Origin of the sequence: Algivirga pacifica (assembly GCF_039543525.1) — a bacterium.
Lineage (GTDB): Bacteria > Bacteroidota > Bacteroidia > Cytophagales > Flammeovirgaceae > Algivirga > Algivirga pacifica.
In genome coordinates, this window is the sequence record NZ_BAABJX010000043.1 from 1 (window position 1) to 57671 (window position 57671).

General features: G+C 39.5%; 51 protein-coding genes and 7 tRNA genes (1 of these 58 running past the window's edge). 21 read left to right on the plus strand and 37 right to left on the minus strand.

The features are described 5' to 3' along the window. Window positions 1-52: 52 nt before the first annotated feature. The gene (hrpB, locus tag ABD985_RS14250) at window positions 53-2509 is read right to left on the minus strand and encodes an ATP-dependent helicase HrpB (RefSeq protein ID WP_345372937.1); all 2457 of its coding nucleotides are present in this window, start codon (window positions 2507-2509) and stop codon (window positions 53-55) included. A gap of 270 nt (window positions 2510-2779) precedes the next feature. On the opposite strand from hrpB, the gene ABD985_RS14255 reads away from it, so the two are divergent. Further along, entirely contained in the window at window positions 2780-3607 is an 828-nt protein-coding gene (locus ABD985_RS14255; protein ID WP_345372832.1) for an aminotransferase class IV, read from the plus strand. 380 nt (window positions 3608-3987) lie between these two features. Here ABD985_RS14255 and ABD985_RS14260 read toward each other — a convergent pair whose 3' ends face one another. After that, complete coding sequence (locus ABD985_RS14260; protein WP_345372833.1) at window positions 3988-4971, minus strand: tetratricopeptide repeat protein; 984 nt, start codon at window positions 4969-4971, stop codon at window positions 3988-3990. A gap of 480 nt (window positions 4972-5451) precedes the next feature. Here ABD985_RS14260 and ABD985_RS14265 point away from each other — a divergent pair, with 480 nt between their 5' ends. Continuing rightward, window positions 5452-5727, plus strand: coding sequence for a hypothetical protein (locus ABD985_RS14265; RefSeq protein ID WP_345372835.1), 276 nt, complete (start codon window positions 5452-5454; stop codon window positions 5725-5727). A 198-nt stretch (window positions 5728-5925) separates the two neighbouring features. Here the strand turns inward: ABD985_RS14265 and ABD985_RS14270 are convergent, their stop codons facing one another. The 9 genes from ABD985_RS14270 to ABD985_RS14310 form a co-directional block, all read right to left on the minus strand. Then, window positions 5926-6666 (minus strand): class I SAM-dependent methyltransferase, encoded by a 741-nt coding sequence (locus tag ABD985_RS14270; protein WP_345372838.1) that lies wholly within the window; start codon window positions 6664-6666, stop codon window positions 5926-5928. 146 nt (window positions 6667-6812) lie between these two features. After that, complete coding sequence (locus ABD985_RS14275; protein WP_345372840.1) at window positions 6813-7505, minus strand: ABC transporter ATP-binding protein; 693 nt, start codon at window positions 7503-7505, stop codon at window positions 6813-6815. Between the two features lie 34 nt (window positions 7506-7539). Beyond that, the gene (locus tag ABD985_RS14280; protein ID WP_345372842.1) at window positions 7540-10668 is read right to left on the minus strand and encodes a two-component regulator propeller domain-containing protein; all 3129 of its coding nucleotides are present in this window, start codon (window positions 10666-10668) and stop codon (window positions 7540-7542) included. Between the two features lie 150 nt (window positions 10669-10818). Then, a complete protein-coding gene (gene gap / locus ABD985_RS14285; RefSeq protein WP_345372844.1) occupies window positions 10819-11838 on the minus strand; it encodes a type I glyceraldehyde-3-phosphate dehydrogenase in 1020 nt (339 codons plus the stop codon). Window positions 11839-12198: 360 nt separating this feature from the next. Next, entirely contained in the window at window positions 12199-12852 is a 654-nt protein-coding gene (locus ABD985_RS14290) for a YceI family protein (RefSeq protein WP_345372846.1), read from the minus strand. Window positions 12853-12913: 61 nt separating this feature from the next. Continuing rightward, window positions 12914-13414, minus strand: a complete 501-nt coding sequence (locus tag ABD985_RS14295; RefSeq protein WP_345372848.1) for an HIRAN domain-containing protein — start codon at window positions 13412-13414, stop codon at window positions 12914-12916. A gap of 20 nt (window positions 13415-13434) precedes the next feature. Further along, window positions 13435-13656 (minus strand): hypothetical protein, encoded by a 222-nt coding sequence (locus ABD985_RS14300; RefSeq protein ID WP_345372849.1) that lies wholly within the window; start codon window positions 13654-13656, stop codon window positions 13435-13437. A gap of 221 nt (window positions 13657-13877) precedes the next feature. Continuing rightward, window positions 13878-14183, minus strand: a complete 306-nt coding sequence (locus ABD985_RS14305; RefSeq protein WP_345372851.1) for an RNA-binding S4 domain-containing protein — start codon at window positions 14181-14183, stop codon at window positions 13878-13880. Between the two features lie 245 nt (window positions 14184-14428). Continuing rightward, on the minus strand, window positions 14429-16009 hold the full coding sequence (locus tag ABD985_RS14310; protein WP_345372853.1) for a toxin-antitoxin system YwqK family antitoxin: 1581 nt from the start codon (window positions 16007-16009) through the stop codon (window positions 14429-14431). 393 nt (window positions 16010-16402) lie between these two features. Between ABD985_RS14310 and ABD985_RS14315 the strand changes: the two genes are divergently transcribed. After that, entirely contained in the window at window positions 16403-16861 is a 459-nt protein-coding gene (locus tag ABD985_RS14315) for a YbjN domain-containing protein (protein WP_345372855.1), read from the plus strand. Between the two features lie 259 nt (window positions 16862-17120). Here the strand turns inward: ABD985_RS14315 and ABD985_RS14320 are convergent, their stop codons facing one another. Next, window positions 17121-19091 (minus strand): acetoacetate--CoA ligase, encoded by a 1971-nt coding sequence (locus ABD985_RS14320; protein WP_345372857.1) that lies wholly within the window; start codon window positions 19089-19091, stop codon window positions 17121-17123. 118 nt (window positions 19092-19209) lie between these two features. Continuing rightward, window positions 19210-20004 (minus strand): RDD family protein, encoded by a 795-nt coding sequence (locus ABD985_RS14325; protein WP_345372859.1) that lies wholly within the window; start codon window positions 20002-20004, stop codon window positions 19210-19212. A 144-nt stretch (window positions 20005-20148) separates the two neighbouring features. On the opposite strand from ABD985_RS14325, the gene ABD985_RS14330 reads away from it, so the two are divergent. The 6 genes from ABD985_RS14330 to ABD985_RS14355 all read left to right on the plus strand — a co-directional run bounded on the left by ABD985_RS14330 (window position 20149) and on the right by ABD985_RS14355 (window position 27115). Then, a complete protein-coding gene (locus tag ABD985_RS14330) occupies window positions 20149-21954 on the plus strand; it encodes a stage II sporulation protein M (protein ID WP_345372861.1) in 1806 nt (601 codons plus the stop codon). Between the two features lies 1 nt (window position 21955). Further along, a complete protein-coding gene (locus tag ABD985_RS14335; protein WP_345372862.1) occupies window positions 21956-22666 on the plus strand; it encodes a DUF4129 domain-containing protein in 711 nt (236 codons plus the stop codon). After that, window positions 22659-24071 (plus strand): DUF4350 domain-containing protein, encoded by a 1413-nt coding sequence (locus tag ABD985_RS14340; protein ID WP_345372864.1) that lies wholly within the window; start codon window positions 22659-22661, stop codon window positions 24069-24071. The genes ABD985_RS14335 and ABD985_RS14340 overlap by 8 nt, the downstream gene beginning before the upstream one ends. Further along, window positions 24068-25108 (plus strand): AAA family ATPase, encoded by a 1041-nt coding sequence (locus ABD985_RS14345; RefSeq protein WP_345372866.1) that lies wholly within the window; start codon window positions 24068-24070, stop codon window positions 25106-25108. Before ABD985_RS14340 ends, ABD985_RS14345 begins: the two co-directional genes overlap by 4 nt. Before the next feature lie 52 nt (window positions 25109-25160). Beyond that, window positions 25161-26492 (plus strand): DUF58 domain-containing protein, encoded by a 1332-nt coding sequence (locus ABD985_RS14350; RefSeq protein WP_345372868.1) that lies wholly within the window; start codon window positions 25161-25163, stop codon window positions 26490-26492. Window positions 26493-26734: 242 nt separating this feature from the next. After that, window positions 26735-27115 (plus strand): hypothetical protein, encoded by a 381-nt coding sequence (locus ABD985_RS14355; protein WP_345372870.1) that lies wholly within the window; start codon window positions 26735-26737, stop codon window positions 27113-27115. 696 nt (window positions 27116-27811) lie between these two features. Here ABD985_RS14355 and ABD985_RS14360 read toward each other — a convergent pair. Further along, window positions 27812-28444 carry a 4'-phosphopantetheinyl transferase family protein gene (locus tag ABD985_RS14360; protein WP_345372872.1) on the minus strand — a complete coding sequence of 211 codons (633 nt, stop codon included), beginning with the start codon at window positions 28442-28444 and terminating at the stop codon, window positions 27812-27814. A gap of 211 nt (window positions 28445-28655) precedes the next feature. Between ABD985_RS14360 and ABD985_RS14365 the strand changes: the two genes are divergently transcribed. From ABD985_RS14365 to ABD985_RS14390, 6 genes are all read left to right on the plus strand, one after another. Beyond that, window positions 28656-29573 (plus strand): WD40 repeat domain-containing protein, encoded by a 918-nt coding sequence (locus ABD985_RS14365; protein WP_345372874.1) that lies wholly within the window; start codon window positions 28656-28658, stop codon window positions 29571-29573. A 9-nt stretch (window positions 29574-29582) separates the two neighbouring features. Then, on the plus strand, window positions 29583-30041 hold the full coding sequence (locus tag ABD985_RS14370) for a hypothetical protein (protein ID WP_345372876.1): 459 nt from the start codon (window positions 29583-29585) through the stop codon (window positions 30039-30041). Window positions 30042-30305: 264 nt separating this feature from the next. Beyond that, entirely contained in the window at window positions 30306-31805 is a 1500-nt protein-coding gene (gene accC / locus ABD985_RS14375) for an acetyl-CoA carboxylase biotin carboxylase subunit (RefSeq protein WP_345372878.1), read from the plus strand. Between the two features lie 213 nt (window positions 31806-32018). Continuing rightward, on the plus strand, window positions 32019-32402 hold the full coding sequence (locus tag ABD985_RS14380) for a hypothetical protein (RefSeq protein WP_345372880.1): 384 nt from the start codon (window positions 32019-32021) through the stop codon (window positions 32400-32402). A 73-nt stretch (window positions 32403-32475) separates the two neighbouring features. Then, window positions 32476-32781 (plus strand): HesB/IscA family protein, encoded by a 306-nt coding sequence (locus ABD985_RS14385; protein WP_345372882.1) that lies wholly within the window; start codon window positions 32476-32478, stop codon window positions 32779-32781. Between the two features lie 49 nt (window positions 32782-32830). Then, the gene (locus tag ABD985_RS14390; RefSeq protein ID WP_345372884.1) at window positions 32831-34501 is read left to right on the plus strand and encodes a S41 family peptidase; all 1671 of its coding nucleotides are present in this window, start codon (window positions 32831-32833) and stop codon (window positions 34499-34501) included. A 73-nt stretch (window positions 34502-34574) separates the two neighbouring features. Here the strand turns inward: ABD985_RS14390 and ABD985_RS14395 are convergent, their stop codons facing one another. The 9 genes from ABD985_RS14395 to ABD985_RS14435 form a co-directional block, all read right to left on the minus strand. Continuing rightward, the gene (locus ABD985_RS14395; protein ID WP_345372886.1) at window positions 34575-35390 is read right to left on the minus strand and encodes a 2,3,4,5-tetrahydropyridine-2,6-dicarboxylate N-succinyltransferase; all 816 of its coding nucleotides are present in this window, start codon (window positions 35388-35390) and stop codon (window positions 34575-34577) included. 247 nt (window positions 35391-35637) lie between these two features. Then, the gene (locus ABD985_RS14400) at window positions 35638-35931 is read right to left on the minus strand and encodes a Dabb family protein (RefSeq protein WP_345372888.1); all 294 of its coding nucleotides are present in this window, start codon (window positions 35929-35931) and stop codon (window positions 35638-35640) included. A gap of 624 nt (window positions 35932-36555) precedes the next feature. After that, a tRNA-Pro gene (locus ABD985_RS14405) sits at window positions 36556-36630 on the minus strand. 43 nt (window positions 36631-36673) lie between these two features. After that, window positions 36674-36747, minus strand: a tRNA-Arg gene (locus ABD985_RS14410). 63 nt (window positions 36748-36810) lie between these two features. Further along, window positions 36811-36888 (minus strand) — tRNA-Pro (locus ABD985_RS14415). A gap of 58 nt (window positions 36889-36946) precedes the next feature. Beyond that, window positions 36947-37020, minus strand: a tRNA-Arg gene (locus ABD985_RS14420). A 65-nt stretch (window positions 37021-37085) separates the two neighbouring features. Next, window positions 37086-37163 (minus strand) — tRNA-Pro (locus ABD985_RS14425). Window positions 37164-37206: 43 nt separating this feature from the next. Further along, a tRNA-Arg gene (locus ABD985_RS14430) sits at window positions 37207-37280 on the minus strand. 50 nt (window positions 37281-37330) lie between these two features. Continuing rightward, a tRNA-Pro gene (locus ABD985_RS14435) sits at window positions 37331-37405 on the minus strand. Between the two features lie 356 nt (window positions 37406-37761). Between ABD985_RS14435 and ABD985_RS14440 the strand changes: the two genes are divergently transcribed. Next, entirely contained in the window at window positions 37762-40344 is a 2583-nt protein-coding gene (locus ABD985_RS14440; protein ID WP_345372889.1) for a DNA gyrase/topoisomerase IV subunit A, read from the plus strand. Between the two features lie 295 nt (window positions 40345-40639). Here the strand turns inward: ABD985_RS14440 and ABD985_RS14445 are convergent, their stop codons facing one another. From ABD985_RS14445 to ABD985_RS14495, 11 genes are all read right to left on the minus strand, one after another. Continuing rightward, window positions 40640-41155: a hypothetical protein gene (locus ABD985_RS14445; protein ID WP_345372891.1), complete on the minus strand. Its 516-nt coding sequence runs from the start codon at window positions 41153-41155 to the stop codon at window positions 40640-40642. Window positions 41156-41216: 61 nt separating this feature from the next. Continuing rightward, window positions 41217-41636, minus strand: coding sequence for an energy transducer TonB (locus ABD985_RS14450; RefSeq protein ID WP_345372892.1), 420 nt, complete (start codon window positions 41634-41636; stop codon window positions 41217-41219). A gap of 509 nt (window positions 41637-42145) precedes the next feature. Next, window positions 42146-42730, minus strand: coding sequence for a hypothetical protein (locus ABD985_RS14455; protein ID WP_345372893.1), 585 nt, complete (start codon window positions 42728-42730; stop codon window positions 42146-42148). 27 nt (window positions 42731-42757) lie between these two features. Further along, window positions 42758-43492: a hypothetical protein gene (locus ABD985_RS14460; RefSeq protein ID WP_345372895.1), complete on the minus strand. Its 735-nt coding sequence runs from the start codon at window positions 43490-43492 to the stop codon at window positions 42758-42760. Between the two features lie 220 nt (window positions 43493-43712). Continuing rightward, window positions 43713-44144 carry a hypothetical protein gene (locus ABD985_RS14465; protein WP_345372896.1) on the minus strand — a complete coding sequence of 144 codons (432 nt, stop codon included), beginning with the start codon at window positions 44142-44144 and terminating at the stop codon, window positions 43713-43715. Window positions 44145-44172: 28 nt separating this feature from the next. Next, window positions 44173-44622 carry a hypothetical protein gene (locus ABD985_RS14470; RefSeq protein WP_345372898.1) on the minus strand — a complete coding sequence of 150 codons (450 nt, stop codon included), beginning with the start codon at window positions 44620-44622 and terminating at the stop codon, window positions 44173-44175. After that, entirely contained in the window at window positions 44619-44903 is a 285-nt protein-coding gene (locus ABD985_RS14475) for a hypothetical protein (protein ID WP_345372899.1), read from the minus strand. Before ABD985_RS14475 ends, ABD985_RS14470 begins: the two co-directional genes overlap by 4 nt. A 69-nt stretch (window positions 44904-44972) precedes the next feature. Continuing rightward, complete coding sequence (locus tag ABD985_RS14480; RefSeq protein ID WP_345372900.1) at window positions 44973-45386, minus strand: DMP19 family protein; 414 nt, start codon at window positions 45384-45386, stop codon at window positions 44973-44975. Between the two features lie 365 nt (window positions 45387-45751). Further along, window positions 45752-46417, minus strand: a complete 666-nt coding sequence (locus ABD985_RS14485; protein ID WP_345372902.1) for a hypothetical protein — start codon at window positions 46415-46417, stop codon at window positions 45752-45754. A 178-nt stretch (window positions 46418-46595) separates the two neighbouring features. Continuing rightward, the gene (locus ABD985_RS14490; protein WP_345372903.1) at window positions 46596-47393 is read right to left on the minus strand and encodes a hypothetical protein; all 798 of its coding nucleotides are present in this window, start codon (window positions 47391-47393) and stop codon (window positions 46596-46598) included. Window positions 47394-47414: 21 nt separating this feature from the next. Then, entirely contained in the window at window positions 47415-47807 is a 393-nt protein-coding gene (locus tag ABD985_RS14495) for a hypothetical protein (RefSeq protein ID WP_345372905.1), read from the minus strand. Window positions 47808-48357: 550 nt separating this feature from the next. Between ABD985_RS14495 and ABD985_RS14500 the strand changes: the two genes are divergently transcribed. Next, complete coding sequence (locus ABD985_RS14500) at window positions 48358-49041, plus strand: SIR2 family NAD-dependent protein deacylase (RefSeq protein ID WP_345372906.1); 684 nt, start codon at window positions 48358-48360, stop codon at window positions 49039-49041. A 224-nt stretch (window positions 49042-49265) separates the two neighbouring features. Here ABD985_RS14500 and ABD985_RS14505 read toward each other — a convergent pair whose 3' ends face one another. Next, window positions 49266-50168 (minus strand): polysaccharide deacetylase family protein, encoded by a 903-nt coding sequence (locus ABD985_RS14505; RefSeq protein ID WP_345372908.1) that lies wholly within the window; start codon window positions 50166-50168, stop codon window positions 49266-49268. Window positions 50169-50420: 252 nt separating this feature from the next. Next, a complete protein-coding gene (locus ABD985_RS14510) occupies window positions 50421-52787 on the minus strand; it encodes a glycosyl hydrolase family 18 protein (protein ID WP_345372909.1) in 2367 nt (788 codons plus the stop codon). A 511-nt stretch (window positions 52788-53298) separates the two neighbouring features. Here ABD985_RS14510 and ABD985_RS14515 point away from each other — a divergent pair. From ABD985_RS14515 to ABD985_RS14530, 4 genes are all read left to right on the plus strand, one after another. Beyond that, window positions 53299-53733: a hypothetical protein gene (locus tag ABD985_RS14515; RefSeq protein WP_345372910.1), complete on the plus strand. Its 435-nt coding sequence runs from the start codon at window positions 53299-53301 to the stop codon at window positions 53731-53733. 53 nt (window positions 53734-53786) lie between these two features. Next, complete coding sequence (locus ABD985_RS14520; protein WP_345372912.1) at window positions 53787-54914, plus strand: transposase; 1128 nt, start codon at window positions 53787-53789, stop codon at window positions 54912-54914. An 18-nt stretch (window positions 54915-54932) separates the two neighbouring features. After that, window positions 54933-55655 carry an ISAs1 family transposase gene (locus ABD985_RS14525; RefSeq protein ID WP_345372914.1) on the plus strand — a complete coding sequence of 241 codons (723 nt, stop codon included), beginning with the start codon at window positions 54933-54935 and terminating at the stop codon, window positions 55653-55655. A 187-nt stretch (window positions 55656-55842) separates the two neighbouring features. Further along, complete coding sequence (locus ABD985_RS14530; RefSeq protein WP_345372916.1) at window positions 55843-56460, plus strand: CatB-related O-acetyltransferase; 618 nt, start codon at window positions 55843-55845, stop codon at window positions 56458-56460. A gap of 617 nt (window positions 56461-57077) precedes the next feature. Here the strand turns inward: ABD985_RS14530 and ABD985_RS14535 are convergent. After that, a protein-coding gene (locus tag ABD985_RS14535) for a serine O-acetyltransferase (protein WP_345372918.1) crosses the window boundary here: on the minus strand, window positions 57078-57671 show its 3' portion. 246 nt of this gene lie beyond the right edge of the window; only the last 594 of its 840 coding nucleotides appear in the window; its start codon lies off the right edge, out of view; it ends in the stop codon at window positions 57078-57080.

A 57671-nucleotide genomic window follows, 5' to 3' on the forward strand; every position in this document is an offset into this window, starting at 1 on the left:
TCCGTACGCAGGGTGGTGTGAGAGGACAGGTAGGGAACTAATCCCTACCTTCCTACTCGATTTTTTTTCTCTTGACTCCCCGTACGGCTTCCGCACTCCAAGGGTCTTCTGGCCATGAGTGTTTAGGATATCGACGTTTTAACTCCTTTTTCACTTCATGATAAGTATTTTCCCAAAAGCTGTGTAAATCACTGGTGACTTGTACAGGCTTAAACCCGGGAGAGAGTAGATGCATCAATAATGCTACTTTTCCATCGTTGACATGGGGAGTGCTCGTCATACCAAACACTTCTTGAAGTCGTACAGCTAGTATAGGTTGACTTCCATTAGCTTGATATTGAATTTTTATCTTTGAGCCACTAGGTACCTCAATACGTTCAGGAGCTACTTCAGAGAGTCTATTTTGTTGTTCCCATTCCAAGCTATGTTCTAGAATATCCATTAAAGGAAGTTTCTTGAGGTCTTGTGGCTTGCGTATATCTTTTAAATAAGGAGATAACCACTTTTGACATGTGCGAAGTAGTGTTGGAGTACTTACATCAGGCCATTTTTCAGCAGGTCTCCATATTCTTAAGCTTAGCACTCTTGCTTGCCAGGCTTCTACCTCCTTATCAAAAGGAAGTAGCTGCTCTCCTTCTTTTTTTAAGGCATCGCAAATGGCTAGAATACGTTCTTCTTCATCAATTTCATTTAACGGTGTCGACTTTAGGATAATATTTCCAATGCGTAAGTCTTTTGTAGCGATCAATCCTCCATCTTCAGTGTCCCAAGTAATTACCTTTACTTCTTTGACCATGGGAGCAAGATCTTTGGGATTGAGGGGAGAGGCGAGGAATATTTTCCCTAGCCCATCTCGAGCATCCAAATGAGCTACGGCTAGCCAAGATTCGTGTGCTAGCTCATCCCGATGACCTGCTGCCGCAATCCTTCCATTGGCAAGTTGGAACTGTGCATTGTTTCCCGGACGGCTACAAGCGATTCGTTCTGGATACGCAAAAGCGAGGAGTAAACCTGTTTCATATTCATCAAAAAGGCCATTTTCAGCATCTATGTTAAAGAGCTTACGGTAATTGGCGGCGATCTTCTCGATATATCCTAGTTTCTTGCCTTGCCCTTTTTCTTTTCGATACCGTCTTAAGGCCTCGATACGGAGATTGACATTAATACCTGCTTCTTTTCCTAGAAAGTCCCTTTCTTCCAGTATAGCGGCGAGGTCAGTGGCCAATGGCAATAAGTCCATGTCTTCTGCTTCCAGTAACATATGAGCAACCCTAGGGTGGCAAGGAAGTTGGTGCATGTTTTTACCATGTTCAGTAATTACACCATCTTCCATGGCTTCTAATTGATGTAACAACTCTTGTGCCTGTGCCATACTACCATTTGGAGGTGGCGTTAACCAGGTTAAATCTTGAGGATCTTCAATACCCCATTGTGCCATGTCTAGTACTAGATCAGCCAGGTCAGCTTGTTCTATTTCAGGCATGCGATGTTCGCTAAGGCGCTCGTGCGTAGCAGCAGTCCACATACGGTAACAAGTGCCTTCTGATAGTCGGCCTGCACGGCCTTTTCGTTGCTCGGCAGCATCCTTGGAGATACGCTCTGTGGTTAGGCGGGAAAGTCCAGTGTTGGGGTCAAACTGGGAATATCGTCCATAGCCCGTATCAATGACCACTTTAATGCCTTCTATGGTTAAACTGGTCTCCGCAATGGAGGTAGCTAGCACTACTTTCCTTTTTCCTTCTTTATGAGGGAAGATTGCCGCATGTTGCTGTCGCATGGGAAGCTGTCCATAAAGTGGCAAGATAGCAATATCTTTAGGGAGAGTATGTTTTAATAGCCCTTCACACTTTTTGATTTCGCCTTGTCCGGGAAGAAATACCAGAATATCTCCTTCGTTTTTTTGCAATGCTTCTTTGACTGTTTTAGCAGTCATTTCAGGAAGTAAATAAGGGTCTGATTCTCCAGTATACTGTACGTTGACAGGATACATTTTACCCTGGCTTTCTACTACAGGTGCGTGTAAAAGTGATGAAAGCTTACTCATGTCTAGGGTAGCAGACATAATCAAAACACGTAAGTCTTCCCGAAGAATTTGTTGTGATTCTCTACAGAGTGCTAAAGCAAGATCGGCATTCAAACTTCTTTCATGGAACTCATCAAAGATAACTAATCCGACACCCTCCAGTGCATTATCCGACTGGAGCATACGTGTTAAGATTCCTTCGGTGAGCACTTCAATTTGTGTGTGCTGACTTACCTTTTGCTCGAAACGTATGCGGTATCCTACCCGTTGGCCTACGGGCTCTTCCAAGAGCTCGGCCATTCTGCTGGCAATAGATTTGGCTGCAAGGCGACGAGGCTCTAGCATCAGGATTTTTTTACCTTTCAGCCATGTTTCTTCCATAAGCATTAAAGGCAGTATGGTACTTTTTCCAGCTCCCGGAGGGGCTTTGAGGATAAGGGAAGTATTCGTTTGGAGTAGTTCTTTGACCTCAGGAACTACCTCCATTACAGGTAGGTCTATGTTTTTCAAAATATGCTTGTTCTTTCGATCTGTCTAGGCATTATTGATAGTCTTTCACCAATTTTTAATCGATAGGCTATGGCTTACCGTTTACAAGTGATAACCGACCAGCCACATGGGATTGTGTCAGTCTTGATGACTATCGATACTTTTCTATGGCAAAGATAGCAATATACTTAAATGGTTGGTAGCAAGAAGGACTAATGCGTATATTCGGGACATTCAATTTGTAGACTTTTCAAAGACCAGATAAATATGTTTGTAAACTATAATTTTGAGCTGTTAGAGAAGAAAAAGGTAACGATCCCTATAGAAGATAGAGGTTTTGCCTATGGAGATGGACTTTTTGAAACCATTATCATGAAGAATGATCGCTTACAGTTTGCGGTGGATCATCTGGAACGTCTACAAAAAGGAATGAAGGTCATGGGTTTTGATAAAGATGTTGAGGCTTTAAATCTAGAATGGTTATTAAAGTCATGTAGACAATTAAAAGAGAAAAATAAATTCGAGGGAGATGTACGCTTTAAGTTAATGGTGTGGAGAAGAAAAGGGGGATTGTATACTCCTACATCACAGGGTTTTCATGTATTACTAACAGCTAGGGATTTTACGCCAGTTACTTACGAAGAGGGGGTCACAGTTGATTTTTGTGAACGTTCGTTTGTACAGTATTCAGCGATTTCTTTTGCGAAGACATTGTCGTCTATGACTTACGTATTGGCAGGGATCGAGAAGAAAGAAAAGCAGGTGGATGATCTGGTATTGATGAATAGCGAAGGATACCTCTGTGAGTTTATTAGCAGTGCACTTTTTTGGGTGAAAAATGATCAAATATACACACCAAGGTTACAAACAGGCTGCGTAGCAGGAATTGCCCGAAAAAATATTATACAAACCTTGGAAGACCTCGGTTACAAAGTAAAAAAGGTCATGGCCCGCAAGCAGGACCTTTTGACTGCAGATTGTATTCTAAGTGCTAATGTCGCAGGAGTACATATCGTGAAAGCTTTAGAAGGAAGATCATACAAGAGTGTCTCGACTTGGAAAAGAATCTTTCAAAAGGCCTATTATGGCGGTTAGATTTGTTCATGGTGTTTAGTTGAGCTTCGCTCGTTCATAATGTTTAGTTGAATCCTTGAATTTCTCCTTCGCAGAGTTGAACTGAGCTTTACTCCATTACATGGTATCTTGAATCGAGTTGTATTGTTTACCGGGCTTTGTGAAGAATTCAACTCGACTCAACAAGCAGCGTAACTGACGCCATATATTAAGATTGAAAAAATAACCGTCATACTACCTAATGGCTTTGTTGAACCGTTGAATCGTTTATTGAATTCAATAAACGATTCAACTCGAATCAACGAGCGAAGCTCAATTCAACTCAATACGAAGTATTGAAATTCAACGATTCAACTAAACACCATGAACGAGCGAAGCTCAACTAAACATTATGAACAAGCTTACTCCTCTTCAGAGTAGTCAAAGGCTCTTCTCTTGTATTTTTCTAGCACCTTTAGTGTTGGCGTATAGTTGCTGCATCCATCCAAAGCCTTTTCAAAGTACTTTACAGCCCTTTTATAGCGCTTTAGTTTGAGGTAGGCTAGTCCTAGATTGTGATAGAACCCAGGGTGGTGGGGTAATCTAGAGATCATTTGATGGTAAATGTCCCATGCTTTGGACATCTCACCCGTGTAGGCATAGTAGTTTGCTTCTCCTAATTCTTCAAAATCAGGTTGTCTGCTGGTTTTGGAAAAAATATGCTGCACTCCCATTAAGAATACACCAATCAGTAGCGTGATATTTTTATAGAAGTACTCCTTGAGAAATATAATCTCTAGCATATCACTACAATAATACTTTTTTGCACTGAAGGAGACCTCCTGTGGGCTAATGAACATCTTATATTCCCGGTAGTTTTTAATGCGATCGAAGTATCCGGTTTCCGGACATATGCCATAGTGTTCCCCTTCGGAAATAGAGTAGCCGTATTTATTGAAAATAGCCCCACAATGGTCACAATAGGAGTAGTAGGTTGCCGGACGATTTTCTAAATCAATAGGAGAGTGGCAGCTAGGACATTGCGTACTTAGTAACTTGGCTGTATTGTCCTTAATTTGTCTTTTATGGAGAATTTTAACTTTCCCTATTTTTCGGTCAATATTAGCTTCTAGTTCTTTAGCAAAGCTACTGGTTTGTATGATAATGGCATGGTGTTCGCCAATATACCTTTTAGCAATATTACCTGAGACAGTAGCAAAAGGATAGAGCGTAATAATTAGCTTGTTCTGGTATCGGTTGACTTTATAGATGTCATCTACAAAGATACAGCCTTTCCCTAGTTTAAGTTGTATGTCGTTGATACTTCCTGTAGTGGGAAGTACATCAGTTCGCCCTGTAGTATCTATAAATCTAAAGCGAAATTGAAGTGCAGTAATATCTCTCACCAGAAATACAGTTTAGTCTTTTATGCTAAAGCCAATGCGGTTTTGTATGCCAGACAATATAAGGACTATATTATAATTGGTTAACAATTTATAGAAGATATATCTGTAAAAGTACAATGCCTCTTATTTTATGAAAATAATATTTGGTCAGTTATAAAAAAAATATAATATTTGATAGAATTTATCTTTAGGTTGTTTATGTGACGACTAAAGATTGTTTTTAGGAAGAAGTATTGTATAAGTTGTTTTTCTTTCAAAAAACGTATTAAATTGAATTAATTTGACACTAGAAATATTGAAAAACCTGATTCTTGTAGGATCAGGCTTTTTTTTATCTTATAATTTTCGATGTGATTTTTTTAATAAAAATGAATTTTAGATACGAATATTTTCCTTATGGTCGTTAATAAATGGCAAGTAAGGATAAAAGTGTACAAAATTTGAAGCATATTTTGCGAGTATATAATTATAATCAATACTATGATCAACTTTATTAAAAAGCTTTTCAGCAGTCGTTACGAAGTCGTTTTTCGTATGTATGAAGTGATTCCTGGGAGACCAGTGAAGGCAAACGAGAAGAAATTTAAGTTTGAGAAAGGAGCAGATATAGAGGCTAAAGCCTTTTATGACAAAGTGCTTGCTTCCTTGATGGAAAACAAACTTTCTCCTTCGGAAGTCGTATTGCTGAAAGGTAGAAAAGCTATACAGTCCAAGGAATTTGGGCCTGTGGCTGAGTTAAAGAAATTAGCTGCCTAAACTAAAGAGGTGATTTCACACCTTATTTAAAACGTAAAAGCCATTCAAGGATATACACTTGTAATGTTAAAGAAGAAAGGGTGAAGGACTGTAAAACTTGTATAGAGGTTTACAATCCTTCACTCTTTCTTCTTTATCTATTGAAAAATGAGCTCACCTAGTAGTCGTGATGACAACCTCTTGTATAGAAGGTGCTCATTATTTTTCTATTCTACCTATTTTTACAAACATAGGGAAAGTAACCCTGAAGTCTTGTTTCCCTCCTTGCGTTTGTTGAAATAACTCTTTAAAAGCATTTAGTGGATTGGTTTTATCCGTGATAATATTTTGTATGCCAGGCCAAGTACTGATATAACCTGATAAATGCTCTATATCCCAAAGGCTACTGATACTAAACTCTTCTTCAATACTAATTTCCTCAAATGGGAAAGGAATTCCTTCGTATTTTTTTTGAACCCATTCTTCTTCCTTAGGAAAATTGTCCTTTACGCTTTCTCGAAATCCTTTGTACAAAGAATTCAAATCTTCCTGGTTGATTTCAAGATCTCCATAGCCAAATATGGCGATTAAAGCACCATTTTTACACACTCGTTTGACTTCTGAGTAAAATTTTTCCAGATCAAACCAATGTGCTGCTTGCCCTACAGCTACTAAGTCAAAGACATCGTCAGCAAAGGGAAGGTCTTCGGCAGGGAACTGTAAATATTCTACTTTTCGGTTATAGTCTGCGATAGAAAGTTGGTCAAGGCTAATATCGGTAGCATAGACTTTATCAAAGCGCTCTGCTAAAAACTGAGCTACTTGTCCATTACCTGTACCACAGTCCAAGGCTAGGTCCGTATTTTTTACTTGATCAAATAGAAATTCGAAAAAGGTATTTGGATAAACCGGACGATACTTGTGATATGCCGAAGAGATCTTTGAGAAGTGATCACTCATAATATGGTTTTTCAATGGTTCAAATGAAGATGAATGAAAGTAATAATTAGGATTAAAACATTACTTTAATAATAATGAATCCAACTTTCTAAAAAAGTGTTAATTCACTTTACTCCTTACAGTTCCATGTGGGAGAGGAGTTGGTATTATCCAAGTTTAGCTTGATGAACAATTTGTCCATCCACGATTTCAAGTTTTCGATCGGCTAAATTGGCGAAATGCTCATTGTGAGTTACGATAACAAATGTTTGGTTTAATTCGTTTCGAAGATCAAAAAAGAGGTTGTGTAATTCTTCTGCATTGGCAGAGTCAAGATTACCACTAGGTTCGTCAGCAAATACGAGCGCAGGTTGGTTGATGAGTGCTCTGGCAACGGCAGCTCTTTGTTGCTCTCCTCCTGACATCTGCGCTGGTTTATGGTCTTGCCTATGTGCAATATTAAGCTTTTCCATTAAGGGTAAGGCGATCTCTCTGGCCTTCTCCAAGGATTGTCCAGCAATCATGGCAGGTATACAGATGTTCTCCAATGCTGTAAACTCAGGAAGCAGGTTGTGAAATTGAAAAACGAAGCCAATCCGTTGATTGCGTAAATGTGTCAGGGCTTTCCCTTCCATTTGATTAATGATATCTCCTTCAAGCAATACATCTCCTTGGTCAGGAGTGTCTAGGGTACCTAGTATCTGTAGGAGTGTGCTCTTACCCGCTCCGGATGCTCCGACGATAGAAATGATTTCTCCTTTAGTTACGGTGAGGTTAATGCCAGCAAGTACTGGCTTCCCTTTTCCATATGTTTTATAGATATTCTTAGCCTCCAATAGTGGAGTTGTTTCCTTTGTCATAGATTGCACTTTTTTATTTCAAGTGTAAAAATAGTTATTCAGTTACTTTAAACCCAACGAATAAAATATCATCCAGTTGCTCTACATCACCTTTCCACTCTTGAAATGCCTCTGAGAGGATTTGCTTTTGCTCCTCCATACGATATGACGCAGACTCTTCCAGCAGTGCCTTGAGTTGCGATTTCTTGAATTTTTTTCCGTTTTGGTCAAACTGATTGGTGAATCCATCAGAGAACAAGTAATAGGTATTCCCTTCTTTTAAAGGCATTACCTGATTGGTGAATGAATTCTTGATTTTATTATTGTATTGAATACCAATACTGCAAAAGTCTCCTTTGTACTCTCTGATGATACCCTCTTCCATAACAAATAAAGGTCTACGGGCACCTGCAAAGGTGAGGATTCTTTCTTTAAGGTTGATGTCACAATAAGCGATATCCATACCATCGTTGATATGGGCCTTGGATTCAGCGTGAAGGACTGAGACAAATTCTTCGTGAAGGAGTTCCAGTATTTCAGCAGGACTTGCTTTCGGGAAATTCTGAACTACTCTAGTAAGCATTTCTTTACCAACAATAGAAATAAATGCAGCAGGAACTCCTCGGTTGGTACAATCGATCAAAGCCAGATGGATATGTTCTTGATGTTGATGTACCCAGAAAAATACCCCAGCAACAGTTTCTTTAGGTTGAAATAAGGTAAAGGATTGTGGTAATAATTCACTAAAGGTATCTTCCTTAAGTAAGATTGCTTCTTGTATCTTACCAGCATATTGTAGGCTATTGGACATGCGCTCATAAATGCCATTGAGCTCTTCATGTTGTTTTTGCATGGCTTGACTTTGTTGGCTGAGCTTGCTCCGTTGTTGCTCTAATTCCTCGGTTCTTTCAGCCACTTTCTTTCTTAAGAAAGCTTTTGCTTTTTCATAGCTACTAACCCTTTGTTTGTACCACCACCTGATAAGTACAACAAGTAAGCCTAATACGACAGTGAGAAATAGCTTAGTGAAATAGAAAGGCTTATCAATTTCAAAGTGTAGCACTGCGGTATCGTTGCTTTCTAGTCCTCTGGCATTAATGGACTTGACCTCAAAAGTATAGTTCCCTGCTGGAAGGTTGGAGTAGTTGGCAAAAGATTGCTTAGAGGCAGTAGTCCATGCCTGATCAATGCCGGAAAGTCTCCATTGATACTTCACCTTTTCAGGTAGATCCATAGTAACCCCTGAAAAGTAAATAGTCAGGTGGTTTTTTCCGTGAGGAAGCGAAAGGTCTACAGGAACATGATGCCACGGGGTGAAGTGATCGGCATATTCCATTAAGGACGCATCCTGGAAGTTGACATTGATTCCTGTAAGGTAAGTTTTGGGAGGAATCATGTTAAGTAAATCCTTTTCAGGGTTGATACAATAAATCCCTTCACTGCTGCCAAACCATAGTTGCCCTTTATGATCTATACAGCTACTGTTTTTGCTATATTCCAGTTGGGTGATTCCTTCAGAACCTTGATACCGCTCTACTTTAAGGTAATCATTCTGTATAAAAATGATTTTATTCATTCCTCGATCACTTCCCGCCCATAAGTTACCATATGGATCAAACTCCAGGGAGTAGATATTGGTAGAGGTAAAGTTCTCTTCTTGATAAGTAGTGACCTGCTCTTCTGTGGATATTTTTAAGAGGCCTCCTCCTGAGGTTCCTACCCAAAGGTTATTTTTTTTATCTGTGATCAGAGTATTGATATGTAAAGAAGACAGTCCATCATTTAAGGTGAATTGTTTGAAGTTTCCTTTAGTGTCTAATCGAAAAATACCATCTTTTTGAGTGCCTACCCAAAGAGCCTGAGGAGTTGCCGCTAGACAGGAAATACCTTTCATGGTAGTAGGAGAAGGGACTTGATTTAAGGAATCCAGGGAATACTTACTGGAATATAGGGTTTCTTTTCCAGCTATATAGATGGATTTTTGCCATTCAATGGCGGCTTTGAATACCTCATTTTCAGGTACATCCTTATAGCTGAATCTATGGCGTCGGATAAACGTTCTAGAAGAATCAGGATAATAGAGGCGATCCTTCGATAGGATGTAAGGGGTCTGATGGATTGCAAATAGCTTTTTATCAGATGTACTGATGTTTTTAGGATAGGGTAGAGGAGTTAGGAGCTCTTTATGGAAGAAATAAAGTCTTTTTTGGGAAGTAGCGACAATTCCATTTTCATGTAGTGATAAGGTGCTTTGGATACGTTCTTTCTTGAAAGGATAAAAAAGTACGCTAAGGTTGTGTAACCTAAAGATACCATCCTTACCTGCAAACCATATGCCTCCTTGTTGATCAGCTAGAATATCCTGAATGTTGTTGCTTAAGCCATTTTCTTCTTTTAAAATCTTCAGGCCGTCGGGAGTACATAAAATAGCACCATTTTGCTGGGTGCCTATCCAAAGTCGCTGTGAAGACAAGGGGAGTATACTTGTGATCTGGCAATGCTCTAGCTCAGGGTATGGAGAAGATAAATGTTTATTTTGAAGTAAATAAAGACCTTTTATTGTGCCAATCCACCATGCATCTTCCTGAAAGGCAGCTGTAATATTGTTGATGCTGTGTGGTAATTCCCACTGCCCCTCCAAGTGACCATCACGGGAGAATAATTCTATCTGATTGTTGCGGGCACACAGAAAGTCCTTTTTTTGATTATGAGCAATATGGTTATAGGCTTTGTCGGACTTGATATAGGTGGGAAGAAGTCCTGTTGGAGTGCATACTTCCAAGGTATATTTAGGCCCTTGAATATAAACGCTATCTTGGGAGTGTACTGTCATGGTACCTTCTGTATGCAAGTAATGTACTTTTTGACCATCTAGGCAATGCAAGCCTTTAGAGGTTTGGACCCATACATTATCAAGTGCATCAACAGTTACCTTTTGGATAAAGTTACTGGAAAGTCCATTGGAGGTGTCATAAACGTCAAACGTATGTCCATCAAATCTAGAAACTCCTCCTTCAGAAGATCCAATCCATAAATATCCTTTACTATCCATAGCCAAAGAGACGGAGTGGTTTTGAGCAAGTCCTTCTCGATTGGTGTATTGTGTAATATGGTATTGTTGTGCTTGTACAAAAGAAATACCCAAAAATAAGCTGAGTAGTAGTTGAAATAGTTTGACGTACATATTGGTCAGTCGTGTTGTTTAGCAGGAATTCTCATTTTGGTAGAAAAAAACAAAAAAGCTGATTATTCACAAGAATAACCAGCTTTTTAGATAAATAATGCAATACTTAGTCTTAGAGGACAGTAAGTATATCCCTAAGGTAAGTAATAATTATAGTGTTGACATATAAGACAATAACTCAATCACTTTGTTTGAGTATCCCCACTCGTTGTCATACCATGAAACAACTTTTACGAAGTTGTCATTCAATGCGATACCAGCGTCAGCATCGAAGATAGAAGTTCTTGCATCAGAAACGAAGTCCTGAGAAACAACTGCATCCTCTGTATAGCCTAGGATTCCTTGAAGACCACCTTCTGCAACTGGAGTGTCAGCAGCTTTCTTCATTGCTGCTTTGATGTCCTCGTAAGAAGCACCTTTCTCCAAACGACAAGTCAAGTCTACTACTGAAACGTCAGCCGTAGGAACACGGAATGCCATACCAGTAAGTTTTCCGTTCAACTCAGGAATTACTTTACCTACTGCTTTTGCAGCACCTGTAGAAGAAGGGATGATGTTAGAAAGTGCAGCTCTACCACCTCTCCAGTCTTTCATTGAAGGACCATCAACTGTTTTTTGAGTTGCTGTAGTAGCGTGAACAGTCGTCATTAGACCTTCCAAGATACCATAGTTGTCATTCAATACTTTTGCGATAGGAGCAAGACAGTTAGTAGTACATGAAGCGTTAGAAACGATGTTCATGTCTGCAGTTAGTTTGTCGTGGTTTACACCGTAAACAAACATTGGAGTGTCGTCTTTTGATGGAGCAGACATAACTACCTTTTTAGCACCAGCTTTAAGGTGAGCTTCTGCTGTTTCTTTTGTTAGGAACAAACCTGTAGATTCAACTACGTAGTCAGCGCCAATCGCATCCCACTTAAGGTCTGCTGGGTTTCTTTCTGCAGTTACACGAACAGTAGTACCGTTTACGATAAGGTTACCGTCTTTCACTTCTACTTCACCGTTGAATCTTCCGTGAACAGAATCGTATTTAAGCATATATGCAATGTAGTCTACGTCCAAAAGGTCGTTGATACCTACGATCTCGATGTTCTCTTTCTCTTGTGCAGCGCGGAATACTAGTCTACCGATTCTACCGAATCCGTTAATCCCAACTTTGATTGTTGACATAGTGATGTTCTTATTTTGTATGGATAAAAGAAAATTTTTCTTAACTCCTTATTGTGGTAAGGGTAAGAATATATTTGGTTGTATTAATTCCTTGAAATCACTCTATTCTTTCAAGGATGTATACAAACTTAAGGATACTGATAAGTATAATTGATGACTAAGGTCATAATTTTCAGGGAGTATGGTTACCATTGTCCCTTGTCACAATCGTAATAAAGACAATTAATATTGGGTTTTGTGCTGAATTACAGATCTAAACAAAAATAGCACTTTATGTGTACAAAATACGATTATTAAAATGCTTTTTTTGCAAAATAAAAGGCAATGAGTGCTTCATTGCCTTTTTTATATCAATCTAGGTTAATTTCTCATCAATGTAGATTTGATAGTGATGTCTACATCAGGCCATAGTTTAGAAATATTGTCGCTACCAGTGTGAAGGTCATGGCAAATTTCATTTAACTTTTCAATACCCGGTAGGGCATCAAAGATGCTAACATCTAAATTACCTTTTAATCGAAGGACATTCTGAGCATCGATAGAGTAGTCTAAGCTAATCTCCTTACTTACCGAATTCATGGTAAGGTCAACAATCACTTTTCCCTCTTTGATTTCTTTAATGCTACCTTTCAATACATCGGTGGCATTCAGCGTTCCGAAAAAGAATTCTTTAATTTTATGATCTCTGCTGGCATCTCCTGTTTTTATACTGCTTACAGGAATAGAGAAGGTAGCTCCTGTTAAAAGCTCCTCTGGAGTAGCAGCAGTTTCGTTACCTGCTGTAATAGAGAAGTCCGTGAATTTCCCTCCAACACCTGCACGCTCGGTGTATTTGTAAGCAGTGAACAGGATAGAAGTCGCGCTACTATCATAGCTATAGGTTGCAGTACCTGCTTCTGTAGGTGCTACTTCTTGTGTTACTTCTGTATTTTCTTCTTTGGTAGTTTTCTGATTGCAAGAAACAGCCCATAGGGTACTAGCCAAGATGGTTGCTGAAAGAATGATTTTTTTCATAAGAAAATTAAAATTATAAGTAAAAGTGGTTTCCCAAAAAACGGTTTGTTATTCTTATTGTTTAGTTCGCAGAGACATTACTCCTCAAACTATATTTTTGAAGTGCGATATAAACCTGTAAAGTCTCTTTTTCTTCTTTGATATCTATAATGCTTGCTTCCACAGGAGAGGAAGCTTCCAAGCGACTCTTGACCTCAATAGCCAAGTCCATATCCAAAAAACCAATTTGTTGTCGATTGAGACGAAGTACCTGAATGGCATGCTTGTCATATTGGTTGATGGAATCAGGAATCAACATAAGCCGTTCGCCTTTTTTACATTCTCGGATGATGTCTTGTCGTTGGCTTCCATCATCATTTTGGTAACGGACCCCTGCGATCTGTACCTCCTGTACAGGAAGTTTCTTTAGCGTAGAGATGTCTTGAAACTTATTGAGGTAGTTTCTGTAAACTTCATCCTCCTGTTTTTGTAGGAGTAATGCTTTTTTTGTTTTTCGTTTTTTGCTTTGAAAATACAGTAATAAAGCCACAAGCAGCACAAGGGCTAGAATAGAGTAGTTCATGTATAGTTGGTTTAGTGATATTATTCGTCCTCCAGGCAAGCCTTTAGATTTCCCTCCAGAGTATCCCAGTATTCCTCAAAACTTTCTGGTACAGGAATAGGGCTTTTCCCTTGCTGTACTAGCCAGTAGTTTACATTGTAAAGACGCTCTTTTTGATATTTTGAATGTTTGTCAAACTCACTAAAGTCAGACCCCTGTCCTTTTTCAGCTAGCAGTTGCTCGTAGATCTCCTTCGGTTTCATTCTTCTTAGTTGCGATTTTTAAAGTAGTGGTGATGATGGTAAATATCCTTAAGAGCTTGTTTGGAATACATCTTCAGATAGAAAATTCCTCTAATCACTGTTCAAATCGACTCAAATTTTCAACTAATAGAACCACTATTATTCTCAAATTTGAATCAATTTGAACAGGTTATAGAAATTTTCTCTATCTAAATCAGTATTTCAAACAAGCTCTAAGAGGTTTATGATAGATAGAATCGCTTTTCCTCCTGATACTTTATGAACTTTTCAATTTCTTCTTCAGAAGTGGTTTCTGTAATGCACTCTTGGGCAATACTGGCACCGACTCTTTTTTCAATAATCTCATGTACTTGATAGCTTCTCCAGATGGGATGTCTGTAGAGCTTAATTTCATCTCCTTGCTCAATCTTCTGGGAAGGTTTGACGATCTTATCGTTGATCAGTACCTGTTCGTCCTTTATGGCGTTGGAAGCCATGGTTCTGGTCTTGAAAAGTCTTACTGCCCAAAGGTATTTATCTGTTCTCATGCCTAAATATAATGCAGAAATTTCAATTCATCTTACAATCGTGCGAAAAGCACCTTTTCTATATAATAACCAAAAGCCATCCGCAAAGGTTATTGAGGATGGCTCTTGGAGCGTTGAATCGTTGAATTGAGCTTCGCTCGTTGATTCGAGTTGAATCGTTTATTGAACTCAGTCAACCTTTCAACTCGAATCAACGAGCGAAGCTCAATTCAACGATTCAACCAGCAGCGTAAGCTGCCTCAACATTAGTTTGAGGTGATATCTTCACTTCCTAGCAATACCCCTTCATTATCATAGGTCTCTACTTTTACCGGAGTGCCATCCTGGTTAAAGTATTCCCATTTACCTCTCTTGTTCTCCTGGAACTGCATGCCCTTGGCTTTCAGTTGGCCATTCTCGTAATAATGCGTGGTTTCTCCACTGATATAATTATTACGGTATTTTGTACTGGTTTTGACCTGCTTTCCATCGGTGTAGTACTCATATTGTGTGCCGTAGATAACGCCATAAGCGTATTTGGTCTTGAGCTTCATTTTGCCATTCTCGTAATAATCTACCTTTTCTCCGTGTAGCTTACCGTCTTTCCAAAGGGCAATAGACTTAAGAGTACCATCTTCGTAATAATATGCCCAAGACCCTTCGGGTAGCTCATTGAGATACTCTCCTTCTTCGATCAGGATTTTACCGGGAAGGTATTTTTTGAAGTGTCGGCTTTTTCTGGAGTAATAGTCGATCTCTTCCTTGATGTCCTGATTCTTATAGTAAAGAGTAGTTTTTCCGTGCAAGATGCCTTTATGGTAGTTTTGTTGGCTTTTCAGTTCACCGCTATCATAATAGTTCATGACAAGGCCGTGAGGGACCATTTTTAGGGTGCTTCCAGATCGTACGAGTTGCCCTTCCTGATTCCATTCTTTAATGGTACCGCTGCCATCTTCCAAAGTGGTTAGTTCTGACTTAACCATTCCAACAGCATAGTATTCTTTAATATTTCCAGTAATCTTCCCGTTTTTATAGGCTGATTCTGTTTTAATAGAACCTGTAGGGTAGTAGATTCTTACCAGTCCATTTTCCTTATGATTAACAAAAGGAACTTCTTCTTTGATGGTGCCATCTGTATAATAAAACTTGGAAACGCCATTCAATAGATTATTTTCAAATGATGCTTCTGATTTGAGGGTTCCATCGGCATAATAGCTGATAAACTGTCCATGACTTTTATCCTCTACAAAATGACCTTTTTGAGCTAGTTGACCATCAGGGTAATAACTTAAACTCTCCCCATTTTTTAGATCATTCTTAAATTGGATCTTGGATTTAAGCTTTCCTGATTGATAATATTCCTTAAACCATCCATCTCTCATACCATCTTTAAAGGGTACTTCTGCTTTTACCTGTCCCGATTCATAGAACATTTTCAGTTCTCCGACTAGCTTGTTGTCTTTGTATTCTCCGGTGACTTTATCTTGTCCTTCCAAAAAGTACATGGTATAGCGTCCATCTTTCAAGCCATTTTTATAACGATAGCTGTGCTTGAGGTTGCCGTTTTCATAGTATACCTCATACTTACCGTGTAACTTTCCTTTTTTGTATTCCGCTTTTACTTTGGGCTCTTTGACCGAATAGTAATATTCATAGTAGTCGCCATGCTTTTGAGCAGTATCTTTTCCAAAGTAATAGAAGTCTTCTTTGATATGCTGTTTCTCAAAGTCGTAGTAAGTGACCATGTGGCTCTTTTTCTGGGCGAAACTAGCTGTTGAGCCAATGCCCAGCAGGAACACCGAAAGTGATAAGTACTTTTTGAGAGAAGTAAGTGACATGGATTTCATAGATTGAATTTTAATAAACTCAGGTAGAAACATAGACAAAGCTTTTGATGAAGCAAATATAAGAAAACCGAGGAAACCCTTTTAGGGGATCTTTTCCTACATGCCCATGGTTTTTATATGTTTTTAATTAAGCATAATCGAGGGCAACCGAAATGACTTGAAATATGTTACAGCCTTTTCGATTCAAAAATCGTGAAAGAACTTGAAAGAATTCAAAAAAATCTCTCTTCAATGCCGTTCAAGTGAGGGAGAATACTTTTTTCTTAACATACTTTTAGGATTGATTGCCTTTTTCTATCCAATATGCTTATTTGATGAAAGCGGGATGATGAAATAACCCTATTGAATTAACCCTGAATCTTATTAATCGCTACTAATAAATATCGCTATCACATGAGTCAAATCATTGAAATCAGTAGAGAGTACTTGGACTCTTTACAATGGAAATATCAAGACGAAGAGTTACATAATGCGATCCGTTTTGGAATAGAACTAGAGAATGGGAAGGTGGAGTGTCTACTGATCGAAAAAGTGGAGCAAGAACTACTTCAATTCTTTTCTTTGATCCCTTTAAATGCCCCTCAAGATCGTATTGAAGCAGTAGCTGAGTATGTTAGTCGTGCCAATTTTGGACTAAGCTTTGGTTGTTTTGAGTTTGATTATGATGAAGGAGAAATCCGCTATAGAACCTCTATTCTGACCCCCAAGGGAATAGCTTCAGAAAATCAAATCAGCTCGTTGATCCATGTTAATTTAAATACCATGGATCGCTATTTATATGGAATTATGAAGGTGATGTTTGGAGATGCTGACCCTAAACGTAGCATTGAAGAAATTGAAGCTACTTTGTAAAGGTTTGTTCATGCTGTTTAGTTGAGCTTCGCTCGTTCATGATGTTTAGTTGATTATACCTTTAGAGCTTGTTTGGAACCACATCTTTTGGAATAAAATTCCTCTAATTTTGACTGAGAAAGTCCTGATTATCCCCATAATAGAACCACTATTAGGCTCAAATCAGAACTTTCTCAGTCAATTTATAGAAGTTTTATTCTCAAAATCTAGATTCCAAACAAGCTCTTAAACAAAACAACTAAACAACATGAACATACGATCAACTACTAATATTGACCTTTTTTCCTTGTTGCTCAAAATAGGAGAGGGCTTCAGGGTTTCGTACCGTTCCTTTTTTCAGCTTTACATCTTTTCCCAACAATAACTTCTTGACAGGGATTTCCATTTTCTTTCCGCTAAGTGTATAGGGGATATCAGGAACAACTTCTATCATATCCGGAACATGTCTAGGAGAACCTTCCCTCCGTAGTGTTTGTCGAATTTCAATTTGAAGGTCTTCTGTCAAGGTATATCCTTCCTGAAGAACAATGTATAATGGCATTAGATCTTTACCATCCTTTTCATAGTTGATCACTAAGCTATCTTGTACTCCCTCTATACTGTCCATGATATTATAAATCTCGGCCGTTCCAATGCGTATACCTTGACGGTTGAGGGTGGCGTCCGAGCGTCCCTGTATGATCAAGGACCCGTCTTCAAATAATTCTACCCAATCACCATGTCTCCAGATGCCTGCATAGGTGTTAAAGTAGCTTTCGTGATAACGTTCCATTTGTGGATCATTCCAGAAGTAAATAGGCATGGATGGCATTGGTTTTTCAATAACCATTTCTCCTAATTCTTCCATCACTTCATTTCCATCTTCATCATAGGCTTTTAGGGCGCATCCTAGCGCACGGGCTTGTATTTTTCCTTTATATACAGGGGCGTAGGGCATACTGCCGACAAAAGCAGTACAAACATCTGTGCCTCCACTCATAGAAGCTAGCCAAACGTCTTTGGAAACTTTCTCGTAGACCCAATCGAACACATCAGGAGGGAGTGGAGCTCCCGTAGAACCTATAGAGCGCAGCGACGATAAATCATATTGTTCTCCAGGTACAACCCCTTTTTTCATGCAGGTAGTGAGAAAAGGGGCGCTGGTACCAAAATGGTGTATTGGTAGCTTAGCCGTTAGCTCCCAAAGAATATTGAGATGAGGAAACCCCGGGCTTCCATCATAAAGGATGGCAGTAGCTCCAGCCAATAGGCTGGCTTGAAGGAAGTTCCACATCATCCAGCCTGTAGTAGTAAACCAAAAGAAGTTTTCTCCTTCTTTCACATCATTATGCAGGTGAATATATTTGAGATGTTCCAATAATACTCCTCCATGAGAATGTGTAATAGCCTTGGGCTTGCCAGTAGTTCCTGAAGAATATAGAATCCAGATAGGATGGTTAAATGGTACGGGAGTAAACGTCAGGGGACCTTTTGTAGGAGTAGATAATACATCCTCCCAATAGGTGATTTTGGAATTAATGTTCTGCGTTAGAGGTTGATCTTCTAAGATGAGGATGACTTCTTGTAGAGAGGGAAGTGCTTCGCATATACTGGCAAGGTCTTCTGCCTTTTGAAATTTCTTTCCTCCATAATGATAGTAATTAGCCGCTATAAGAAGCTTGGGTTCTATTTGCTTGAACCGCTCAATGACAGTGTTTGCTCCAAAATCAGGAGAGCAGCAAGACCAAATGGCTCCCAAGGAATTGACGGCTAAAAAGGCAACGATGGCATCGCTGGTATTAGGTAAGTAAGCGGCAATACAGTCTCCTTTTTTTATTCCTATTTGAGTGAGGTAAGTACGGAAAGCAAGTACCTTTTGTTCTAATGTATTCCAGGAGATCGTTTCCTGATGACCACTTTCGTTGAGTGTAATAAGGGCTGGGCGCTCATTGTTTTTTTTACGAAAGATATGTTCTGCATAGTTTAAAGTAGCACCTTCAAACCATTGGAAAAAAGGCATTTCTTTTCCAGTGAGGACTTGTTGATAAGGCGTGTGAGACTGTACCTTAAAGTATTGCCAAATACATTCCCAGAAATCGGCAGTATGAAGGGTCGACCATTCCCAAAGGGCTTGATAGTCGTCAAACTGCATTTTTTTTTCTGTACTCAACCATTGTTGAAATTGGTAGAGGTGTGAGTTTTTCTTGAAAGCCTCAGAAGGCTCCCATAGTCGTTGATTAGTGTTGTTCATAGGTTGTTGTGTTTATTGGTTATGGTTTATCGCTTATCGGTTATGGTTTATCGTTTTAGTTGGGTGTTTTGAATGTAAAAATAAACGATAAGCAATAAGCGATAAACGGAACAAATGGTTACGCTTTTTGCATGCGGTACTCTTTGATGACCTCAAGCAGAAACTGCATTTGTTCATTGAAGGTTAGGCCTTTTTTAGGAAGATCCATGTACAGCCTGATCTGTTGGCATACCTTGGTGATCAGGGCTGAATATTTTTTAGTTCGGTATTTTCTATATTGATAGATAGTATCAACGATGACCATGACTTGTTCTTCTGTCAATTTTCGGACTTCTGGGTATTTCTGTTCTCCTTCGTGGTGTTCCTGCATTTGCAGCAAACGATCCAGGTGAATGGATTGCGTGGATTTATTTTTGATGACTACTGTTCCGGCAACGCTGTCGCCAATTCTTTGTCGGTTTTCAGAGATCCCTGCCACGATGAGGGCAACGGTTCCACTGCTAGAGTAAATTTCAAATAATCCAAAGACGACCCTGATAAACAAATCTTGGATGCTTAGCTGACTGCCATCAGCCTTGATAACTCTAATTCCCACTATTTTTTTCCCGAGGGTTTGCCCTGAGGTAAGGTGTTCCATGAATATGGGATATAGGATGAAAATAAGCAAAACAAAAATCCAGGCTAGATAAAAAAGTGCATAGCCACTATCCGTTAGGTCATCAGTGCCACCATTTATAATACTGTCGGAAACAAAGAGGCCTTGCAAGGTCAGGTAAGTCCCCCAAATTAGAAGCATACTGATAATTCCAATGAATAGTATATCCAAGAAAGCGGCAACTGCTCGTTCGAGCAATGTAGCACTTTCGTATTCTATCTGTACATTTTGCGGAGTAGTGATGTTGATTTTATTCATGAAACCTAGGTTTATTGGCAGCGTTGAAAAAAAACTTCCTTGAAAGTCCTTCTTTTTTTATAAATTATCAAAAGAATAGTAGGATTATACTAATTGACTCCAAATATACCCCATTACTTATTTCCAAACTTTTTATCCTATCGAATGAGAGAAAAAGATTTTATTTTACAAAACGAAGAGAAATGGAAAGAATTTGAGCAGTTACTAGAGAGCTCAGAGAAAGACCCGGAACGTTTAAGTGATCTTTTTTTACAGTCCACCAACGATTTAGCGTACTCTCAGACTTTTTATGAGCGTCGTTCTGTCAAAACTTATTTGAATACACTGTCCCAAAAGGTATACACACATATTTATCAAAGTCAATCTTTCTCTTTTCAGGAGCTATTTCGTTTCTGGAAATACACCCTGCCAAGTATTTCCTATCGTTATCGTAAAGTTTACTTTCTGTCTTTTCTGATTTTTGTCTTAGCCATGGGAGTCGGAGTGATGGCCTCTATGCAGGAAGAGGGATTTGCGCGTATCGTGTTGGGAGATAACTATATTGTGATGACCAATGCCAATATAGAGAAAGGAGACCCAATGGCTGTTTATAAGCAGCGAGGGCCTTTTAATATGTTTTTGGGGATAACACTCAACAATGTAATGGTGGCCGTACGCACTTACCTTTCAGGCTTCCTATTGGGAATAGGGACGCTTTTTATTATGTTTTATAATGGGATTATGGTAGGGGCCTTCCAGTATTTCTTTATAGAAAAAGGCTTGTTCTGGGAGTCTTTCTTAACAATATGGCAGCACGGTACTATTGAGATATCTTCTATTGTACTTGCAGGAGCGGCAGGGTTGGTGCTGGCTAGAGGAATTATCTTTCCGGGGACATATTCCAGGGCGTATGCTTTTCGGATGTCGGCGAAGGAGTCTTTGATGATCATCTCGGGCTTGGTACCTCTTTTTATTATAGCAGGATTTATCGAAGGGTATTTTACCCGTTTTACAGAAGTGTCCGATATAGTGAGGCTATTTTCAATCTTGTTGTCCTTGGGGTTTATTTTAGGATACTTCGTGTTTTACCCAGCTTATCTATCTAAGAAGGGCTTGTTGCAAGAGGTGGAGGTACAGGAACTGCACTCAGAACAGGAAACAATCATTAATTATGAGATGGCCAAGTCTTCTATGGGGGTGTTTGCTGACACGATACGCCTTTGCAAGAAGTACTTTGGATATTGCAGTAAGTATATCGCTTTGATTGCGATAGGCAGTACGATTACTTATCTGTTGTATGAATATTTTTACTTGGAGATAGAGAGTCTCCGTTTGTTTTATCTGGAGCATTTGATCCCTGTGTATTTCGATACGTTACATTGGGGACATGTATTATTACAGTCGGTATGGACTACTGTTGCGTTATTGCTACCTATTCACCTTGTATCCAGAGAGCAAAAGGCTAATCGTAAAGGGTGGTATTGGAATGTGTTACTTGTCTACGGGATTGCTTACGCGTTTAATTTTTTCATAGAAACGGAAGAGTCTCTGATTGCTTACTTAATCATATGCTTTCCATTTGCTTTGATGATACAGTCAGCGCTTTGGTTTTCCGAAGGGGTTACAATTAAAAAACTAAAGCACGCAGTTGTACTATGTAAGCAAGATGTATTCTCCTTGTTAATGTTGAGTATTGTTTTTCTGGGAGGAGTGTCGCTAATAGGACTTTTCTTGAAAGTGATGGTTTATGAAAACCTTTTGCCTATGCTGATGCAAGCCGTGGTGGATAAGAATGATATAGTATCTGTTATTACGGTACGCTTTGTCAATATTTTTTTAAAGGATTTGGTCTTGTATGCGTACTGTTTCGTATCCCTTTTGGGGTATAGTGTAGCTTATTTCTCTACGCTAGAAAAAGTGGAAGCAGTAGCTTTGGAAAAACGAATAGATCAGGTATTGAACAACGGATAAGATGAGCAGAGTATATATGATAGTAGTTCTGATACTGCTACCTTTTTTAGGATCGGCCCAAAGTGAAGGAACTATAATTAGGGAATATATTTCGAGAGCTGCCTGGGAGGAAAAAACAGTAGGGAAGGAATATGATTTTGAAGTTAAAAAAGAAGAGGTTGAAGAGGAGTATGATCCAGCAGATTTTGGACCATTTTTTAGGTTTTTTCTTCAGTTGGCCCCTTTGTTAAAGGGTGCTTTGATCGTCCTATTTATAGGTTTGTTAGCCTTTCTGTTGATTAAGATGATTCCAGTTTATCAAGAGAATAAAGAGCAAAAGGTAATTGACTATGAGGTGGAAATTACGGATGCAGAGCAATTGACACATCAGTTACAGCTACATAAACTGGAGTATAGCTTACAGCAGTTTTTGGGAACGATGGCTTACCGTAGTGCAATTCGAACGTATTACTTAATGGTAGTGAAGCTACTAGAGGAAAATGGACATATCACCTGGAGAAAAGAAAAAACCAATATGGACTATATTCGTGAGCTGGAAGGGACTGCGCTAATGGAAGTTTTTAAAACGCTTACGAAAGCCTATGAAAATGCCTGGTTTGGTTTCATACTGCCAACGGAAGAGGAGTTTACGGTACTTAGTACCTCTTTTGATAATTTTTTGCAGGAAATAAAAAATCAAAGTTCTACCCCAAAATCATTGAGCCGTGGATAATAAAAACCTTTTATGGATAGGGGGAGGGCTTGTTGTTTTAGTATTAGCCTTTTTTACCTATACACATTTTGCTGATCGAGAATATAATTGGTATTCGAAATATGAGATCAAGGGGGACCAACCTTTTCATACCAGTATTTTATATTCCTTGTTGGAGGAAGAAGCTTCAGTATCACTTATTGAAAATACAGTATTGAGGGAGTTGCCTGTCAATGGGACCTCAGAGGTATATTTGTTGATCGATAATTGGTTGAATATTTCGGATAAGGAAGGCGAACGTCTTAAAGATTTTGTCGCTCAGGGAAATACTGCTTTTCTCTCCCTGGAGAATCCACAATCTTTATTAGAAATTTTGCTGGAGGAGGAAGAATTCACGGATATAGGAGGATTATTTCAGCGTAATGGAATAGGGGATACTCTTTCTTGGAAGGGAGAGAATGGAAAGGTATTGCATTTCTATTGTGAACGCCCTTTGGATACTTCAGAAGCTCCTTTCATTTTTCTGGAGTTACGTAGTTTTGATGAAGTATATCAGCAACAGCTTTCACATTATTATTGGCGCTACTACGAAGAAGATGGAGTAGATTCCACAAATACGTCTTCTTTTGATTCTACATGGCTATCCGCAGAGGATCGAAAAGAAGTGTTTACTAAGACCTATACTTATTTCGAGTACATTGAGACGTTTCGTCAACCGGTCTTCAAAGCGGGTAGTGAAAAGCCTACGGGAATAGGAATGATAGAAGTGCCTCATGGAAAAGGAAAATTCTATATTCATCTCTACCCAGCCTTGTTTACGAACTATTTCCTGAAAGAAGAAGATGGGTATGCTCATATGCAACAGGTGTTTGGTTTGCTGAAAGGGCAGGAGATTTACTGGGATACGGAGAGTGGAAACCCGTATCGACAGTTTAATAAAAATAATTTAACGACAGCTGATGAGACAGTTTTTCAGTTTATCATGAAGTATAAGAGTCTCAAGGCCGCTTGGTACTTGATACTGTTGCTGACAGTATTATACCTGATATTTTTCTCTAAGCGTAGACAACGTGCTATTCCGTATATTCTGTCTCCTAAGAATACCTCTATAGCCTTTGCGGAAGCAATTGGAAGCTTAATCAAAAAGAATAATGATCATAAGCAATTGGTAGAATTGAAGATGAAGCTATTTGTTGGACGTCTTCGTTCAGAGTATAATATTAAAACACATGAAGTCTCTGTGGCAATGGTACAGGAGGTCAAGGATAAGACATCGGCCTCTGATGACGTTGTGGATAAGGTTTTCACGACCTACCATCAGTTACATAAACGAACAACAGGAGTTGACGCAACTGATTTTTTACGCTTAGTGGCTTATATGGAAGCATTTTATAAAGAAACTAATAAACAGAAAATATGGATATGATGGATCACACATCCCATGAGGAGCAATCTCATGAAGAAACGACAACACAAGATCATTTATCAACACCGGAAACACCACAACCTTCTTTGGAGGTAGATTTTGTGGAGGAGTGCTACAGTAAGATCAAACAGGAACTAAGAAAACTGGTGATTGGGCAGGAGGAAATGATCGATTTGCTAGTGGCAGGGTTATTTTCGGATGGACATATTCTTTTGGAAGGGGTTCCTGGAATAGCCAAGACCTTAACGGCTAAACTTTTTGCCAAAACGATAACGGTAGGGTTTTCCAGAGTACAGTTCACACCAGACCTTATGCCTGCGGATGTGATCGGAACCATGGTATTTAATGCGCAGACCTCCGAGTTTGATTTTAAGAAGGGACCGTTATTTTCCAACGTTATCTTGATTGATGAGATTAATAGGGCTCCTGCCAAGACACAGTCGGCACTGTTTGAGGTGATGCAGGAGAAGCAAATCTCTGTAGATGGGCATACTTATCAGATGCAAGAGCCTTACCTGGTATTGGCTACGCAGAACCCTATTGAACAAGAAGGTACCTATAAGCTTCCAGAGGCTCAGCTGGACCGTTTTCAGTTTAGGGTAAAGTTAGCATACCCTAGCTTGGAAGAGGAGCAGCAAATTTTACAACGTTTTCAGCATGGCAACCATGCACATAAAGGGGAGGAGGTGAAAGCAGTGATGGAAGTGAAAGATGTTTTGAAGTGCCGAGATATTATTGGAAAAGTAAGTATAGAAGCCTCTTTGATTAATTATGTAGCCTTGTTGGTCCATAGCACTAGAAATCATGGTGATATCTACTTGGGTGCATCTCCAAGGGCTTCTTTGTCGATCCTACATGCCTCTAAAGCCTACGCTGCTATGAATGGAAGAGGGTTTGTCATTCCAGATGACATCCGAAAGATGACCGTTCCGGTACTGAACCATAGAATTATTTTAACACCGGACAAGGAGATCGAAGGGGTCACGACAGAAGAAGTGATTCAGGAAATTATTCAGTCAGTAGAGGTGCCAAGGTAATTCTTTGCCGCTGCTTTTTATACTGTATTGTTGATCTTAAAATCAGGAGCCATTGTCTTTTTTCAGGAATCTATATTTTTCGGCTAACGTATTTATTGCCTTAGGGGGACTTGCGGTATTGTTTGTCGTAAGCTTTTTTCTTCCCATACTTTATCCTATTCTTCAAGGAGCATTATTGCTGCTGTGGGCTATTGTGTGCGCAGATATCTATTTACTTTTTTATGGAAAAATCGCTATTAAAGGACAACGAATACTTCCCAAGGTACTGTCTTTAGGTGCAAAACATAAGATACAGTTGTTTCTGCAAACTAGAGCTTCTTTTCCACTTAGGGTTCGTATATATGATGAATTGCCCAAGCAACTACAGGAGCGTAAGCTTTCTTTTCAGGTGCGGTTAGCTCCAAGGACAGAGAAAATGGTGAATTATACGATCAGGCCTTTGAGCCGAGGGGTTTATGACTTTGGAGATATCTTGCTTTATGTAGCATCTCCTTTGCGCATGGTACATCGTCGAATTACTATACCTGCTGCGCAATCTCTAAAGGTATATCCCTCTTTAGTAGAAATGAAAGAATATGAGTTCTATAGCTTGTCTAGTGTGATGCATAGGGGAGGGCTAAAGAAGATTCGGAAAATAGGTCAAAGCCATGAGTTTGAGCAGATCAAAAACTATGTAGCAGGGGATGATTATCAAAAGATTAACTGGAAAGCCAGTAGCAAAGGGCAAGGGTTGATGGTAAATCATTATCAGGATGAGAAGTCTCAGCCCGTATACATGGTCTTGGATAAAAGTAGAAGCATGCATATGCCTTTTAATGGATTGTCTCTACTGGATTATGCCATTAATACGAGCTTGACCTTTACCAATGTGGCGGTCAATAAACAAGATAAGGCAGGGTTGATCACTTTTTCTGATAAGGTCGATACCGTGATTAAGGCAGTGTCAGACCGAAAACATATCAAGGTAGTGATGGAAGCGCTGTATAACGAAGAAGCAGGAAAGGGAGAGGCTGATTATACAGCTCTTTACAAAGGAATAACAAGGGCAGTGACCAACCGCAGTTTACTGTTCCTATTGACGAACTTTGAGAGCAAGCACGCCATGGAGCAAGCGATGCCTTTATTGAGACAATTGAATAGAAGACACCTGTTAGTGACTATTTTATTTGAAAATACAGAGCTTAAGGAGTACACCTATCGCAAGCCGGAGACCCTGAAGCAAGTCTATTACAAAACTATGGCAGAGAAGCTACTACACGATAAGCAGGAAATGGTACGCACCATCAATCAATACGGTATACAAACGATCTTGACAAAACCAGAATTGTTGACAGTAGATGTGCTGAATAAGTATCTGGAGCTGAAGTCGAGGGGGATGTTGTAGAGAATCGGAATTTGTATGGTTTTCCACTGTACTAACATCTAATGGTGTTGCAGTCATGCCTTGGAATGCCCTTCCAATTACTTTTGGTAGAGAAATTTAAATTCAAGGACGTATGAATAGAGCAACTTATAATAATAGAATGTTAGCGTGGAAAAATGCAGTGAAGTTCTAACTTATAGAGTAATGACCTATAAAAGAAATCAGCCCCAAAGACCTATGAGTTATATCTTTAATAACGAATAATGAAGACTTTAATCTATACGATATTATCAATATTTCTTTTACAGGGTAAGGTTATTTATTCTGCCAAAACTGCAGAAAAGCAGATTCTTCAAGGAAGAGTACAAATAATATTGCCTATAGCTAACAATTACCAACCAACTTATATTATAGGTAAGTTTAATAAGAAGCTTCAAGATTCTATACAAAGAGAGTATAATTACACTTATAAAGTATACAACCCATTATACATTACTAAACAAGAAGTTGAAGGTATACAAGCCTATAATCAAGTAATGCGAGGTCATATTGACTCAGTCTGCTCTTGTGATTCACAAGAAGAAATTTATAATTTGTATAAGAGCAGTTACTCTGATCTTTTTCAAAAACAGGATAGCCTTTAAACCCCGTTTGCACACAGTATGTTGTGCGGAAGGTTGGCTAATTGGCTACTTAGGTAGCCTGTGGGTTTATTAAGTTTGAATAAATAATCGTCATAAATTCTTTTCCCAACCCCGCCTAGCATTACATGCGTGACAAGCCCCAGGCTCTTTTAGAAATACCACTTCGTGGCGATCTATTCTAACGTGTCTCTCACAAAAAGATTGAATTGATAACCGCAAAGCGGTATTTCTAAAAGAGCCTGGGGTTTATTAAGGTTGAATAATTAACTGACACACTTCTTACGCGAAGAGATGGGTTGAAACCCACCTCTATGTGATGTCACCCTTTCTGGGTTTTATGGTATAATCCCGAAGGGATGACATCACATAGGGGCGGATTTCAATCCGTCACTATACGGAATATGACGCTTAATTATTCAACCTTAATTATCCCGTCATTTTACGAAACACGGCGATTTGTTATTCGATCTATCAATCCATCAACAACCTCCACTTTCCACTCATACCATCCGAGCGTGGACGCTCGTCGAAAGCGCTTTTAGGTCGTAGCGTGGACGCTACGACCAGTGTCGTGTGTTAATCCAACCTCTTACCTATTCCTTTTTACCTATTACCTCTAAAAGATAGTTATGGTATTTTACACAACCCAAACCACACAAAAAAATCAACTAAACAAGATGAACGAGCGAAGCTCAATTAAACATCATGAACCTCCCAAGCCAAGGCAATTTGATGGTCATCAATGCGGTCACGATGAAGGTGAGTCGTAAGCATTTCTTCTTTCCCTACAAGTCCTTTTAATTGCTGCTCATCTTTCAGTAGTCGAATGTCTTTATTGAAGATTAACCCTTCTTTCCCATACAGCTTGTAAAGGGCTTCCTTGGCACACCAATAAAACGTGAGATCTTCGTCATTTTCTCCATATATGACGGTCTCCTCGGGCAATACAAACTTGTGTTGCACCTTGCGAATACGTGGGGTGGCACGTTCAATATCAATTCCTACTGTTTGCTTGGGGTTATAGCATACTCCGACCATATCTTTGCTGTGTGTAATGGAGATATGGGAGGTGTGATTGATCAGGTAAGGTTTTCCGTATGTGTCTTTCTCCAATCCTTCGTAAGGGAGCATAAGGACCTCTTCAATAAGGTAGCGTAAGGCAATACGACAGGCCATTTTTTGCTTGCGGTGGGAGGCTGTTTTGACGTTGATATACTCTTTGGAAAGATGGAACTCTCCCAATAAGTCCACCAACGCTTCTTCTGTTTCAGTAATGTGCCAAATGACCCAATAAGTGTCTTGTGTTTTTTCTTCTTTAATAATAGGCATGACCAACCACTGTTTGTTTGTGTTTATACCGCTTTTAGAGCTTTCTAAATCAATCTATCTACAAAAATAACCTCAAACTATTCAAAAATCTATTAGAATACTTATAATTTTGATCTTTTATTATAGAAATAAAGCCAACAATACCGCTTGAATACAGTTCCTTATGTCGAACATATTCTAAAAGCGTACTTCATAAATCCTGAATAGATCAATGAGAACAAAGATAGCTGTCGAGAAAATAGGAGCCTTTACGGGACATAAAGACTGTCTCTATAGTCTTGAGAAAGCTCCTGAAGAACAAACATTTTTTAGTAGTGGTTCAGATGGGCTAGTGGCAAAATGGAGTCTTCAAAAACCGGATGAGGGGACGCTTGTTGCTAAGATTCCTAATACGGTCTACGCTATGTGTAGCCTTCCGGAGAAAAGAGAGTTGGTTGTAGGGCAAAATTTTGAGGGACTCCATGTGATTAGCCTTGAGGATAATACTGAAAAGCGAACCTTGAAGTTGAAGGATAAGGCTATTTTTGACATTAAGTATCATGATGATAAGCTATATGTTGCATTAGGGGATGGACACTTAATGGTAATCGATTATGAAGGAATGAATGTGCTTCAGGATATACAATTGTCTACGAAAAATCTACGCTGTTTGGCGATTCATCCTGTACAGGGTGTTGTGTTAGTCGGCGGCAGTGATCATACGATTCGCGTGGTGGATTTGGACTCCTTGGTCGTACGTCAAGAACTGAATGCACATGAGCGTTCTGTGTTTTCTTTATCCTTTACTCCAGACTATCGTTATCTCTTGAGTGGAGGAATGGATGCCCATATGCATATTTGGGATGCTGAAAATAACTTTGCCCACCATCAGGATATTGTGGCACATATGTATACGATTAATGATATCGCTTTTAGAGCGGATGGTCGTTATTTTGCTACCTGTAGTAAAGATAAGTCTGTAAAGGTATGGGATGCGAAAGAATTTAGGTTACTAAAGGTCATAGACCGCGCCAGAAATGCAGGACATGGAACGTCAGTGAATAAACTAATTTGGCTAGATGATAATACATTAGCTTCTTGTAGTGATGATCGTACCGTATCGGTATGGAAATTGACTTTTGAGAGTTAAATGATAAATATGACGATAGAAGAGCGTTTGTTAGAACTTGGCGTGAAGCAGTATAGGGATATCCCCCAGTTAGCACCTCTATTCAGGCAGGTATGTGCTACTTTAGGGCAGTTGGTATCTGTACAAGAGGTACAGGCAGCAACCTGGTGTATTACTACAGTAGAAGAGGGAAAGGCTATAGGTATGCTGTGTGCAACGAACGATCGTTTTATATTGATTGGAGCAATTCCTCAAACAAAGCAACTGATTTCTAAGGAATATCCATTCAAAGAACTTTCGAAAGTTTTGTTGTATCGTCATGCGGTGACAGAGGTGGTAGAGAAAATGATTTTGCAGTTTTCCGTAATATCATTTAATTTTCTAGGGATTAAGGGCTTTATCCCATTGGATTTTATTGCCTTTTTGGAAAATACTTCCTTAGAGGTAATCAGTGGTATTACCCCGGAAAATGGATCGGCAATGCAATAAGGCTTTGCTTCCATACAAATAAGGATGCAATGATTAAAAGTGAATAAGTAATCATCATGCTACTAACTCGCTTTGTTGAACCGTTGAATCGTTGAATTAAGCTTCGCTCGTTGATTCGAGTTGAATTGTTGACTGAAACCTCAATAAATAATTCAACTCGAATCAACTCACCGAAGGTGAAATTCAACGATTCAACGGTTCAACAAAGCGAGTTGGTAGTATGGATAAATAATCATTGTGACTTCCATTCAAACACCAATAAACATGACTAATCAAAAACAAATTCGAAAGCTGCTTATCGCTAACCGAGGAGAAATTGCCATTAGAGTAATTCGAACGGCACAGGAAATGGGTATCCGTACCGTGGCGGTATACAGTGAGGCTGATCGCACTGCGCCTCACGTACGCTTGGCAGATGAAGCAGTATGTTTAGGTCCGGCACCTTCTGCAGAGTCTTATCTAAAAATGGATGATATTATTGCTCACTGCCTTCGATTGGGGGTAGATGCAATCCATCCAGGGTATGGTTTTTTGTCTGAAAATGCCACCTTTGCTCGTAAGGTAAAAGAGGCAGGATTAATTTTCGTAGGGCCGTCAGCGACTGCTATTGAGGTGATGGGAGACAAGATCTCAGCCAAGAATGCTGTGACCGCTTATGATATTCCTTTGGTGCCGGGAACAAAAGAAGCCGTAGAAGATGTCGCAATCGCTAAAGAAAAGGCTGCAGAAATAGGGTATCCTATCTTGATCAAGGCTAGTGCTGGAGGAGGAGGAAAAGGGATGCGTATTGTAGAAAGGGAAGAGGATTTTGAGGAGCAAATGGAGCGAGCAGTAAGTGAGGCTGTTTCGGCATTTGGAAATGGCGCTGTATTTATCGAGAAGTATATACAATCCCCTAGACATATTGAATTTCAGATATTGGGTGATCAACACGGGAATATCATTCACTTGTTTGAGCGTGAGTGCTCCGTGCAGCGTAGACATCAGAAAGTGATTGAAGAGGCACCTTCAGCGATCCTAACGGAAGAGGTAAGAGAAGCGATGGGGAAATGTGCCGTGGATGTAGCTCGTGCCTGTGATTACTTCGGTGCTGGCACAGTAGAGTTTATCGTAGATAATGAGCTCAATTACTACTTCTTGGAGATGAATACTCGTCTGCAAGTAGAGCATCCGGTAACGGAAGAAATCACAGGAGTAGACTTGGTGAAGGAGCAGTTGCGTATTGCAGAAGGAAAAACACTTTCCTTGAAACAAGAGGACTTAACGATTAAGGGACATGCGGTAGAAGTACGTGTATATGCGGAAGATCCCACCAATAATTTCCTTCCAGATATTGGTACATTGAAAAAATACCAATCAGCAGGCGGACCGGGAGTGCGTATGGATGATGGGTATGAAGAAGGAATGGAAGTGCCGATTTACTATGATCCTATGCTAGGGAAGTTGATTACTTATGGGAACGACCGCGAGCAAGCAATTCAGCGAATGTTGAGAGCGATCAATAATTTCCAAGTGCAAGGGGTGGAGACAACACTATCTTTCTGTCATTTTGTGTTGGAGCACGAAGCGTTTCGTTCGGGTAACTTCTCGACCAAGTTTGTAGAAGAACATTTTAGTCCCGAATTATTGGCATCTCAGGATAAAGGAGCAGAACAGATCGCTGTGGCCTTGGTGGCTAAGTTGATGCAGGAGGCTGAAACTGCTAAGTCGTCAGGTGCTAAAACGGTTGCTAAGACCAGTAAATGGAAAAATAGAATAAGGTAGTATAGTATAGAGAATTGTCTAGCACAGGGAAATGTTTTAGTACAGGGTGCTACTTAGCATAGGGGACCGCCTTAGCACAGGGCATCGCCTTAGCACAGGGCATCGCCTTAGCACAGGGCATCGCCCTGTGAAAAAATAGGAATAGCGATATTACTTCGGTATTCCTATTTTTGCATTATTATTTAATAGGAACTAACAAATAAAATAATCGTTATGAAAAAAATCCTAGGAGTACTGGGAATACTATTGCTATTAGGTTCTTGTGGGAAGAAGCTAGAGGTGACAGAGCAGGAATTCAGTAGTATCACATGGAAAAATGATACCAAGGCTTGTCAGGGGAAGAGAGCAGAGCAACAAGAGAAATTTGAAAATATTCGTGAGCGTATTTTGGGAGTGCGCAAGGATCAGGTGTTGCAGTTATTGGGTAGGCCGGACAAAACGGATTTAGCGAAACGTAATACTTCTTATTTTATCTATTATGTATCGGAAGGCAAGCAGTGTGAAGGAAGTGATAAAAATGAAGAGGGAGATTATTACCGCTTTAAGTTCTCTCCATTGGAAATTGTTATGGAGATTAGCTATCATAAAGGAGTGTAAGGGGAGAAATCCATTCGCCAACCTAAAATAAAAAAGCAATATTGCCTTAGAATTGTTATACTAATACCAGACTATGGAAATCGCACCAATTACCATTACAAAAAGAGCGGCAGAGTCCGTCTTGAAAATTATTAACGCTAAGCAAATCCCGGAAGGATATACGTTACGAATCGGAATGAAAGGAGGTGGTTGTGGTGCCGCCGGTTTCTTTTTGGGGTTTGATACCAAGAAAGAAGAAGACGTAATTTATGAAATTGAAGGGGTAAAGGTCTTGATTGATAAGCGACATATCATGTATCTTTTAGATGTAGAATTAGATTTTGAAGAAAGAAGGGATGAACAAGGCTTCGTCTTCAATAAACCTGGAGAAAAGGAGTAGGGGGATAGGCATGAATACCCCTGCGCTTTCCATTAATAGATAAACAACTATGCAGGAAGAGCAGCATACAGAAAAACAACAACCAAACAACGAAAGGGACTCCTTCCATATTCGGTTACCTTTGATTATAGCGGTAGCCTTGGCTACAGGTATGATTATAGGGGGAGAGTTTCTGGGGAAAACACCCAAAGGAAGTAACCTTGAAATCAATACAGGGAAGCTTGAACAGGTTATCGAGAGTATAGAAGGCTATTATGTAGACTCTGTGGATACGCAAGTGCTCACAGATCAGGCGATTGAGGCAGTGGTGAAAGAGTTGGACCCTCATACCTCTTATATTCCTGTAAGGGATGTAGAGGTGGTTAGTGCTCAATTGGACGATGGCTTTGAAGGGGTTGGAATAGAGTTCAGGGTATTCAGAGACACCATTAAGGTAGTGGCAGTGACGGAAGACGGTCCTTCCGAAAGAGCAGGAATACAATCCGGAGACAAATTGGTCTATGTAGATGGAGAAAGCGTAGCAGGGCCGGGAATGAATTCCGGAGAGGTGGTTCGTAAGCTAAGAGGGCAAAAAGGAACGAAAGTGAGTATAGGGGTATCCCGAAAAGGGGAAGAAAAGCCACTCTACTTTTCCGTGACTCGTGATAAGATACCGACAGCTTCGGTTAGTGCTGTTTATATGATTGATGAAGAAACGGGGTATATCAAGGTAGACCGTTTCGGAGAAGACGCCTTTGAAGGATTTGAAGAAGGAGTGGAGAAGCTGCAAGAAGCAGGGATGAAAAAGCTTCTATTGGACCTTACAGACAATGGAGGTGGTTATATGGGGCAGGCCGTACAGATGGTAGATGCGTTCTTGCCAAAAGATAAACTGATTGTTTATACGGAGAGCAGGGAGAAGAATTTTGATGAGCATGAATATTCGAAAAATGAAGGAGTACTACAAGAAACACCTGTAGTCGTATTAGTCAATGAATATTCAGCTTCGGCTTCAGAGATCGTATCAGGTGCCTTGCAAGATCACGATCGAGCTTTGTTGGTAGGCAGAAGAACTTTTGGGAAAGGACTAGTGCAGCGACAAATTCGATTGAGAGACAATTCTATGCTTCGTTTGACGGTATCCCGTTATTATACCCCTAGCGGACGTTGTATTCAAAAGCCTTATGAAGACAAATCAGCTTATGAGACGGAACTAGAACGTCGCTATATACATGGAGAGATGTTTCAGGCTGATAGCATACACTTCAATGACAGCCTGATTTACAAGACCGTGAATGGGCGTACGGTATATGGAGGAGGAGGAATCATGCCTGATGTCTTTATAGGTATGGATACCTCTTATTATACCAACTATTATCAGGAAATACTGATAAGAGGATTGATCGAGGATTATTTTATTGATTATGCTAATGGACAATTTGAGTCCTTAAATGAAATGGGTCTGAACGCTTTTATAGCGCAATATAAAGTTCCAGCGATCGAGATGAAAGAATTTGCGACTTATGCCAGAGCGCATGGTGTACCTTTTAATAAGGAACAATATAAAGCCTCACAGAAGGCTTTACGTCAGCGAATCAAAGAAACTATTGCTAGAGTGGTTTGGGGAGAGGAAGGTCGCTTGAAAGTAGAAAATGCTGCCGATCCCATCTTTATTAAGGCGTGTGAATTAGCGAATACACTGAATCAAGTATCGCTCTCTAATGAAATGGTGATAAAATAATTAAGAATGAAGAATTAAGAATGAGGAATATTTTTTTATTCTTCATTCTTAATTCTTCATTCTTAATTATCAATTAAACCGATACGTTGTTTTCTCTAAGTGCATCGTTTAGAGAAGTCTTTTTATCGGTACTTTCTTTTCTCTGACCAATGATTAGGGCACAGCCTACGCTATACTCTCCGGCAGGGAATTTTTTCGTAAAGCTACCTGGAATTACCACAGAGCGAGGAGGTACATATCCTTTGTATTCTACCGGCTCATCTCCTGTTACGTCAATGATCTTAGAACTTCCTGTGATGGTCACGTTTGCACCCAATACAGCCTCTTTACCAATGCGAACACCTTCAACTAGGATACATCTAGACCCGATGAAGGCACCATCCTCGATGATTACCGGAGCAGCTTGTACAGGCTCCAATACCCCACCAACACCAACACCACCACTTAGGTGAACATCTTTACCAATTTGTGCACAGCTTCCTACAGTAGCCCATGTGTCCACCATTGTACCGCTATCTACATAAGCTCCAATATTGACATAAGAAGGCATCATGATTACCCCTTTGTTAACAAAAGAGCCATAACGTGCGATGGCATGAGGAACTACACGAACACCTTTTTCTGCATAATTTTCTTTCAAAGGAATTTTATCATGGAACTCAAAAGGACCAACCTTAATCGTTTCCATTTCAGCCAAAGGGAAGAACATAATAACGGCTTTCTTCACCCATTCATTCACTTGCCAGTCGTCTCCCTGAGGTTCCGCTACTCTTAATGTTCCTTGATCTAGCGCTTCTACGGTTTCTTTAATGGCGCTAATCGTTGCCTCGTCTTTCAATAGGGAACGGTCTTCCCATGCAGCTTCAACTAATGCTTTGTGATTGTTCATTATTTTATCGGACTATTTGTAGTAATAATATATAGTGATGACCTAGAGGAAGAGTGAGAAGGTAGTATGTATCGCTTATCGCTTACATGTTATTAATTTAAACGATAAGCAATAAGCGATAAACGGAAAAAGAGACAAACCATCTCCTCATCTTCTTCTAAATCATTTTCATTCTAAATCTGTGGTTGGATTGGATACTCCAACTAAAGGGTATAACATGATTGGGCGGTGATTTAGTCCCTAAAGACTAAAATTCAATATCACCTACTGTTACTCCTTCCAAGATAGGCTTAATGTTTTCTTCCAGTACCGCTACGTGTGCAGGGTGTACAGCATAAGCTTGTAATGCTGCCTTGTCGGCAAAAAGGGAGTAAAGCATTACCTGATGCCCTTGAGAGCGATCAGAGAAATTGTAATTTACGTGGATTTTGTCCAAAGAAGGAATCGTCTCCTCTAAGGCGTGAAGCCTATCGATCATTTCTTGAATCTGTGCTTCGGAAGCCTCGGCTTTTAGCTTGAACAATACAGTGTGATTGACCATCCTGTTATCAGTAAATTTGGATTGATTAAATAAATAATTGTATTCCAAAGCTACGTATCGCAAGGCTTATCTCAAAGGTAAAGTTGTAAATTTAACGTAATGTGTAGGGGATCTGTTAGGGGTGTAATTAATGTCGAGATTGCTGTTTTATTTGAAACATTTTTGTTGAGAAGTTGAGTAGTCTTTCGGGCTGTTGAGTTTCACCTTCGGTGAGTTGAGTTTTTTCTTTAGTAGAGTTTATTACGGTGAATTGTTTATAAGAAGGGTAAAGTACTGAACTGGTTCAAGGGTTCAAATTCCGAACGAGGTACGAGTAAGGAATTACTCTTGGACCAAGCGGTTTACTAGATCGGTTAAGGTTGATACGTATTACTTTTTAACTAAGGATGTATTTTCTGCTCGTGCGAAGTGAACTGTGATCAAGTCTAGTAAAAAAGAATAGGCTTAATATTTTTATCAAAAAATCAGCGTAAGAGTTTTCTCCGAAGGTGAAATATAGTCTCAACTCACCGAAGGTGAAACTCAACAGGGCGAAGCCCTACTCAACTTCTCAACAAAAAAAAGCCACCCGAATAAGATTCAGATGGCTTTCCATGGAGTTACTCACACTCCCTACGAAATAAGTCGGGGTGGCAGGATTCGAACCTGCGACCCCCTGGTCCCAAACCAGGTGCGCTAACCGGGCTGCGCTACACCCCGTATTCTGAATTAAATCACAGAAATTACTTTCTAATGAAAGTAGTGATCCGGCCAGGACTCGAACCTGGAACCTTCTGCTTAGAAGGCAGAAGCTCTATCCAGTTGAGCTACCGGACCATTTGGCTTCTTTGTTAATTCAGAATAGATTTTATTTCCGAGCAAATTCTCTTTTCAGAGAAATGGTCGGGGTGGCAGGATTCGAACCTGCGACCCCCTGGTCCCAAACCAGGTGCGCTAACCGGGCTGCGCTACACCCCGAGCTCCAAATAAATAAGAATACCTTTGATGCCATTAAACAGTATTAATGACCCTATAGTGATCCGGCCAGGACTCGAACCTGGAACCTTCTGCTTAGAAGGCAGAAGCTCTATCCAGTTGAGCTACCGGACCAAAAGCCTCTATCTTATTTGGAGCTGGAAAATTGATCAGTACAATTATTTTTCATAGTTGAAAAATGGTCGGGGTGGCAGGATTCGAACCTGCGACCCCCTGGTCCCAAACCAGGTGCGCTAACCGGGCTGCGCTACACCCCGAAGTACTGATTGAAAGAATATAGAATCGTTATCCTATACTAAGTGATCCGGCCAGGACTCGAACCTGGAACCTTCTGCTTAGAAGGCAGAAGCTCTATCCAGTTGAGCTACCGGACCATTGCCTTTTCTCACTAAGGTCTAAAAACGGTCTTTAAAGTTGTTTTTCGTCGGGGTGGCAGGATTCGAACCTGCGACCCCCTGGTCCCAAACCAGGTGCGCTAACCGGGCTGCGCTACACCCCGAAAAACTGTTTTTCAGACGCCCTTTTGAAAATTGCTCTGCAAAGGTAAGGGTCTTTTTCAAAGTCGCAAAACTTTTTTCAAAAAAAATATAAAAAAATGAACTTATCTTAGAATGCTTATCTTTTAAACATATAGAGAATATGAATGTTTATTTTTGTAACTTTTAAAGGAACTCTTATTTTTGTCAGGCAAACAGTCTGTGAAGCCATTGAAAACTCACAAAATGGGCTAACTTTGGGCTATAGGTGGGTGTGCTCTTCCCTTTTATAAGAGTAATTTTTTTAAGATGCTTAATTTTCAAGCATTTAGCTTTTCTGAAAATCGAACTATTATTTGTGTTATAGAACTGAATAAAGGTGGAGAACGAACTGAATACCAATGAGCACCATGAAAGTGGTACCCTGCACGTTTCCAATATGTATGAGAACTGGTTCTTGGATTATGCATCTTATGTAATCCTGGAAAGAGCGGTTCCTTCGGTGTATGATGGCTTGAAGCCTGTGCAACGTCGTATTATGCATGCCATGAAGGAAATGGATGACGGGCGTTTTAATAAAGTGGCCAATATTATTGGTAGTACCATGCAGTATCACCCACATGGAGATGCCGCTATTGGAGATGCTATCGTGAATATGGGGCAAAAAAATCTCCTGATTGAGACGCAAGGAAACTGGGGTGATGTACGTACGGGGGATAGTGCGGCTGCTCCTCGTTATATAGAGGCAAGATTATCCAAGTTTGCGTTGGATGTAGTCTTTAACCCTAAGACAACGGATTGGCAACAGTCTTATGATGGGCGAAAGCGAGAGCCTATAAACTTACCCGTTAAGTTTCCGTTGCTATTGGCGCAAGGAGTAGAGGGTATTGCCGTGGGATTGGCAACCAAGATTATGCCTCATAATGTGCAAGAGTTGTTGAAAGCTTCTATTGATCTTTTAAGAGGTAAGAACGTACAATTATACCCTGACTTCCCAACAGGAGGTATGGCAGACTTCTCCAATTATAATGGAGGGCAGAAAGGAGGAAAGATACGTGTGCGAGCACGTATGGAAGTGGTAGATAATAAAACGATCCTAATTAAGGAGATACCATATTCAACGACAACTTCCAGTTTGATTGACTCCATCATCAAGGCAAATGATCAAGGGAAAATCAAGATCAAGAAGGTAGTGGATAATACTGCTGCAGAAGTAGAAATAGAAATTTCGCTTGGGGCAGGACAATCGCCGGATGTAACGATAGCTGCCTTGTATGCCTTTACAGATTGTGAAGTGTCAATCTCTCCGAATGCCTGTGTGATTATTGATGAAACACCGCATTTCTTGCCTGTAGAAGAGGTGTTGAAGTTTAATACGCAGAATACATTAGAGTTACTGCAGAAGGAACTGGAGATTCAGAAGGCTGAGTTGTTGGAGAAAATACTATTCTCATCATTGGAGAAGATCTTTATCGAGAATCGTATTTATCGTGATATTGAGGAGTGTGAGACTTGGGAGGCCGTACTGAAAACCATTGACAAAGGACTGGATCCTTATAAGAAAGATTTCTATCGTGAGATCAAAGAGGAGGATATCGTTCGTCTGACAGAAATTAAGATCAAGCGTATTTCCAAGTTTGATACCTTTAAGGCCGATGAGCTATTGAAGGGAATGCAAGGAGAGCTGGAAGAGGTTGAGGAGCACTTGCAAAACCTAGTGGATTATGCGATTGATTACTTCAAAAATATTCTGAAGAAATATGGTAAGGACTTTGATCGTCAGACGGAGATTACCAGCTTCGATACCATTCAAGCGGCTAAGGTAGCTGCCAATAATGCCAAGCTTTATGTGAATGCAAAAGAAGGTTTTATTGGATATGCCTTGAAGAAAGAAGAAGGGGTAGAGGAAGTCATGGAATGTTCTGATATTGATGATATTATCGTATTCAGAAAAGACGGCAAGTATACCATTACCAAAATAGCAGACAAAGTCTTCGTGGGTAAGGACATCATTCATACGGAGGTGTATGTTAAGGGAGACGAGCGTAAAGTGTATAATGCGGCTTACGTGGATGGAACTACCGGTGTAGCCCGAGTGAAACGTTTTCAGGTATTGAGCTTTACAAGAGATCGAGAGTATGATGTCACTAAAGGGACTAAAGGAAGTAAGGTGCTTTACTTTACTGCTAACCCTAACGGGGAGGCAGAGATTGTAGGCGTAACGCTTTCACCAAATAGTAAAGCCAAGATCAAATCCTTTGAGTATGACTTTGCTGAACTGGAAATCAAAGGAAAGACCTCCCAAGGGAATATTTTGACCAAGTATCCTGTGCGTAGGGTATACTTAAAGCAAGAAGGGGTATCTACCTTGCCGGCAGTGGATCTATGGTATGATGAGGCCGTAGGTTTACTGAATAAAGATGAGAATGGTAAATACCTTGGCAAGTTTAATGATGAGGATAAGATCATAGTATTCTATGATTCAGGAGAATATGAGTTGACTAACTTCGACCTGATCAACCGTTATGACCCTCGTCGTGTAGTTCTATTAGAGAAGTTCAGACCAGAGAAACCAATTACAGCTGTACACTATGATACGGATAAGCGTGCTTATTATGTCAAACGCTTTATTGTAGAGACAACCTCTCTAAACAAGAGATTCAAGTACATTACAGATTTCTCAGCTTCTCGTTTATTATTGGTGACTACGCAGCAGAATCCTGTCGCAGAGATTGCCTATAAGATAGGTCGCAAGAAAACCAAGACAGAGATGAACCTGAAGTTGTTCGTCGATGTCATGGGATGGAAAGCGTTAGGGAAAAAGCTACCATACGAAACTTCTGTAGAAGCGACCCTTGTTTCTCCAGATGATGAAATTACTGATGAGGATGGAAAGCGAAAAAAGAAAGAGGTAGAAGCACCTAAGGGACCTGAAGCCGGAGGAGGTTTAGGGTTGTTTTAAGGTATGATAAATTATTGTAAGAGAAGCCTGGGTGTTGATATGCCCAGGCTTTTTTGTTGAGGGGAGAAGTGGTACCATAACTATCCGAATTTAATGAAGAATGAAGAATTATGGGATACTGGTCGTAGCGTTCCGCACGTCATGTAATGATACGACCCGACACTGGTCTTAGGCTCCTGCCTAAGACCTAAAAGCGCTTTCGGCGAGCGTCCACGCTCGTTTTTATATGTTTTACTTTGACTAGGTATAGCAGTAACTACCTTTTGACAAGATTAGAGACAGTAGATGTAGTGATTTACGTTTTTTTATTACGATGATAGGTAGAGGAGGTTTCTAGTTGAATCATCAGGTTCTCTTCATCTATAGCGCTTACTATTAGCTCAAAAACTTGATTAGGATACATTCTTTTATAACCAAATTCCGCAAGGCAATCTTCATAATTACCAATTCCATTGAAAGCCTCTTCACAATCAAAAATGACTCCTTGAGGGTAGAAGCAGAGGACACGAGCTTTTACCCTTTTACCTTTGTAGAAAGTTGTTTTTATCCTCTTGAGGTGAGTAGTAAGATTCTTGTTTACCTTTTTCCACGTAGAAATAAATTCTTCTGTTGAAATTTCTTCCAACTCGTCAAGGACTTCTTCAAAACTTCCTTCAGGTAGAAAATAGGGGTCATCTTGACTGATTTTGTTCGTTGAAAAGGCTTCCTTTTCTCCAAGGAAAATTGCTCGATAGCAAAAATATTCATCGTCAAGCTCAAGGAGATTGGTGACTCGATCTTCCTCTTCCCAGATATATTTATAGTACTTCATCTTGGTATTCAGGATCTATGAAATAAGGGGGGTACACTAAATTAAGGAGCGTGAGTTGTTGTTATTTATAATCAACTATTAATGGCAGCACTCTAAGTGTCGGTACTTTTTCACCTTTACATATTCCTGGATTCCATTTGGAGGTACTTATTATGCCTTTTAATTGTTCATCTAAATTTGTTCCCTCAATTTTTTTAATTGTTCTCAAATCGGTGACGTTTCCAGTTGTTTCAACGATAAAAGCGATCACTATTTTGGACTCGGTAGGTGTGAAGTGCTTAGGGACTTTTAAAGTCTTCCATATTTTCAAAAAAAGTTTGTTCATTCCACCTATAACTTGGGGTTCAATATCCACTGATTTAAACACTATGCGATTGGTTAGTGTATCGACACTTGATAAACAGTGAGATATACTATCTTGAGCCAGGGTAGGGCCTGTCCAAAAAATTGAGATGAGGCTTAGAAGTAATATGTATCTCATTGTTTTTTTATTTAAAGCACATACAATTAGTCGTTTATTTTTTGAAGGAAACCAGTCTGTAATAAAAATTGCTGAACTGAATTTATATCTTTCTCACCATCGTATGGTATTAATAATTGTCCTTTCATCTCATCATAATTGGTATAATAAAATGCTGTGAATCGTCCGATGGGCTTCTTGTTTTTGATGATCCAAACAGCTTCAAAAGTACCGAATCTGTAGTACTCTCTGGTTGTGACCCCGACCTAGTCAAAGAGTTCAGATTTTATCGGCTACCTTTCATGAGAAACCTATAACGCTTCATAGATAAAATCGCTCTTTGACTATTCATCGGCTTGAGAGCTTGAGTAATAAACAGCCACTCTAAGAGCGATTTTATCTTGTGTCATCAATAGAAACAAAAGACTTTTCAAGTAAGATAAAATCTGAACTCTTAGAGTAGGGGGGAAACAAAAGGCTATTCAAGTAAGAAAAAATCTGAATGTTTAGAATAGGGGGCCATATGTTAGCTATATTTTTTCTAAAAGTTCTTCTAGGTTAAAACTGCTTTCAAAAGTCCTTGACGTAATAATGGGCAAATTTGCACTTCGCAAGATATACCTTGCTTCAGCATTTACCTTACCTCTGCTGCATGGAAGGGTTGATTGAAAATATTCATAGGTTTTGAGCTCTACGATCCAGTAACTCAACCCACACTCATACGAACCTGTTGACTCAATATCCCTCCATTCATTGTTATAATAGACTTGTTTTCTGAGGTCTAGATGATTTTCTTCGACAACGATAGATACGGTTGAATCAGTGAGGTTGACAAGTGAAACTTCAATTCCTTTAGTGTACTTGTCATAGAAGATTTCATCCGTATCCTTAATTAAAATCTGTAATTTGCTCCTTGTAAAATTGCCTCTCTCTGATTCATCCAGTTTTAGAGGTTCATTGGTATAATGCCATTGGGTGGGTACTTTGGAGGTAGTATCCACCAACACTCTCTCAATTGAAAATTTCAACGAAGTGGGTTCGAAATACTGAAGGCAGTCCTGTGCAAATGTTATGGATGTCGTTAGGATGAAAAAGTAGGTGAAGAATACTTTCATAGGTTATACTCTTTTCTCTAAATAACATTAACTTCTAAAAACTCCTCTAACTTTTTCTGTCCAATTTGTTCGTGTTCCTAAGTAAATAATGAGAGTGCCAATCGTTAGAAGAAGGAAAAAGCCAAATCGGCTCTTGTAAGAGGTATAAGCCATGTCAATTTCTGTTTTATCTCTAATATCTAGTTTAAAGAAATCTGGACCATACCTCATTTTATTTTTAGACACCCATATCGTTACAGGAGTTTCTTCAGTTAATTCTCTTGATAGGGACTCATAATATTGATGATACATATTTTGCTCAATATTTTCGAACATATGAAATGTGGAGGGGTGTTCAAAAAGCTTGATTTCAAGGGTAGCCTTATTGCTGAAATGTTCACTTCCAAACCTACCTGTAGATGATATCCGTTCAACAAATGTTTTTGAATACTCTATTTTTCCTTTGATGGGAATCAATGAGGATTCTGTCACTAAGAGCGCATCATAATTAAAGTAAATCCCGATACTAATTATTATTACTCCCATACTAATCATTTGCCATTTAGCATCACTTTTTTCCGATTTGGACATCTGATATCTTGGCTGTTCAGGTCTAATAATCGGTTTTTTTAGTTTAGTTACAGGTGCCAGATTCCGTCGTTCTAATTCCCAAAAAGCAGCTTGCTTAGCTTCATAAACATATTGTTGGCTAATAAGGATGGCTTGAAGCTCTGGTTCAGGTTTATTTTTAAAGTGCTGTGAGAATCTATTACTTTTCTTCATAAAGTTTTATAGGCTTTGGATCTTATTTTGATAAGTTCGTAGTCTCCTTTTAGGCAACTTCTTGCAATTATCAACCTTCTTAGGAGTGAGTGTATCTAACATAAACTGCTTGGCCTTACCAATTCCTCCTTGGTATTCTAACCTAGTCAAAGTGTTCAGATTTTATTCACTATTTTTCATTAGAAAGCCATAAAACTCCATAGATAAAATTATTCTTTTATTATTTATTTTCCTCTCTTGTAGCTGGTTCGTATTGACTTAGCGCTATGGTAAGATTTAAGTTGCCAGCGAGTTTTAAAAGTTCAGGTTCAAATCGGTCAGTTTGCCTGCCAACATCAAACATTCTAGTATAAATACCAAAATCAAGAGTAGCGGATTCACTTTCTAAAAGGCCAAATTTGGGTAATTTTAGCAGCTTATCGTAGTTATCGATCATGAATTTTATGGCATCAGATTTCTGAATGTGGAACTCATCAAAATCAGCAGCACTAATGTCAATGTTACAACCGCTGGTTGTGTAAAGAGATTCATGTTTTCTTTTTGGTGTTACAAGTTCTCCTGAATGCCAGACTTTATAAGGCTCAAGTAATGTGACTTCCAAGAATTGGTCTACCTTAAAGTTGACACCTTCTATTCTAAGTATACAACTCATGTTCTAATGTTTGTTGGTTATGATGTTTTTATGTCCAATATGCTCCATCCCAAGGTTCGGAAAATGCGATCGTACTGCTAGGTTGCAGTTCGATCATTTCCGACTCATGGTTAGGAATTAACCCAAACTTGTATCCATTAATTTCAACCTCGAAAGGTTTAATTTCAATGTCGTGGTATTCGACACCTTTCAGGCTAGAAACCAATTGTTCAATCTTTATATCTGTGTCAAATTTTAGAGCATCAGTTGTTCCAGCAAATTCATGTTTAACTTCTTGGAAATTGCCTTCGCTATCAAATAAGTATAGTACCGCATATTCTCTTCGATATTGTTGCCAATTCTCATATGGAGAAATGTCTCTTTTTGTTATCACAAAGGTTTCATAGCCCCAAAATTGCTTTCCGTCTTCATATGTTCCGATATAATGGGTGTGATAATCTTCTAATCGTTCTATTGGGATCTTTTTAGGGAACTTCATTTTTTAAATTTCTTTACTGGAGGAATTCCTTCCGACTTAAATTTTTCAATTGCTTTATTCCAAAAGCTTATCATACCGTTATCAATAGGGGCCTTTCGCCTGTTTCCTGTTTCATTTCCATCCATGTGTCCTAATTCATTGAACTCAACAGGTTCAGAAGCACTGAGGATATCACTGATATCAAAAGCTCCTTCAGATAGGTCATAATGTTCTTTTAAAAAGTACCACATTACCCAAAAAGCTTCCTCTGTTGTAAGATTGCCATCTTTAAATTTAGTCATATTTGTTTAGTGATATAGGTTTGTAGCATAGGAGAATAATTCAAAGATTAATGATAGGGTCTTGTTGAATTAGTTACCTATTCCGGTATTATTGATATGCTTAAGTAGCACATTGTCTAAATCGTCAGATAGATCCCAGAACTTATCATCCATTACATCAATATAGTTTTCTAGTTCATCCTCTGAAAATGCATCTAACTGTTCTTGTCTCTCGTCACGATCTTGAGGAACCCCTTTTGGGAAAAACTTCTTATTAAACTCTTGCAGTTGCTCTGCTATTGAGTGGAATCCTAGGTATTCCAAATCTTCAATTGTATCTGAGTTTTTATCAGCTCCATGATTAATATAGTGATCCCATAATCCATCAATGGTAAGTGGCTCTATATTAAACCATACTCGCTCCTCTCTGCTTAATTGATTATAATCTGAGAAACCTAATTCAACTATTTTTTCCCAGGCAGCTTGGGCTTCTTCTCTTGTCATATGTTTTGAAATTTATCGTAGTACGTTTTTTATTATGGCTGCACTCAACTCATAAATGCAACTTTTTGATTTAGTTTACTCCATTTTTTGTTATATCAATTTCTCCAAGATCAATTAATATTGTCCCATTTTCCATTCGGTAAATTTGATTAGAAAGCCACCTTCCGGAATCATCAACTACCGTTGCATAGACATCTTCTAAGCTATCCAAGGAGGTTCTTTCTTGTTCATGTAAATCACTTACACTCACTTGATGTCCCCAAAGCATTCAATTCTTAGAAAAGGTTTGGCGTTCAGATAGATGGGTTGGAATGCTATAATTGATACTACAACTAGCAAAGCTTTAGAGAAAAAAGTATTCATAATCAAAGGGGATTTATTTTGTGATCATTGTTTAATCTCGTAAAAGTGATCTCTTCAGCAATATAGTAGCTATCACCAATACATAATACAATCAAGTTTGAAGTTTCATCTATGCATTGGTTATTGCTCCACCGTTGAGAAACCCGATCACCCCAAAAATAAGTTTCGCATCCGTTTTGATTGAGAATACTATTGATCTCTTTTAATATAAATTCAGGACCTTGGGCAAAAAGGCCATCAGTCATTTGTAATAGAAATTCAAAATCATGACTTTTATTCAAATACTTATCAAAAGCGATACAACCGTTAAACTTGGATAAGAAGTGAAGATATAGGTCATGAAGTAGCTTATATGGGTCTTTAGCTCTATTTTTAATGTATAGTTCAGTGATAGAGTCTTTTTGTTCGTCTATCAAAAAATGTTGATCATAAACAACGATATCTTCGGACCATTCCCTTTGTATATATTCGTTTCTGACTCCTTTTAGTTGAATTGCCCATGACTGAGCTTCTTCAGATCGATCCAAGAGAATCGATAATATAATTTTAGCATCATCACCGAAGTACTCTATTGAGGATATAATTGCACCACCATCCCATTCTAGTTCATCATTCTCAATTACTAAGAGAAGTTCCTTTGGTAAGACCTGTTCATTAATTATTCTCATGAGCGTATTACAGATAGTGGTTGGAATTCTGTGTGTAGATTAGTTCATGTAACGGATCAATTCTTCCTTAATTCATAATGCCCTCCATTCGGATGAGGACTATTCACACAGTCACAACTGGAAATATCATTGCTTTCGACCCAAATGAGTTGCTTGCTGAAGGTAAAAGAGTTTATGATTACCCTTTCCCAAATTTATCTTTCATTTTCTGACTGAAAATAATAGGAAACAAATAGCCAAGCTCTGGAGTCTTACCCCGGATGAGAAATGGTTGTAAAGGGGGGAGGCTATCAATAACATTTTCTAATTCTTTACGGTAAATACCTTGTAGGTCACCTTTAATTGTGAAAGGTGTATTTGTATTAAGGCGAACGACTAAAGTTAACTTATAATCCTCAGAAAGGGATTTTATATTTATCCAGTCGATGTTTCGATATACCTCGCGTACAACTGCTACAAAATCACTTGACATTCCCGTTTGAGTTGCTTTAGGTCCATTATAGAAGTATTTAAGATCGGTTTGGTTACCGTTCGTGATTGTAATGACCGCTTCTTTATCACTAAACCCACCAAATCCCGTAGGATTAAGTGAGTAATACAACCTTTTGCCTTCTTGGATATAGAGCTCTCCAGTAAACCAGGTAGCTTTAATAGGTAGTTGTTGTCCTGGGAAGAGCCTATCCAAAAAGCTTTTGTCTGGGTCACCGCATATATCAATATCGATGAGGTATAGTTCTCCATGCTCTATTTTCCAAAGGCCAGTATAACCTCTATATAAGGCTGTTGAACACATTTTTCCCAACCGAGTATGTATCTGAGTTTTATTTTTAATGGTTTCAAGTTTTTCTTCAAATGGCAAGGAGAGAAGTGCTAAAGTATCCCCTTTGTAAATAATTTTTTCAGGAATTTGTTGTGTCCCAAATACAGAATGGGTAATGGCAATGGCAATAATTAATGAAAGGGCTGTAAAGCGCATAGATCGTTGTTTAGTTTGTCGTTAGATGAGTTGTTTCCCATAAGGTCCATCCTGATTGACTGCCAATGAATAGGAGACTTGTTCATCACTAAGCATTTTCAAGTATAAGATGTCATTTATATAAATCAATATTTGATTAGGAGAGTACCAATCAACGCTAATGATCTTTTCAGATAAATTGGTCTGAATGGAATGGTTGTTTTTGAATTTAGTTTGTAGGGGAGGAGCAAGTCCTCGGTCGATAGCTGCTTTAATTTCCTGTTGGCTATTCACTAACGTTCCTGTAGAACAAAGAAAGCCATCCATAATGATTCCCTGCTTATGATCAAGAAGGTAGGCCCAAATAGACTTCTGGTCTTCCTCTATAATCAATGTTTCTTGATTGTATGGACTCGAGATTTCGAGGTATAGCATTGTTTCTAAAATTAGATCATTAATAGTTCAAGTCAAGCTTCCAAAGTCCTTGGTATTTTAACCTAGTCAAAGAGTTCAGATTTTATCGGCTACCTTTCATGAGAAACCTATAACGCTTCATAGATAAAATCGCTCTTTGACTATTCATGGGCTTGAGAGCTTGAGTAATAAACAGCCACTCTAAGAGCGATTTTATCTTGTGTCATCAATAGAAACAAAAGGCTACTCAAGTAAGATAAAATCTGAACTCTTAGAGTAGGGGGCAACCCATTAAGAGCAAGGCAAAGGCAAAAAGTCTGGCAGCTTTCATTTTAGTTTTTAAGGTTAAAGAGTATCTTTTAAAGATAATTTAATCAAGGAATTCTGCAAAATGAGAATTATTTAGTTAAGGTGAAATTGCTCTTTGACTATTTACAACTTTGAAGGCTATAGTAACAAAAGACCTTTCAAGTAAAATCTGAACTCTTAGAGTAGTAGCGCAAGAATAGTTGCGTTCAACTAAACATCATGAACGAGCGAAGCTCAATTAAACAACTTGAACAATAACGATATGAAAATTGCTGTTTTATCAGGCGCAGGCATCAGCGCAGAGTCAGGAATTGCCACTTTTAGGGGAGCCGATGGCTTATGGGAAGGACACCGTATCGAGGAAGTTGCTTCTCCCGAAGGATGGGCAGCCAATCCTGACTTGGTGTTGGATTTTTACAATCAACGAAGAAAGCAAGCCTTGGAGGTCGAGCCAAATGCGGCCCATTATGGGATTGCGGCTTTGGAGCAACATCACGAGGTGACCGTGATCACCCAGAACGTAGACAACTTGCACGAGAGGGCAGGGTCTACCAATATTATCCACTTACATGGAGAACTGTTTAAATCCAGAAGTACGGTGGATGAGTCTTTGGTGTATGAGATGGACCATTGGGAGCTGAAAAAGGGCGACCTATGTGAGAAGGGAAGTCAGTTGCGCCCTCATATTGTTTGGTTTGGAGAAATGGTTCCGATGATTGAGCCTAGTGTGGAGGTCATCATGCAGGCGGATGTGGTTATTGTCGTAGGAACTTCCATGGTGGTGTATCCTGCTGCCGGACTAGTGGATTATGCACGTCCGGATGCTCCGATCTATGTGGTTAACCCAGAGGTGCCTAATTTTGAGTTCCGCCCTGCCATGGTGCATTATGTTCAGAAAAGAGCAACAGAAGGAGTGAAAGAGGTGGTGGAGTTATTGGTGTCTTAAATTAAAAGTTAAGATTTTATACTGCTAGCTAGCTCTGTTGAATCGTTGAATTAAGCTTCGCTCGTTGAATCGTTGATTCGAGTTGAATTGTTTATTGAATTCAATCAACAGCTTAACTCGATTCAACGAGCGAAGCTTAATTCAACTCTCCGAAGGAGAAATTCAACGATTCAACAAAGCTAGTTGGTAGTATGATGATTATTTCTCCCACCTCAATCCGCAGATCACAACCCTAACTCCTCCATATTCTCCTTCTTATATGCACTAAATTGCTCCAATAGTTGCATCATTTCCTCTTCTCTTGCTTGATCCAGCATTATTGCCCATAGTAAACTTTGTCCGGCATGTTTGGGTTCCTTTTGGTAAATAGGATCTTGATAGGCTTCTTCAGGAGCTACAATATTCCACCCTTCTGCTTTGAACTTAGTAATCAGGTCACCAAGGAAGTAAGCAGAGGCAAGATTGTGGTGTAGAAGCAGAGTATGTTTGATATGTCTTCCGGTAAGGTCATACCCCAGTTGCTCAAAGAATAGGGCCATTTCATAGACATGGGATATGTAGAAGTTTCTGAATTCTTCCAAATCCATATCGGGGTTTTCGGCAAGCTTCTGTTCTAATCTACCTGCAATATACCAATCGGCGTCGTTGATGGTCACATGTCCATTTTTGTAATTGATCTCTTTTAAGAATTGACGGGATAGGCTGATTTTTTCTGCCGTATTTCCTTCTGATAAGTAAGGAAAACGGAAGTAAGGAGTAAAGTTAGTGTATTGTTGTATAAGGCTATCGGTCTTAAGGATCTCTTCCTTGAGGCGTTCAACGGTAATATCTTCTTGATTAAAGTTGGGATGTGAAAAGGTATGATTGGCAATTTGATGTCCAGCCTCGTTCCAGGAAGTGAGAAGGTAATGTCCTTTCTCGTCGAGCTTATTTCCTCCAATCACAAAGAAAGTCGCTTGTACCTCATGATGTTTGAGGTGTGATAAGATCATCTCATTCCATTCTTTCAGGGGATGTCCTGCCAGGTCACGGGTACTTCCATCATCAAAGGTAAAGGATAGAGTCGGTTGTTGTGCATAAGTCATCATGGAGGTGATGATAAGAAGAAAAAAATAGAGGACTTTCATATTCTCGTGTTTATTTACTGTTAAATAAAAAAGTATGGCGTGTATTGAATCGTCATCTTGCCTGCTGCCAATCAAGATTGTTGAATCGTTGAATCGTTGAATTTCACCTTCGGTGAGTTGATTCGAGTTGAATTGTTGATTGATATATACATACGTATTAATACTCACACAACATATCAACTCGAATCAACGAGCGAAGCTCAATTCAACGAATCAACGATTCAACAAAGCTAGCTTACCAATTAAGTGAAATTATTGCTTAATGATTTTCTTCATCACAGAAGAAGTATTCGTTTTCACCTGTAAGATGTATAATCCTTTTTGAAGGGTATTGGTGTCGATTTGTACTTGCCCTTTAATTTTAGAGGTAAAAATAGTTTTGCCGTTCAAGGCGACTAAAGAAACAATACCTTCTTCCAAACCACTTAGTTGAATGGTTAATGATGTTTGGAAAGGGTTAGGATATACGGAAATGCTTTCTGCCGTGAATGACTGTGCAAATCGAGCACTACCACAGGCTCCCATATCGGCCCATTCCTCACTGCTAGAAGGAATATCTCCTCTTGTCCACCATTTGGCACGATATACACGACCTTCGTAAGAAACTTCATGCCCACCTTGATAGGCTACAGAAGGATCCCAGGCCTCTAAGTCACAAAGTGGAACTTCTTCAATAGTAATAGTGGACTCTGCTACGCTAGTATTCCCATCGTTATCTGTAGCCGTAACAGTGATGGCATATTGTCCATAAGTATTAACAATATAGGAATTGCCACTGATCGTATTTCCATTAACCGCATAGGTGATAGCATTAACAGTACCGTCAGGATCAGAAGCGGTAGCGTCTATCGTTAGGGTATAAGGAAGGTCCGCTTGTATCGTACCTGAAGGAGAATTAATGGAAACCTGAGGAGGACAGTTACTTTCACAAGCAGGTTGTAGTTGAGCAGCAGCATCGTAGATGGTTGTCAGCAAGGAGCGATCATCAAAGGCATCCTGTCCAAGTTCCCAGATCATAATACCGCTAGTGCCTCTTTCGGCAGCAAGGTTTACTTTGTCTACCATCATCGGTCTACCATTGTAGTAGTAGCCGTTGTGTGTGTTGGCATCAGGACTAGCACCTTGTGCCAGTAGATCAGCATAAGTGGCGGCACTATTTCCGCTATTTCTACCATAGAACGGAACACCCAGAACCAGTTTGCTTGCAGGAGCATAACCCGTCCAGAAGTCAATGGATTGCTGTGCCTGTGCCATCGTCCCGTGATCCCCTCCGTCATACGTCATCAGGTGAATGTAATCTACCACATCAGCCGCTACGGCTTTTCCGGCAGCATTACTTCCGTAGGCTGCTACGGCCATCGTCAAGATTTTACCTTGAGGCTGAAGCGCATCTGCAAAACCTTGCATTAATGCCTTGAAGTTAGCTCCTTCGTTGGACGCAGGGTATTCCCAGTCCAGGTCAACACCATCCAAGTCATACTGAGTGACAAAGTCCATCACACTGGAAGTAAAGGCTACTCTCAGGGCCGGGTCAGCGGCAATCTGACTGAAGCCTTGACTCTTGCCCCATCCTCCTAAAGCGATCGTGACTTTAGCACCTGCTGCATGTGCTTTGGTAACCAGGTTTTGCAAGCCGGATAGTGCTCCTGCCGATAACGGCGCATAAGTAGTAAGATCACTGGTGTTAGGCTGCAAGGAGAAGAAGACTACGTGTGTCAGCTTACTGAAATCAATGCTGTTGACTGCACCTAAACGATAATCCGGCAAATAACCCACAATCAAAAACTCATCGGATGGAGGTGATACTACCGTAGGTTCTTTTACAGTGATCGTTAAGGTTGCTGTGCTGCTTTGTTGTGCATCATCCGTAGCGGAAGCCGTTACGACATAGTCTCCATAGGCAGAAGGCGTAAAGCTAGCACTTGTACCGGAAGTGGTTGCGCCATCTACCGTAATGCTGCTGGATGCAACGATATTATCATCAGATACCTGTATACTAATACTAATAGGAGCGAAGGTGTCTTGTGTAATTGTAGTATTGGTAGGTGCTGTAAAGCTAACTGTTGGAGGATTGTCTACGACAACATCCGGTTCAAGAACCGTGATGGTAAGTGTTGCTGTAGTGGACTGTCCTGCATCATCCGTAGCGGAAGCCGTTACGACATAGTCCCCATAGGCAGAAGGTGTAAAGGTAGCACTTGTACCGGAAGTGGTTATGCCATCTACCGTAATACTGCTGGATGCAACGCTATTATCATCAGAGACCGCTATAGAGATACTAATCGATGCGAAAGTCTCCTGAGTAAAAATAGTGTTGGTAGGTGCCGTAAAACTCACCGTTGGGGGAGTGTCTGTACTGCCACCATCACAAGTGCCTAGTGGTTTCCACCAATGATCGGCCGTACCCGGAGTGACATTGTATAGATTGTCCGCAAGTGACTCATATAGGATACCTTCATGAACCACTCGATCACCACTCATGTAGATTTCAGGATATGGCGCGTAATTGGGAACGCCATCACAATTAGCGGCATGGACAATAGTAATGTTTACTAGAAGCAAGAAGGAGGTAATTGCCATCAAGACAATACCTCCTGGGTTGTAATTATTCATTTTCATATCGTATTGTTAATGATTCGCCACAGACATCGGATTGGATTAGAGACCTGCGAATACGAGATATAATAAATAGTAAGGGTTTTCCTTGATTGTTGAATCTAACATAGGGTAAAAAAATAGTGATATAAAATCTTCTCGGGGTACAATTAGGGGTACACCTATAGGATCTTAGGGGATACAAATAGTGTTTTAAAGGCCTTAAAAGCCTTTTTAGGTGATGTTTTGGGGGATACAGGTTGTTAGGTAGTGTTTTTATCGATAGATACGAAAGTTTTTTAAAAAGGCTTATTCATGTTGTTTAGTTGAGCTTCGTTCGTTCATAATGTTTAGTTGAATTACTTGGTGAAATAAAATAAGATGAATGCAATTGTATAAAAACAACACAAAGCTTCTAATATGTATTTTTTTAATAATTTGTTGATTATTCATCTTTACCGACACGGCTTGTTCATAAAAAAATAGGGTAACAGATAATGTATATATTTGGAGTGCGAATTCTAAATAGATACATATGATCCAGGTTACCCCTAAAAATGCCGAAGCCTTTTATGCAAAGTTACAGGAAAGATTGCCTGATACAAGAGATAATAGAGGAAAACAACATGAATTAGCTTTTGTGATTATTCTTTTCATTGTAGCCCTTTTACGTCACCAGAGTCGTTATTCTATGTTGTCCATCTACAGAAACATGCAGCGGTTTTATCGTACGGTGAGCAGAAGACTGAATTATACTCAAAGTGATAAATGTGTGAGTCGATCTCAGTTAATAAGGATCCTAATTGATCTTGACTATGAGGTTTTTAATACGATATTATCGGATCATATAGAGGAATCAATAGGAGATCCATCGATTGAGTGGATGGCTATAGATGGTAAAGAGCTGAGAGGTAGCATTGATAGCTTATTGGGACAAAACAGAGGAGAGAGTACTGACTACTGGACATGAGATAAAAAAATAGTGAGAAAAGCGTATTTTATAAGTGACAAAACTTTAAAGATATGCTCAACTCACTATTGAATAAATTTAAGGAGAGATTTCCTGAAATCGAAACACATACGCTAAAAAATGTTCTTCTACTAGCTTTACTTTTCCTCAAGCAGGAAACTGTGAATTTGAATAAGCTGAAAAAGAGTGTGGGAGAACTTTTAGGGAATACAGATACGAAACCAGAGAGTCACTACAAGCGTCTTCATCGATTGTTTGAAAACAATAAGGATAACGATGAGCTATGGCAGTTAATTCTTGAAATCGCTCACACGCTTTTCAAGGATGAAGTGAAGTATCTGGTTATGGATGGCACAAAATGGTCGTTAGGAGAACAGTGTTATCATTTTATGATGCTGGGTGCTGTGTATCAAGGACAAGTCATCCCATTATGGTGGGATAATCTGCTTAAAAAAGGGATAAGCAATGAGCATGAACGTGTATTACTTTTTGAGGAAGTGCTCATCAAGTATCGCTTGAAAGACAAAGTATTGCTGGCTGACCGTGAGTATATAGGAGAAGACTGGTTTAATCATTTACAGACTTCCAACATCGGTTTTATCATCAGACTTCGTAAAGGAATCTATAAAGATGCCGTGAATAATAGCTCTGGTTATCAGTATGATGAAATGGAGCGTAGATGCTTGAAACGCAAGAATGGTATCCGTAAAAAGATACAACTTGGAGAGCAGCTCTATACCTTGATTATGGTGAAAAATATGGACCCGGATTCTGATGAACCTATCCTTTATTTACTGACTACCGAAGAAGGGAAGATTACCGTAGCTAGAGCGTATGCCATGAGGTGGATGATTGAGAATTGTTTTAAAAATATGAAATCCAATGGCTTTCATTTAGAGGCTATCTCACTGCGGGATGAGGGAAAGATTCAGTTAATGATGGCAATACTTGTTCTGGCTTATTGCCTGGCTCTTTTTGAAGGACTTAAGCAGTTGAAAGTAATCCGTAAAAAGCGCTATAAGAATGGTGCGATATACCTGGAAGAGTCTGTTTTTAGAAGGGGTATCAACTCGATTTATCAGAAGCCAGGCAGTATTGTACAATTTATAGATTACATACTTGATACTGGCCTACTGGACAGGAAGCGGCAATTATTGTCTCATAAGCCTCATGTCCAGTAGTCAGGAGAGAGTATTATTATGAGTGTCACTCATGATGGATTGGAGGGTAGTATTGTAGATTTCTATAACGGAGCGAAGTCATCAGAAAAAACCAAGGTTCAGGAGTATCTCCAGAAGCTGGATAATTTAGAAGGAAAAGGGATCACTTTAGACGCTTTGCATACCAGTAAAAAAACACTTTCACTCATTCATGAAAAGAGCGGAGTCTACCTCTGCCAGGTGAAAGGGAATCAAAAGCATCTCTTGGAAGATCTTGAGCATATAGCGGAACATCTTCCGTATCAAAGTACATCACATACTGTTGAAAAAGGTCATGGAAGAATTGAAACAAGAAGTGCCTTTCAATATAGTGTAAATCATGAAGTACTTGATCAGGGATGGGAGAGCACAGGCATAAAGACTTTTGCACTTATCAAGCGAGAAACTATTAACATGAAAACGGGTGGGATTACTGAGAATAATTCAATATATATATCTAATAATGAGTTAAATGCTGCATCATTTCAATCGTTATGTAGAGCTCATTGGTCAGTGGAAGTTAATAATCACACGAGAGATACAGTCTTTGGTGAGGATCACTTCAAAAGCTTTGACAGTGACTTGCAAAGATCGGTAGCTTCTATTTTGAGTTATATTCATAATGGCATGAATAAGATGGTCAAAAGTAGAAGTATTAAGCGACTAAAAGAAGACATGATCTACTCTTTCAAAGACGTGTGGCGCTTCTTTGAAATGTGCTGAGAAAATTTTTATGAACAAGCCGTGTCTTTACCGAAAGGATAGGAGAATTTTCACAAATTCATTTCAGGAATTATGGATGGCTAATGCTATTGGAATGATAGGATAGTATCGATGCCCGTTATTGTAGAGCAATGCTTTTTAGTAAAATCGAAGAAAAGAATAAAGAAAAGATACAGCAATTGATAGGATGAAAGGACCCGATAAAAATACGATTTACCCATTGGAGCATTACGACAGACTTTGCTTCCTGAAAAATATCATTAAGAACCCTAATATTATTGTGGGGGATTATACCTACTATGATGATTTTGAAAACGTAGAGAACTTTGAGAAAAATGTAAAGTACCACTTTGATTTTGTAGGCGACAAGCTTATCATCGGTAAGTTTTGTATGATTGCCTCTGATGTCAAGTTTATCATGAATGGCGCCAATCACTTAAGCCAAGCGTTGAGCACTTATCCTTTTGCCATTTTTGGCAATGGATGGGAAAAGGCCATGGAAGGAAAATCATATCCACAAAAAGGAGATATCGTAATTGGTAATGATGTTTGGATCGGTTACAATGCAACCATTATGGCGGGGGTTACCATCGGGGATGGTGCTATCATTGCGACAAATGCGACAGTAGTGAAGGATGTTGAGCCTTATTCGATAGTAGGAGGGAATCCTGCCCAAGAAATAAGGAAGCGCTTTTCGGAAGAAGAGATTCAAAAGCTATTGGAACTGAAATGGTGGGATTGGGATCTTGATAAGATTACTAGAAATGTGCAACATCTGACGGGGAATGATTTGGATGCTTTATAAAGATAAGTTTGGACTAGCAAATATGACTATAATCTTATTCGTCAGTCTATATATTATAACTCATTTATTATCTAAATTTACCATATATCCATTTTACTTGATTTTTCCATAAAAAAAACTGCCCCATTCACATATAGTTTCTATGAATGGGAAGACTTACTGTTCGCAGTTAGCTTTCTATTTTTTACAAAGGGTGCTGGTTCAAGATTCATCTTGGACCCACAATGACGAAAGCATTTGCTTTCGTGTTACCTATTTCATAACAATTCGGAATCGTTACATGACGTGCATGCTTCCATCATTTCCAGTTCAAGGACATCCTTGAACTAACATCCATTGATCACAGCTAGTAGACGTCACCTATAACGGGGTTGTATGCTACCTAAACCCTGAAAGGGTGACATCACATAGGGGCGGGATTTATCCCGTCACTTGACGAAACAGGACGATTTTTTATTCGATCTATCAATCCATCACCAACCTCCATTTTTCACTCATACCACCCGAGCGTGGACGCTCGTCGAAAGCGCTTTTAGGTCTTATCATTACATGACGTGGCGGAGCCTAAGACCAGTGTCGGGAAGAAAAGAATAAAGAGAAGATTCAGCAATTGATTTTTAGATCTCAAAATCAATCGCCGCATTCTCCTTCACTTCCTCATTATTTCTAATCTTTACTTCACTGCGGTGATAGACCACAGAATTAGGGGCTAAGCTGGAAGTCAACCATACGTTACCACCCACTACACTATTTTTGCCAATAATAGTATGTCCACCAAGAATTGTACTTCCGGCATAGATCACCACATTATCCTCAATCGTAGGATGACGCTTGATCTCTGCCATGCTCTTCTCTACACTTAAGGCTCCCAAGGTTACCCCTTGATATATTTTGACGTGATCTCCAATCTCACAGGTTTCTCCGATAACAATTCCGGTACCGTGGTCCATACAGAAAGAATGACCAATTTTTGCGCCGGGGTGAATATCAATTCCTGTTTTGCGGTGGGCATATTCTGAGAATAGGCGTGGGATGATAGGGATTTTTAGCTGATAGATAATATGTGCCATACGGTAAACATAGGTAGCAAAGAATCCCGGATAGGCCAAAATAACTTCTTCAATATGCTTGGCTGCAGGGTCTCCGGCCAATAGGGCACGGGCATCATCCATAATCATGGTGTAAGCATCCGGTAGGGCTTTGAAAAAGGT

What these genes read in the sequence shown, in the direction of transcription:
- ABD985_RS14335 (WP_345372862.1), top strand. Translation starts at nt 21,956, where the DNA reads ATGAGCAGAGTATATATGATAGTAGTTCTGATACTGCTACCTTTTTTA.
- ABD985_RS14385 (WP_345372882.1), top strand. Translation starts at nt 32,476, where the DNA reads ATGGAAATCGCACCAATTACCATTACAAAAAGAGCGGCAGAGTCCGTC.
- ABD985_RS14325 (WP_345372859.1), bottom strand. Translation starts at nt 20,004, where the DNA reads ATGAATAAAATCAACATCACTACTCCGCAAAATGTACAGATAGAATAC.
- ABD985_RS14515 (WP_345372910.1), top strand. Translation starts at nt 53,299, where the DNA reads ATGATCCAGGTTACCCCTAAAAATGCCGAAGCCTTTTATGCAAAGTTA.
- ABD985_RS14365 (WP_345372874.1), top strand. Translation starts at nt 28,656, where the DNA reads ATGAGAACAAAGATAGCTGTCGAGAAAATAGGAGCCTTTACGGGACAT.
- ABD985_RS14360 (WP_345372872.1), bottom strand. Translation starts at nt 28,444, where the DNA reads ATGCCTATTATTAAAGAAGAAAAAACACAAGACACTTATTGGGTCATT.
- accC (WP_345372878.1), top strand. Translation starts at nt 30,306, where the DNA reads ATGACTAATCAAAAACAAATTCGAAAGCTGCTTATCGCTAACCGAGGA.
- ABD985_RS14465 (WP_345372896.1), bottom strand. Translation starts at nt 44,144, where the DNA reads ATGAGTTGTATACTTAGAATAGAAGGTGTCAACTTTAAGGTAGACCAA.
- ABD985_RS14500 (WP_345372906.1), top strand. Translation starts at nt 48,358, where the DNA reads ATGAAAATTGCTGTTTTATCAGGCGCAGGCATCAGCGCAGAGTCAGGA.
- ABD985_RS14520 (WP_345372912.1), top strand. Translation starts at nt 53,787, where the DNA reads ATGCTCAACTCACTATTGAATAAATTTAAGGAGAGATTTCCTGAAATC.
- ABD985_RS14305 (WP_345372851.1), bottom strand. Translation starts at nt 14,183, where the DNA reads ATGAGAACAGATAAATACCTTTGGGCAGTAAGACTTTTCAAGACCAGA.
- ABD985_RS14270 (WP_345372838.1), bottom strand. Translation starts at nt 6,666, where the DNA reads ATGAGTGATCACTTCTCAAAGATCTCTTCGGCATATCACAAGTATCGT.
- ABD985_RS14345 (WP_345372866.1), top strand. Translation starts at nt 24,068, where the DNA reads ATGATGGATCACACATCCCATGAGGAGCAATCTCATGAAGAAACGACA.
- ABD985_RS14355 (WP_345372870.1), top strand. Translation starts at nt 26,735, where the DNA reads ATGAAGACTTTAATCTATACGATATTATCAATATTTCTTTTACAGGGT.
- ABD985_RS14400 (WP_345372888.1), bottom strand. Translation starts at nt 35,931, where the DNA reads ATGGTCAATCACACTGTATTGTTCAAGCTAAAAGCCGAGGCTTCCGAA.
- ABD985_RS14485 (WP_345372902.1), bottom strand. Translation starts at nt 46,417, where the DNA reads ATGAGAATAATTAATGAACAGGTCTTACCAAAGGAACTTCTCTTAGTA.
- ABD985_RS14380 (WP_345372880.1), top strand. Translation starts at nt 32,019, where the DNA reads ATGAAAAAAATCCTAGGAGTACTGGGAATACTATTGCTATTAGGTTCT.
- ABD985_RS14445 (WP_345372891.1), bottom strand. Translation starts at nt 41,155, where the DNA reads ATGAAGTACTATAAATATATCTGGGAAGAGGAAGATCGAGTCACCAAT.
- ABD985_RS14460 (WP_345372895.1), bottom strand. Translation starts at nt 43,492, where the DNA reads ATGAAGAAAAGTAATAGATTCTCACAGCACTTTAAAAATAAACCTGAA.
- ABD985_RS14300 (WP_345372849.1), bottom strand. Translation starts at nt 13,656, where the DNA reads ATGAAACCGAAGGAGATCTACGAGCAACTGCTAGCTGAAAAAGGACAG.
- ABD985_RS14390 (WP_345372884.1), top strand. Translation starts at nt 32,831, where the DNA reads ATGCAGGAAGAGCAGCATACAGAAAAACAACAACCAAACAACGAAAGG.
- ABD985_RS14265 (WP_345372835.1), top strand. Translation starts at nt 5,452, where the DNA reads ATGATCAACTTTATTAAAAAGCTTTTCAGCAGTCGTTACGAAGTCGTT.
- ABD985_RS14275 (WP_345372840.1), bottom strand. Translation starts at nt 7,505, where the DNA reads ATGACAAAGGAAACAACTCCACTATTGGAGGCTAAGAATATCTATAAA.
- ABD985_RS14290 (WP_345372846.1), bottom strand. Translation starts at nt 12,852, where the DNA reads ATGAAAAAAATCATTCTTTCAGCAACCATCTTGGCTAGTACCCTATGG.
- ABD985_RS14330 (WP_345372861.1), top strand. Translation starts at nt 20,149, where the DNA reads ATGAGAGAAAAAGATTTTATTTTACAAAACGAAGAGAAATGGAAAGAA.
- ABD985_RS14490 (WP_345372903.1), bottom strand. Translation starts at nt 47,393, where the DNA reads ATGCGCTTTACAGCCCTTTCATTAATTATTGCCATTGCCATTACCCAT.
- ABD985_RS14470 (WP_345372898.1), bottom strand. Translation starts at nt 44,622, where the DNA reads ATGAAGTTCCCTAAAAAGATCCCAATAGAACGATTAGAAGATTATCAC.
- ABD985_RS14495 (WP_345372905.1), bottom strand. Translation starts at nt 47,807, where the DNA reads ATGCTATACCTCGAAATCTCGAGTCCATACAATCAAGAAACATTGATT.
- ABD985_RS14510 (WP_345372909.1), bottom strand. Translation starts at nt 52,787, where the DNA reads ATGAAAATGAATAATTACAACCCAGGAGGTATTGTCTTGATGGCAATT.
- ABD985_RS14480 (WP_345372900.1), bottom strand. Translation starts at nt 45,386, where the DNA reads ATGACAAGAGAAGAAGCCCAAGCTGCCTGGGAAAAAATAGTTGAATTA.
- ABD985_RS14530 (WP_345372916.1), top strand. Translation starts at nt 55,843, where the DNA reads ATGAAAGGACCCGATAAAAATACGATTTACCCATTGGAGCATTACGAC.
- ABD985_RS14505 (WP_345372908.1), bottom strand. Translation starts at nt 50,168, where the DNA reads ATGAAAGTCCTCTATTTTTTTCTTCTTATCATCACCTCCATGATGACT.
- hrpB (WP_345372937.1), bottom strand. Translation starts at nt 2,509, where the DNA reads ATGGAGGTAGTTCCTGAGGTCAAAGAACTACTCCAAACGAATACTTCC.
- ABD985_RS14315 (WP_345372855.1), top strand. Translation starts at nt 16,403, where the DNA reads ATGAGTCAAATCATTGAAATCAGTAGAGAGTACTTGGACTCTTTACAA.
- ABD985_RS14310 (WP_345372853.1), bottom strand. Translation starts at nt 16,009, where the DNA reads ATGAAATCCATGTCACTTACTTCTCTCAAAAAGTACTTATCACTTTCG.
- ABD985_RS14370 (WP_345372876.1), top strand. Translation starts at nt 29,583, where the DNA reads ATGACGATAGAAGAGCGTTTGTTAGAACTTGGCGTGAAGCAGTATAGG.
- gap (WP_345372844.1), bottom strand. Translation starts at nt 11,838, where the DNA reads ATGTCAACAATCAAAGTTGGGATTAACGGATTCGGTAGAATCGGTAGA.
- ABD985_RS14255 (WP_345372832.1), top strand. Translation starts at nt 2,780, where the DNA reads ATGTTTGTAAACTATAATTTTGAGCTGTTAGAGAAGAAAAAGGTAACG.
- ABD985_RS14450 (WP_345372892.1), bottom strand. Translation starts at nt 41,636, where the DNA reads ATGAGATACATATTACTTCTAAGCCTCATCTCAATTTTTTGGACAGGC.
- ABD985_RS14455 (WP_345372893.1), bottom strand. Translation starts at nt 42,730, where the DNA reads ATGAAAGTATTCTTCACCTACTTTTTCATCCTAACGACATCCATAACA.
- ABD985_RS14475 (WP_345372899.1), bottom strand. Translation starts at nt 44,903, where the DNA reads ATGACTAAATTTAAAGATGGCAATCTTACAACAGAGGAAGCTTTTTGG.
- ABD985_RS14320 (WP_345372857.1), bottom strand. Translation starts at nt 19,091, where the DNA reads ATGAACAACACTAATCAACGACTATGGGAGCCTTCTGAGGCTTTCAAG.
- ABD985_RS14395 (WP_345372886.1), bottom strand. Translation starts at nt 35,390, where the DNA reads ATGAACAATCACAAAGCATTAGTTGAAGCTGCATGGGAAGACCGTTCC.
- ABD985_RS14295 (WP_345372848.1), bottom strand. Translation starts at nt 13,414, where the DNA reads ATGAACTACTCTATTCTAGCCCTTGTGCTGCTTGTGGCTTTATTACTG.
- ABD985_RS14280 (WP_345372842.1), bottom strand. Translation starts at nt 10,668, where the DNA reads ATGTACGTCAAACTATTTCAACTACTACTCAGCTTATTTTTGGGTATT.
- ABD985_RS14525 (WP_345372914.1), top strand. Translation starts at nt 54,933, where the DNA reads ATGAGTGTCACTCATGATGGATTGGAGGGTAGTATTGTAGATTTCTAT.